A 57,671-nucleotide genomic window follows, 5' to 3' on the forward strand; every position below is an offset into this window, starting at 1 on the left:
TTCAGTAACATAGAATTGAATAATGAAGCTAACCAATGTCAACCAACGAGTGGATAAATACGCCACCATCTCCACAAAAATAATAAAAAAACGGCGTCTATCCCTAAAATGTCAGGAATAGACGCCGTGCTATTTTAAGCCACAGACCTACCGCACCACAGGCACCAAAACCGCTATTTCGGAAGGGCAGGAGTAGAGGTGGAGGGTTTTATCTTTTTTGCTACGAAGATGGCACCTTTCTGAGGCTGGTAGTAGCGGTTTGGATTGAAATCTGGTGGGTAGTTTTTGAGTGGATGGAGTCAGTTCGGAATGATTTCAACAACTAATCTGGCGGGTTCAACTTTCGAGTCGGCATATCTTGTTTTCCAAATTGGATTTTTTCCAATGCCTTGAATTGTTGAGTTACTTCTAATATTGTCGCCTGTATCAAAAACATAATAGGCAACATTTTGCAATACTCCCGCTACTTCACCTGGGTCATAGCCAATAAATCGGCACTCAAAATCTGGAATTCCGAATGCATGAAGTCCAATGGTATCCATTAAAATTTCACCCTGACCACCATTTGAAATATTGAACATTCTGATATTCATTGCTCCATAAAGTAATGCGCCTTGTTCTGAATCGCAGACTTCTAAAAAGTCTGATGGCTCAAGTAGTTTGTCGCTGTTACGGAAATAAATTACTGATGGACTGGTCACTCGAACAACTGCACATATAAATTTTTGAAAGTATTCAAGTCTTGCTTGGTGTGGTAACGTTCTTGACATCAGGTCAGTCAAATTGACTTCAAAATTGCATTTTTCCATGGCGGTTTTAGAATGCTCCCAGTGCCAGGATTGTTGAAATGCTTTTTCAAACTTGTCAATATTTGATTTTTGATCAAGTTCAAAAATCACACCTTGTGCTGGAATAGAAGCATCTTTCAATGCTATCATGTATTCTGGAAAGAAAAATGCGAGTGGTGATTTATCATCAGCAGTATTTACTTCTTTAAATCTTAATTTTAGCTCATCCAAAATCTGTTGTTTGTCAATTTCTGGTTTGTTTTCGTAGAAAAGGCTTACAAATTGAAGTTCTGGTTGGTTAAGAACAAGCTCATTTTGAGTTTGTTGAGTTGAAGTTTCTTGTGGTTTTTTTTTGAAAATATCAAATAGTCCCATAAACGAAAATAAAAGTTAAAAGCATTCGTAATATTGTCATTTTATAAAATACCCGCTAATGTTTTGAGGCTGGTACAGGCAGGGGTTTTGTGATTAAACTTCATTTTCATAATTGTTATTGAGAGTTGCTAACTTATTTCTTACGTCTGTTGGTACTTTCAGACTTTCTGTGCCGTGATGCATTACAAGGGGGCAAACCTCACTCCCTCCACAAAAATAACAAAAAAACGGCGTCTATCCCTAAAATGTCAGGAATAGACGCCATACTATTTTAAACCACCAATCCTACCGCACAACAGGCACCCAAATCGTCATTTCCGATTGGCCTCGGTTGGCCCAGGCGTAGTAGGGAATGAGTTTGAGCGGGATGGTTTTCTTGGCTTGGGAAAGGGGGCGGTAAAGTTGCTTGTCCCAGTTTTTGTCGTTGATGAGCAAGCCGTTGGTTTCTAAGGCTGTCAATGTCGTGTTATCCAACTTCGTCGTTACGGGCTTGAAAGCGGCGGTGCTGGGAAGGGCCACGTCAAAAACGCGGGTAGCAGCGGGCATGTCGGGCGATTCCAAACAATACACCATCGGCCCACGCTTCACCGCCACTTGGTTGCGGTTTTCTTCTACCAACGGGTTTGATTCCAACAGTTCCGTCGGCATGGCCATGTTCCACGTCACCACGTCTCCTTTTTTCCAAGCGCGTTCAATGGTCACGTAGCCGCGGTCGTTGGTGTAAGGAGTGGCTTTGCCGTTGATGAACAATTTTGCCTCCGAACACCAGCTTGGCAAACGCAATTTGAGCCCAAAACTGCTGGCGGGGAACTGCTCCACCGTGATTTTTACGTTGCCGTCCCACGGATAGTTGCTCTCTTGGCGCAGGGCGATGGCTTGGCCGTTTTGGAGGGTTGTTTGTAGCTGACTGCTGCCGTAGAGGTTACACCAAACGGCGTTGTGGCTGAGGCTGTAGGCGTAGTCGCTTACCTCGGTAATGGTGCGTACTGTGTTAGGCGGGCAGCAGTTGGAAATGCGGATGTAAGGAATGCGTCCCCCCATCCAGCGAAGTTGGTACGGAAAATCGTTGGAGGCCGCTAAAGGGTTGGTATAAAAGAACTTATCGCCCGAAAGGCTAATGCCTGACAACACGCTGTTGTACAACGCCAATTCCACCACGTCGGTGTAGCGGGCGTCACCTGTGAGGGTAAACATCCGCCAGTTGAACAAGACGTTGCCAATGTTGGCGCAGGTTTCGTTGTGGGCGCTGACGTTGGGCAGTTGGTAGTCGCGGCCAAAGGCTTGGTGCGTTTTTTGGACGTCGTTGGGTTTGTAGGAAGTTCCGTAGGGCGAAACACCGTCAAACAGCGCCCCGCAAGCCCCCGTAACGTACATTTTGCGTTGGGTGAGGTTGTCCCAAATCAAATTCAACGAACGCATCAACGAATCTTCGCCCGTTTCGGCATACACATCGGCGACGCCCGCGTAAAGGTACGTACCGCGCACGGCGTGCCCCATTGCCACCGTTTGCTGACGAAACGGAATGCGGTCTTGGTTGTCGTCGGTGCCTTCAGTGGTGCCTTTGATGTTGATAAGGTACTTCACCAGCTCCAAGTATTTCTTTTCGTTGGTGGTGCGGTACAGTTCCGTCAAGCCCATGTAGTGCGCGGGGCACAGGGCGTTGCGGGCTTGTTCGGGCGTGGCGACTTTGTAAAAACCAATCAAGAAATCGGCCGATTTTTTGGCAATATCGAGGAGGTTGGTTTTTCCTGTCGCGCGGTGGTGTACGCAGGCCGCCGTCATCAAATGGCCAAAATTGTAGGCTTCAAAACTCAGTTTATCGTCAAATAGCTTCGCGTTGCCCGTTTTCTTTTGTTCGATAATGGCTTTGGTATAAATATAGCCGTCTTCGCGCTGGGCCTTGGCCATCACAGCAATGGCTTTTTCCATAAGGGCGTCCAGTTCGGGGTCTTTGGTAGAAGCATACAAACTTGCCACGGCCTCAAACGTCTTATAAAAATCGCCATCGTGAAACGATGGGCCTTTAAAATTGCCCGCTTCCAACCCTGCTGCGATTTCAAAATTCCGAAACGAATGGCTGACATCGGGGTCGGTGTAGGTTTTCCAAAGCTGCGGCACCATGGTTTCTTTGGCTACCCGAAAGCGGTCGCCCCAAAAACCGCCCGTCCAGCGAACGTCGGTGATGTTGGGCGAATAAACTTTGGCGTAAGGGCTATGGGTGGTGTTGGTAATGCCTTTATTTTGCGCCACGGCAAAAGCCGTTGCTGCAAGAGTACAAATGGCGGTGAAAGAGAGCTTCATTTTGAATTACGAATTACGAATGAGGAATTACGAATAACGAGTTACGGATGACCAATAATAGATAACGGATACACAAATAACAGATAACAGACAATAAATCACTTCTTCTTCGGTGGAGGCGGAGCTACAAAATTCAGGGTGCTTTTGCCTACGTCTTTTGAAGTGGCCACGGCGATACCGCGTTGGTCGTGTTTATTGACCGCGCAATAAAAGTGATAGACGATTCCTTTGTGTTTGATAACGTACGATTTATGGGCGTACATACTATCGTAGGGTTCGGAGGGAGCAATGAGGTCGGCTCCATGCCATTTGGTCCAGTTGACGAGGTCGTACGAACAGGCAAAGCGGTTGTAGGCATCTTTTCGGTCGTTCCAAAAAGCCCCGAAATAAAACATGACCCACAAATCCCCCATTTTTTGCAACACAGCATCCCCCGAAATTCCCGATTGGTGGTCGATGACTGGGTCTTGGCCAAAGCGTTTCCAGGTTTTCATGTCATTAGAAACTGCCATACCAATGCGCTCAATCAAGCGGTATTTGGGATTGTTGTTGCTAGTATCGCCGTTTGCATTGTAGTACAGTATAAACGGATAACCCGTGGTTTTCTTTTTGTCCCAAATCACCGTGCTTTTATAGAGCTTTTTATTTTCCCACCAGCGCACATCGGGGTCGTCGGGGGTGAGGGTAGGCTTGGGAAGGCGCTGCCACTCTGCGACTTGATGGGGCGGATTTGTGGTAAAAGCCATTCCCAGCGACAATTTGCCTTCTTCGTAGCCACGGGTATTACTGCCCAGGTATGGCATCCAATAGCGACCGTCGTATTTTTGAAGCTTGTAGTTGCCGCCCCATTTGGTATTTTGAAGGGCTACGTAGCCAGCTCGTTGATTGCTGTCCCAATGCGTAGTATCGGTATCGGTAAACGACAGCAAACGCCCCAAGGTTGTCCAATTGAGCAAGTCGTTACTTTTGGCAAGCCACGTTTCGTAGCCACGTCCGTCGTAAATGAGGTAAGTCATGTACCAACCTTTGCCTTTACGAAAAACCGTGGGACAATCGAGCTTTTTCTCGTTGGTAGATGGGGTGATGATCAGACCGTACTTATGCGGCGTCTTAATTTCTTCATACACTTGCTGCATCCGCTCAGGGGATACCGTTTGTGCCGTGGCGTCTTGGAGGAAGAAGAAAAAAAGTAGGAAATAGAAAATGGGGGCAACCTCACCCCCTAAATCCCCCTCCCCTTTTAGGGGAGGAGGACTTTTAAAGCCCTTCTCCTGGAAGGAGAGGGGTTGGGGTGAGGTTACTATGCTAAGCGTGTTCATCATCTTGTTGCCGTTTACGCCAATAATTTGCCAAAATAGACCCCGAAATATTCATCCAAGGGCTAAACACCGTAGCAGGTAGCCCGACAGTACCGAGTTTCCCCATGCTCCCTGCCAGACCCGAGGCCATGCCGCCGTTTTGGAGTCCTACTTCAAAAGCAACAGTACGGCTGGAATTAACGTCTAAGCCAAACAAGCGACTCAACCAATACCCAAAGAAATAACCAGCGGCGTTGTGAATGACTGAGCAGATAAACAACAAAAATCCTACTTTCATCAAATTGTCGCGACCCGCAGCCGTAGTGACGGTTGTAAAGTAAATGATGCCAAACATCGAAAAATAAGGCATTAGACTGTCGAGTTTTGGAAATCGAAGGGTAAGCAAATGGTACAACACACCCACGACAAATGCTCCCGCAAAAAAGCCTAAAATCTCAAGGGATTGCAACAGGGGCGTAGAGGTAATCATTTCTTTGAAAAAAGCCCATAGGCCCAGTGGCAAAGCAAGTAGCCATAAAATACAAATACCAAAAATAAACCAGATTTTTTGCCAACTAGCGGGCGTCGCATTTTTGAGGTAATCGTGTAAAAGGGCCGCGCCGATGGGTACAATGATGATTTTGATAATCTCCATCATCATGTCCACAAAATGAACCTCAATGAGCGTTCCTGCCAACAATTTCATCAATAATGGCGTCAAAAAAGGGGCAACCAAGGTCGCCATAGCAGTTACAATGACCGAAAGTACCAAGTTGGCTTTGGCCAAATATACCATAACATTGGAGGCCAAACCGCTTGAACATGAACCAATCAGAATGATGCCAGCGGCGATTTCGGGCTCAAAGTCAAAGATTTTGGTAAGCAAAAGTCCCATCAAAGGCATGACCGAAAAATGGCACAAAAGCCCGATAATCACACCCTTGCCCGTGGTGGCCAAACCTGCAAAGTCGCGAACGCTCATGTGGATACCCATGCCAAACATGACGGTCTGGATAATGACCAAAATGAGCCATTTGTTACGTAAATCAAAATCTCCCCACTTGGTGAAGGCCGAGGGGTAAATCATGCCCGCTACCACGGCCGCGATGATCCAAGTGGTGTATTGGTAGCCTTTTAACGAAGGAATTGCACCCATGCCAATCGCCAAAGAAACCGCCAATGCCACAGCCGCAGGTTGCCATACATTCGCATAGTCTTGGAGTAGCCCCAATGCCAATAAAATAGTAGCTGCGCTACTCAACCAAAGGGCTATTTTAGATAATTGTCTCATTCAACTAATTGGTTACGTACCTACGGCACGTAGGTTTGAAAGAATTGGCCTTTTGTTTTCTACAAATGTGTAGTCCCTCTGGGACAAGCTTTATTGATAAAACTACGATAATACCGTCGCCAAATACGCCATCGCAATCGGTGGACTGGCCAAAATGGGGACTATTTTCTCTGATTCTGAAAGGGTATCGACGACCCGAGCCATTGAGGCTTGGGCGAGGACAATGACATCCACTTGGGTGCTTAGTTCTTTCAATGCTTTGGCCACCATTTCGTCGTGAAGGGCAGGATTTCCTCCCATCAACGCCTCAAACGCGCCGTCGCACAAGACGGCCTTGAGTTCTATTTCTTTTCCTGTCAAAGCTGCCCGTCTTTGCACTAAATCTGAGGTAGGGGCGAGGGTAGTTGGTAACGTAGCTATGACGCCAATGCGCGACCCCGTTGCTACGGCTTGGTCGGCCATGGGTTGATCCACGCGCAGTACGGGGACTTGGGTAAGGTCGGCAGCGGCTTCTACGGCAACACCAATGGACGAGCAGGTAAACATGATGTAATCTGCTCCTGCACTTTCGGCTGAACCTGCGTAGTTGACTACCCGCCGTGCGGTATCAGCCCGTAGTTCGCCACGGCTAATCACTTGTTTAATGAGACTGTCGTCAACGATGTTAAAGACGTTAACGTGCGGAATGTATTGTTTGCAAAGTTCTTGAAAAACAGGTACTAAGGTTGCGGAGGTGTGAACCAATCCTAATGTTTTTGTCATAATTTTGTATTAGTTAGCGTTGTGCCCGCGGTTACTCTTAACCGCATTTAGGTTTCTCAAAACCTAAAGTTGGATGTCGTCGGGGTTTTGAGAAACCCCTCCCACGGCCTCGTAATAATTTTCAGTCCCCACTTGTCCCCCCTTGAAAATAACTTGTTTCCCATCCAGCGCCGACGAAGGAGCATGGGCCAAACAAATGGGCGCACCTGGCGTTAGTGGAGCGAGCATTTCGACGGCCTCAATGCCCATCGCACGGGCGGCATAGCTGGAGGTATCGCCACCTGCCACGACTACGCGTTGCACGTTGGTTTGAGCTACCACTTCTCGCGCTACCATTCCTAAAGCATTCCCAAAAATCAGCCCCGTTTGTGAACGAATTTCTGCGGGCGTCAGCCCTTTTTGTTCAAAAATCGCATTCGTTTGGGCAATGCGGGGGTCTTGGTTGTCTTTGCTGGTATGGACAATGACCGATTGACCTTGGCGAATTTTTTGGATAGCTTCTTGGATGGTAATTTCTAAAACTTCTAAGGTATTATCTGATTCAATCAATGCCGCCGTATTTATAGCCAGCGACGCAAAACCGCGCTGTTCGGCCCACGCAATTTGCTGCGCCGAGACGGGTGAGCAACTGCCTGAAACTACTAACATTGGCGTATCAATTTCCACTGACTCCCAATCGGTACGGGTTTGAAGTTGCCCCGTTTGTTGCCAATATGCCCCCAATGCGCTTCCAATGCCCGACGAACCTACCGAAAAAAGCGGTGATTGCGGAGGTACATTTTCATCCAAAAGTTGGCCAATACGTACTAAGTGATGGTCGTACAGGGCATCAAAAAGAATATTATCAACACCCTTTTGTAGCACTTCTTGCAAGGAAACCGAGGGCTCAGGTTGTTCAATTTGCAAAATATCAAAAAGCCCCGTCGTGCGTTCCGTTTGTTGAGCTAAATGTAAGCGCAAGTCGCTTTCGTGGGCGGGGGTAATGGGATGAACACTCATCGACGGGTGGCGGTCGAGGCGGTGAATAACTCCTTGACTCCCAATGCCCATGCGTGCAAAAAGATTGCCAAAGGTACAATAACGCCCCAGCGAAGGAGCGGCAACCAAAATAGGAACCCACGGCGATTGAAATACTTCTGCGCCGATTTCAATGGCTTTGCCTATATTCCCAATGCTAGGAGAGGAGTCGAACGTAGAGCAAACTTTGTAGTGAACATGGCGCGGAGAAAGCGATTTGAGGGCTTCAAACGTAGGCAAAAGCTCCCGCTCCATGTTGGCGAGAGAAAGTGAACGTGAAATTCCTGCGATACCAATTGCCTGTAATCCTTTGTATTGACTGACTTGCTCAAGCGTTGGCGGTTCAATAAACAACACCGTACGCGCTCCCGACCGACTCAAGGATTCGAGCGCATCGGTCGAACCCGTAAAGTCGTCACCGTAAAAAGCCAGTAGGAGTTCTTTTTGTAATGTCATTGATTTTCGCTGTGCCATAGGCACTACCTATTTGTAGCAAAAGTAGCTATTGGGTGCATCTTGCTCCGTAGGAGCTACCCATAAATCTAACAAAGTAGAATTATGATACGGGTTGCAACTTCAAAGACTTCCCAAATTTCTCTACCGATTTCCCAAATTCGGGATAAAACTGCGCGGCTTCTTCTACGCTCCAGCCTTTCACGGCGGCTTCCCATGCTTGTTTGAGGGCGACTACGCCCGCCGACGGGCCGCTGGGATGGGCCATAATGCCGCCACCTGCCATGTAAAGCAAGTCTACCGTTTGAGTAAGGCGGTAGGTTTCGGGTGCTTGCCCGCCCCATTGTCCTGAAGAAACGACGGGGAGTACCTCAAAACCTCCCAACAGAGGTCGGCGGCAGGCTTCGATGGAACGCACGACGGAATCGTCGCTTTCCCAAAACTTATTTTGAATGCCATTGACGTGGATTTGGTCAACGCCCACCATGCGCCAAAGTTTTTGGTATGCTACAAAATCAATTCCCAACAACGGATGTCGGGTCAACATCCCCCAGCCGTTGCGGTGGGCATGGACGGGAAGCGCGCCTTGGTCACAGATTTTTTTGACACCTGCCAGCCCCACGGTATTGATACTCACCATTGCACAGGTAGCACCTGCATTGAGGAGGTATTCGTACCGCCGAAGCATAACGTCCACCTCACCGCTGAGGTTGAAGGCGTACATCACTTTTTTACCCGTAGCGTCGGCGTGACGGTTGATGACGTCCATGACCGCGTCCACGCGCGCCTCAAAGGTCGAATTAGCCGCAGACGACATGAGTTCGTCGTCTTTGACAAAATCAATGCCTGCCTCGGTCAGGGTTTTTACCAAAGCCGCGGTTTGCTCGGCGGCCAATCCTATGCTAGGTTTGATGATGGTACCAATGAGTGGACGGTCATACACTTGGGTCAGTTGACGGCAGCCTTTTATTCCAAAACGAGGTCCTGCAAAGTGCGCAGCAAAAGAGTCGGGTACGTCTAAGTCCATGAGTTTTAATCCCGTGAACTGAGTCAGTTCGTATAGATTGCCTTGTAAGGTTGAAATCATCACGGGCAAATTATACCCAAAGTTTTCGACCGACCAAGATACGTTGAGCTTAGCACGGTGGTATGCGTCGTAGCCTTCGGCACCAGGCAAAGCGGGTTGCGACACCGTTTCCAGGAGCTCGATTGATTCTACCTTGGCAGCAAAGCGCTCTTTTAGCTCATCCGTTTCACCAGGGATAGCCACAAAAGTGCCGCTGGACTGTTCGCCAGCCAATACGTTGGCTGCTTTTTCAACGTCAAAAGGCGTTTCAATAAAATAAGTAGCAGATATGCGTTCCATTCAAAACGGAGGCTGTTTAGGTGGTTAAATGGGTGGACAGCTTGGTCAAATCTTCTTGAATTTCAAAGGTTTTGGGCTTACCGTCCTACTTGTGTCATATAGATTTAATAACCCATATTCTGGGTAATCTTATTATTTTGGTCTCTGACAACGTTGGGTATAGGAATCAACAGCTTATTCTGCGTAATACTTTTGCCTTTGGTAGGAAGTACCGTCAAAGCACGATTGGTCCGTTTGAGGTCAAACCAGCGTTGAAATTCAAAGGCAAGTTCCACACGTCGCTCGTGTTCGGTAGCGGCTTCGATGGTGGCATACTTGGTAGAAGGATATTTGGTGGTGCCAAATTCGGGTAGTCCTACTCTTTTGCGAACAAGGTTGAGGTATTGAGGGTCACCAGTCGCTTCGGTCAACAACAACAAGACATCGGCGTAGCGAAGTACTATAAAGTTGTTGTTGGCCGCAATCCGTTGCCCAACGATTGGGGCCGTTTTGTCTTGCCATTTTTTAGGGAATTTGACGCGGGTGAAGGTGCCTTTGGCATCCGTAAAGCCTGTGTCAATGGAAGCAATACGGCGGGCGTCACCCGTTTCGTATTCGTTCCAAATATCATCAACCACCTGATTCATGCCACTGCCGTAGAAGCCCAAGGCATTGGAATTGGGGAAGAAGCTGAGGTAATAGTCGCTAAAAGGAGCCGTTGATGAACCTCCCAAGTACTGAATTTCAAAAATAGATTCTTTCGTGTTTTTGGTTTTGGCATCCCAAAGGGTAGCGTAGCTAGGGAGCAATTGGTACTGCCCACTATCAACCACTTCTTTTAGGGCAGCAGCAGCGTTGGTTTTATCTCCCATGGTCAAATATACTTTACCCAACAACGCTTGTGCCGCTCCTTTGGAAACCTTGCCAACACCAGCAGCCGAGGCCAAAGGCAGCTTACTGGCCGCAAATTGCAAGTCTTTGACAATTTGAGCATACACTTCCGTGACGGGAGAACGCAACACACTGTAGCTTTCTTCGGCGGTAATGGGCTTAGTCACGAGCGGAATTTCTCCCCAAATCTGTACCATCTGAAAGTAATAAAGTGAACGTAAAAACATCATTTCTCCCTTTACTCTGTCACGGTACGCGGCGTCCACGTCGGCCGTTTCGATTTTGTCGAGCACAATATTTACGTTGTACAACGACTTATAAAAGTCTTGCCAAAACTGATACACCATCGTATTGGCGGGCGCGAGGGTGTAATCGCGAAACTGCCATTTGTCGGCCATATTACCCGAAATATTCAGGATTGTCACATTGTCACCCATCAATTCACCCATGTACGAAACAGGCCCTTCTGGATTATAAACCGTGTAAAGCGTCGCATAAGCGGCGTTGGACGCCAAGTCAAAATCGGCTTTGGTTTTGAAAAAATTACCTGCATTAGGGTTAGAAACAGGCGCTAATTGAAGAAAAGAATCGCTACAACTGCTCATCACCATTCCTGTGAGGCAGACTGCTATTATGTGTTTGAACTTGTTCATTGCTTTGTGTTTTTTGATTACCATATAGGTACATAGGGGATTTTCACAGTAGAAAACATAGAAAAGGCTATGTGTTTTTATGTGTAAATTCTATTGATAACTATGTGGTAAATAAATTAAAAATCAACCTTGACACCTACTGTAATCACGCGTGGAAGTGGGTACGAACCGTAATCAACCCCTTGGAAAGCACCAGGAACAGGAGCATTTCCGCTGGTGTATGAGCCCGAAGTCTCCATGCTGCTGCTGTACGAGGTGGTTCCGTAGGTCGTGTTTTCGGGGTCGTAGCCGTCTTTGTATTTAGAAAGGATAAACACGTTTTCGGCATTGACATACACCCGTGCCGACTTCATGTTCATCTTGCTCAATATTTTGCTCGGAATGGCGTACGAAATACGGATGTTTTTCATACGCAAGAACGAAGCATCGCTTACCCAATATGATGAAAACTGCTTTTGTAACCCTTGGTAACTCACGTTGGGTTTGAAGTGAATACCGTCGCCTGGGTCGCTTTCTGAGCGCCAGTAGTTGTACATGCTGGCGTAGAAGTTACGGCCGTTGTCCCATGTACCCAAATAGCGAATATTGTTGTTGGCGATTTCTCCACCGTACGCGCCTTGAAGCATAAACGAAAAGTCAAAGCCCTTGTAAGTGAAGGTGTTGGTCATTCCAGCAATGAAGTCAGGTTGGTTGTTGCCAATGATGGTTCGGTCGGCGTCGGTGATTTTGCCATCGCCGTTTACGTCGCGTACTTTCGGGTCGCCTGGGGTGGTGCTGGCGTGGTGCGGATAGGCATCCACTTCGGCTTGGTTTTTAAACACACCGTCGAAAATGTATCCGTAGAAGTTAGAAACGGGTTGGCCTACTTCAGTCCGAACCGTCACGACGTTGTCAACGTACTGGATAGGCGCGTTGCCTGGGCCAAGTTGTAGTACTTTGTTGCGGTTGCGAGAGAAGTTAAAATCTGTCGTCCACTTAAATTCGCCTACGGTATTTTTGGTTGAAATGTTCAATTCAATCCCACGGTTACGCATTTTGCCGATGTTGGTCAACTGAGATGAGAACCCTGTAATATCAGGCACGGGAACAAACAAAAGCATGTCGCGGGTAAGGGAGTTGTAAAACTCTACTGAACCAGAAATACGGTTGTTCAATATTCCCAAATCTAAACCGAGGTTAAACATGTTGGTTTTTTCCCATTTCAAATTGGGATTGGCAATGCTACCAACGCGCAAACCGTTGTTCATGGTGCTTCCATAAACATAGTTAGAAGCCGAAAGGAGACTAATGGCTCCGTAGTTTGGAATTTGATTGTTACCCGTTACGCCGTAGCTCACGCGGAGTTTGAGGTTGTTGATGTTTTTCAAATTGCTCATAAAGGCTTCGTCCGAAATCAACCAACCTGCGGATACCGATGGGAAATAACCCCATTTGTTGTTGTCACCAAAGCGCGACATTCCGTCGCGGCGAATCGTTCCTGTCAAGAAATAACGATTATTGAAATTGTATTGCAAACGCGCAATGTACGACAGCAGCGACCATTCGCTGGCGGTGGTGTTTCCTGCCGTCACCGTACCTGCGTTGAGTGTGTGTACCAAGTCGTTCGGAAAGTTATTGGCGGCTACGTACATGGTTTCGTCGCGCTGTTTTTGCGACGTATAACCGATCAAACCCGTGAGTGAATGGTCGCCGATTTGTTTGTCGTAGGTCAATGTATTCTCACTCAACCAGTTGAACATGTAGCTGTTGCCTGCATTGGCTTGTGCAGCCAATACGGCCGAGTAACCATATTTTTGTTTGTCGTTCCAGTAAAAATGGTTACGCGTGTTGAAAAGGTTGCCGCTGAGGCTAGTACGAAACTTGAGGTTTTTCAAAATGTTGTATTCCAAATAGGCTGTTCCCAACGTATTGAACGATTTGGTGCCTTTGTCCACCTCGCGGGTGAGCGAGTAAGGGTGCCAAAGGTTCATATCGCCAAAAGACGTAAAACGGAACCAAGTAGAGTTGGGGTCGCGGTAGCCGAGGTTACCATTTTCGTTGTAAACGGGAAAATGTGGGTTGCTCTGCAAGCCTAAGCTAATGACGTCGCTTTTGCCTTTGGTGCCTTCGGTGCGGTCAAAAATGCTCGTTACACCCAAGTTTAAGCCAATGGTCAATTTGTCAGTGACCATCGTTTTTACGTTGGAGCGGAGGGCCAAACGCTTGTAATAGTTCATGTCCAAAATGGCCGTTTGGTCCAAATACGCCCCCGAAAACATGTATTGCGTTTTTTCTGTCCCACCCGATACCGAGATTTGGCCGTTGTACATTGGGGCCGTTCTGAACATCACGTCTTGCCAGTTGGTACCCGCACCAAATTGTTGAGGATTGGTCAAGAAGTCTTCAGGGATTTTTAATAAAGTTGGACGTAATGCGTTGCCATCGGTGGCTTTTCCACCTGCCGCAATCCATGCGTTGTTTTTGGCGTCGATGTACGTACGGATAAATTGCTGCGCATCCATCATTTCGATTTGACGGGCTACTTTTTGCGAGCCATATTCGAGGTTTACACTGACACTTGGCTTGCCTGCTTTGCCGAGTTTGGTCGTCACAATCACTACCCCGCTCGATCCGCGCGACCCGTAAATTGCCGCCGAGGAAGCATCTTTTAGTACTTCTACCGACTCAATATCTTGCGGGTTAATCATGTTGAGGTTGAAGTTTTCCAAAGGTACACCGTCAACCACCAACAGCGGGTTTGTCCCAGCAGTAATGGAGCTTACCCCGCGAATTTTAATAAACGGCGACGAGCCTGGAGCACCTTGGGCTTGGGAAATATTGACCCCCGCCACTTGCCCCGCCAACGACTGCGCCACGTTGCTAAACGAACGGTCTTGAAATTGCTTGTTGTTGATGGACGCAACGGCACCCGTCACGGCACGTTTACTTTGTGTACCATAACCCACGACAACAACTTCGTTCAAGATTTTGCTGGAAGGCAACAACGAAACGTTGATGATTGAGCGCTTATTAATGGCGATTTCCTGCGTTTCATAACTCACTGAGCTAAAAACCAACGTAGCGTTTTCGGGAGCAGCGAGGCTGTAAGCGCCTTCGGCGTTTGAGATAGTTCCCGTTGTAGTTGATTTTACCACAATCGAAACCCCTGGAACGGGCTTGCCTGTTTCGTCGGTAATTTTTCCCGTGATTGGTTTGTTTTGGCCAAAAACTTGAGCGAAACAAAACAAAAGTAAAAGAAAAAACAAAGAGAAGTGTTTCGTTCGTTTTATAAGTAGAAAAGGGTTCATGATGTGTTGATTTGTCGCTGAAAAATGTAAATATTTACTTAAAAAATACTACATGAGGTGGAGCAAATGTAAAATAGGGGTTTCATAGTTCCGTCCTGAGCCGTCCTGAAATCGAAACTAAACGAAAGTCAAAGCTTTCGTTTAGTTCTATTCAATTCATCATCTATCTAAAAAATGAGGGTTGCGTTAATGCCCTTCAAACCTTAATATCCTGGATTTTGTACCAATTTCGGATTGACCTGTACTTCACTAAAAGGAATGGGAAAAAGCAGTCGGTTTTGAGTGACGTTGTAAGAAGAGGTCAATAAATTAGGGTACTTTCCACTGGCTTTTAGCTTAGTGCCGTAGGCTGTCATCACTTCGATGGCCTTGCCCGTACGCACCAAATCCAGCCAACGTTTGTTTTCAAAAGCCAATTCGATTCGCCTTTCTTTTAGAATCAACTCGCGAAGCTCGGCTTGGTTGGTAGTTGTCGTGGCCGATAAACCTGCTCGGATTCTGATGGCGTTGAGGTGTGGCAATGCTTCACTTGATTTTCCTTGTTCGTTCAATGATTCTGCTAACATGAGCAATACTTCGGCATAGCGATACACAGGCCAATTGTCGTTGTTATTGGGGGAAGAACCGTTGGGGGTAGGAAAAGGCAAATTGAAGTATTTTTTGATAAAAGGCTGTGCTACAAATTTGCCACTTTCGGTATAGCCCTCTACGACGGAAGCTGCCTTACGCTTGTCGCCAGTTTCGTAAGCCGCCACCAAATCGTCGGTGGGGATGTTCCATCCTCCAATGCTTTGATTGTTGAACGTGAAACCAACGAGTGGCGTTAAATTGGTCAAGTTTGGGGCAAAAACGTAGCCAAATGAGCTTTGTAGTCCCAAATTCCCTTGCAAATATTGTACTTCAAAAATTGATTCGGCGTGGTTTTTATTGGCAGGACTAAATACTGAAGCATAGTCTGGAAGCAGCGAATATTGTCCCGAGCTTACCACTTCTTTGAGGACGCTTTCGGCTTCTGCCCACTGTTTGAGCACAATGTGGACGTTGCCCAGGAGGGTCTTGGCGGCACCGATCGTGGCTCGCCCTTTCTCTTGGGTGAGTTTGTTGGGCAATAAGGTTGCAGCTTCTTTGGCATCTTTGACGATTTGGGCATACACGTCGGTTTTAGGTGTACGTGTCAAGGCTGATTGTACCCCAATGATTTCATCGGCACTGCCCGATGTGGGTTTTAATACCAATGGTACGTCGCCAAAATATTGTACCAAGTCGAAATACGCTAATGCCCTGAGAAACAGTACTTGGCCTTTTAGGTTTTTCTTCACTGCTTCGTCGATGGTTGCCGCGTCTATTCGGAGCAATACTTCGTTGGCGTAGGCAATGACACGGTAGTTAGATGTCCATTTTTCGCTGGTTGGGGCAGCCGTGGGATTGTCCACAAAATCGGCAATTTCTTCCCGAACTAAATTCCCACGGTTGGAGCTGTTAAAAATATAATGCGTATTGTCGGAGCGCATCTCACCCATGATGTAGGCGCTATTATAGACGTTACGGAGAGGTGCATACGTAGCATTGACTGCTTGTATAAAGTCGTTTTGGGTTTGGAAAAAATTGGATGAACTAATAAAGTTTTTGGGGGGAATTTCGATAAAACTTTTGTCGCACGAACTCATCGTCAACAACAAAAGACAGCCTATCCATAGTTTATTCGTTTTCATATTTTGTGTTGTGTTTGAGGTGATAGCAGGTCTGACCATGGTTACAAGCCAAGATTTACTCCAAAAGTGAACGTCCGTGGTACTGGGTAAGCACCTTGGTCAAGTCCCTGTTGCAATGGGTCAGCGCCGCCTGTGTTTACTTCAGGGTTAGAGCCTTGGTACTTAGTGAATACCAGCGCCTGCTGAATGCTTGCGTACAAACGCAGGGTACGAATGTGTTTGCGCTCTTTGAGGGGGACATTGTAGCCCAAGGCGATGTTTTTAATGGTTAAAAAGCTACCATCCGTCACCCAATTAGAGTTAGCGTTGCGGAAAAGTCCCGTCGTACCCGCCAACGTGCGAGGATAAAGGCCGTCGCCTGGATTTTGTTCTGATTTCCAACGGCGAGTGGCCGCTTTGTTGACATTAAATACGCCGTCTAAGTTGTCAGTATATTCCAAAGCAGTGTTCATGATGTCGTTGCCAACTGAACCTGCCGCTACGATAGATAAATCAAACTTTTTGTAAGAGAAAGAGTTTGTGATCCCAAATATAAAGTCGGGGTTAGGATTTCCGATGATGGTGCGGTCATCCACTGTAATGACACCGTCGCCATTGACATCCTTCATTTTAACCGTTCCAACATTGGAGGTTTGGAACTTAGGGGAGGCGTCGAAATCGGCTTTGGTCATATAAATACCGTCGAAAACGTAGCCCCACAACATTCCGATTGGCTGACCCACTTTGGTAATATTGCGACTGGTACCTCCTCCCAAGGAAGCATTGGCAGTGCCGAGTTGTTGAACAATGTTGCGGTTAAACGAAATGTTGAAATCGGTATTCCACGTAAAAGCGCCTACCATATTTTGTGAACTTACCGTAAATTCGTGACCCCAGAACTTGATTTTTCCAATATTAGCAATGAAGTTGGCATAACCCGTGTAGGTAGGAACAGGGACGTTGAACAGCAACCCATCGGTCGTTTTGGTGTAATAATCGTAGCCAAACGTAAGGCGATTGTTGAGTACGCCTAAATCAAATCCAATATCGAACTGGCGCGTTTTTTCCCAGCCCAAAGTAGCATTAGCCAAGGTGGTTACAGCATTGCCTGCGGCGAGGGCATTGTTGAAAACATAGTTGTTGGTACTTCCTGAATTTGAGGCGCTTACGTTGGCATAGTACGTATAATTTCCTATATTATTGTTGCCTGTTTCACCATAGCTCGTTCGAAGTTTGAGCAACGAAATAGCCTTTACATTCGACATGAAATTCTCGTCTGAGACAACCCAACCCGCTGAAACAGAGGGAAAATTCCCCCATTTGTTATCAGATCCAAAGCGCGACGAACCATCGCGGCGAATGGCTGCTGTGAGGAAATATTTGCCTTTATAATTGTAATTGATACGGGCTAAGTACGACAATAAACTCCATTCTTGAATGTCGCTTGTGGGGGTAAACGTTGTAGCGGCACTCAACGTTCGTACCACATCATTGGGAAAGTTGGTGGCAGTGATATTGCTCATGTCACCACGAAAACGCTGGGCTGAAAATCCACCCAATACTTCAAAATCGTGTTCTCCTATGGAGTTTTTGTAAGTGGCGGTGTTTTCAGAAAGCCAAGAGGTGAATTGGTTATTGTTGAGGGTTAAATCACCCGAAGCACGAGGGACGGCCTGGTTAACGGCGGCTGAGGTCGAAGGGACAAAATTGCTAAACAATACCTGTCCAACTTCGGCATTCAACGTGGTTTTTAGGGTAAGACCTTTGAGTACCTCGTATTCTAAGAATGCCGTAGATAACAAACGGTTGTTTTTGGTGGTAGCATCGGCTTCTTTAGCCACACGATACCAGTTGGGGTTAGGTAAAGTACCAGGCGAAACGGCTGTGACGGGCAAAGTCCCGTCAGGGTTTATGGCAGGTGCCAAAGGCGAGGAAACCAAGGCGCTGGTAAAAAGGCTACCCGAGGTAAAAGGGCCGCCGTCGGTGGGGCGTCCTGTGGTTACGGCCAAAACAGGCGCAACGTTTAACCCCATTCTTACCTTGTCGTTGAGTGTGTATTCGGTATTGATACGTGCATTGAAACGCTTGTAGTTTGAGTTGATCAAGACGCCGTCTTGGTTGAAAAAACTCATTACAGCCGAAGTGCTAAGTTTTTCTTTACCAGCTGTTAACGAAACGCTATAACTTTGAATAGGCGCCGTTCGGGTAATGAGCCGATACCAGTTAGTTCCTTCTCCATACTGCTCAGGGTTCTGAAATTCAGCGGGAACGGCGCGGTTGTTTTCGAGGTAAATATCCTTGCGGAATTGTGCCCATTCACGGGCCGACATCAGTTCAGGAATGCCGCGTTCTGGGATTTTTTGAAGTCCATAGAATGCATTCACATTGACTGAAGTTTGCCCAGATTTAGCGCGTTTGGTTGTAATCATCACCACGCCATTGCTGGCACGGGAGCCATACAAAGAGGTAGAGGCGGCATCTTTTAAGACACTAATGCTCTCAATTTCGTCGGGATTGAGAACGTTGATGTCGCCCGTAATTGGAAAGCCGTCCACCACATACAAAGGCTGATTTCCAGCGGTGATAGAAGCCTGACCGCGTATTCTGACCGACATTCCTTCACCAAGGCGGCCCGTGGTTTGAAGGATCTGTACCCCTGCAAGTTTTCCTTGTAGTTTCTGCGTCATTTGAGCGACAGGAATATCTTGTAACTCTTTGGTATTGAGGGTTTGAACGGCTCCCGTTACGGCTTTTTTACTTTGCGTACCATAACCCACTACCACCACTTCATTTAGCAGCTTGCTGGAGGGTTTGAGTATGATATCAATGTTCGTTCGCCGATTGACAGCGATTTCTTGTGACTCGTAGCTGATGGCACTAATGACCAAAATGGCATCGTCGGGGACTGAGAGCGAATAAGTGCCGTCTGCACCAGAAATTGTGCCTGTCGTAGAAGATTTGACAACTACTGATACGCCAGGGACAGACTTTCCTGCTTCATCCAGAATTTTGCCTTTTAGTAAGATGGCGTTCGTTTGCCCCAATATGGGAGCATAGTAAAATAAAAACAAAACAAACGAAAGACACCTTAAAAGATTTAAGGATAGAAATGGTTTCATGATGAGGGTTTTTTACTGTTATAAATCCAATTGTTTAGCTGAAAAGTGATAAATAGGTAGGGCAAATGTAGCATAGGCTGTATCCTTAGCTGTTATGAACTATCCTGATAAAACAAAAGAAAACGAAAGTTGGCTTTTAGGGTTTCTTTTAAAAGTACAATCGATGCCCTACCGAGTAATATTTGACTTTTTGTTGTAAAAAATAAAAATAAAACAAGCTATTGACTTATTTTATGCCTCGGGTATTAAGATGAGAATCAATAAAATATTGGAAAAGTTTTATTTTTAACAAAAGAAAAAATAAAAATTATATTTCGATTATTTTCTTTTTGTTTCTTTTGTTTTATGTTTGTGGCGAAGTTTTTTCCAAGTAATGTACCTAGTAATGGCTTTTTTGCCTGTGACATTACTTTTTTGTTTTCTTATTATTTCTTTTCTTTGGAGAGAAACTATCTGTTCAAATTCCTTAAAAAGTAACAAAATGCTTCCAAATCAAAGAAGAGAAAAAATATTAGAGCTGTTGTACGAGGACGGCTCTGCCAAAGTGGTGGATTTAGCACACTTGTTCAAAGTAACCGAAGTGACGATTCGGCAAGATTTAGAAAAGCTTGAAAAAGAGGGGATTGTGGTGCGCGAACACGGAGGGGCATATTTGAAAAGTGTGCGCGAACAAGTAAGCTCGTTTTCGTTGGCCCACCAAGAAAATATGGATAAAAAGGAAATCATTGCGGCCACCTGCCTCGACTATATCGACAACGGTGACACGATTATTTTGGATTCGGGAAGTACAACGACAGAAATCGCAAAAAAAATCAAAGGAAACCGCCGCCTGACAGTTATCACCAATGCCATGAACATTGGTTTGATGCTGGGAGCGGAACAAAACATCGAAGTGATTCTAACAGGAGGTGAATTTAAACCACCTACGTTGTCGCTGACGGGTCAGAAAGCCGCCGATTTTTTCAAAGGGATTCACGTCCAAAAATTGTTTTTAGCCACGGCAGGAATTTCGCTCAAAGCGGGACTTACCTACCCTAGTATCAGCGACTTAGTGGTAAAAAAAGCGATGATTGACGCCGCCGAAACTACCTACTTGGTTGCCGATTCGAGCAAGGTGGGAAAAAGTGCGTTTGCGAGCCTTGGAGCGTTGTCGCTGATTAATTATTTGATTACTGATAATGGCATAGAAGATGCTCATTTACAGCTTTTTAAGCAAAATGACATTGAAGTGATTATTGCGAAATAACGGTCAAGGCTGAAGCCCTTAATAAAGGAAATATCGGGTTATCCCCATGCTAAACAAACTCTCCTCTAACTACGCCCTTCAGGGCGTGGAAAAGAAGGTCAAGATAATTAAGAAGGGCTTCAGCCCTGACAAACCTCATTTAAAAAGAATTGATAGAAAATGGCAAGTATTGGTATCATCATCGGAAACAGGGATTTTTTTCCAGATAGTTTGGTAGAAAAGGCAAGAACCGAAATCATCGATGTTTTTGCGAAGTTGAAACTTACCCCTATCCTTTTGGACAGCAACGACACCAAACTGGGCGGAGTAGAGACGTTTAAAGAAGCCCAAAAATGTGCCGATTTGTTCAAAGCTCACCGCGAAGAAATCAGCGGAATTTTGGTCCTTTTACCCAACTTCGGTGATGAAAAAGGCGTGGCAGATACGCTGAAATTAGCCAACCTGAACGTTCCTGTGTTGGTTCAAGCCTACCCCGATGAGTTGAGCAAAATGAACGTCGTCAATCGCCGCGATTCGTGGTGCGGGAAGATTTCGGTTTGCAATAACTTATACCAATACGGCATCAAATACACCCTTACCAGTCAGCACGTTAGCTCACCTTCTTCGGCGGAGTTTCAGAAAGATTTGACGGATTTTGTGGCCGTTTGTCGCGTGGTAAAAGGGTTGAAAAATGTGCGTATCGGTGCCATTGGCGCACGACCTGGGGCGTTTAATACGGTACGATATTCCGAAAAAATCCTTCAACGAAACGGCATTACGGTAACGACCTTCGACCTTTCGGAGATTCTCGGTCGGGCCAATAAATTGACGGCCGATAGTGCCGTCGTAAAACAACATTTAGAATCCATCAATGCCTACGCGCCCAAAGGAAAAACGCCGAATGAAGCAATGCTCCAAATTGCGAAACTAGACGTAGTATTGAAGGAAATCATGGAAGAAAACGCCCTCGACGCCACCGCCATTCAGTGCTGGACGAGTTTGCAACAAAACTACGGTTGCAACGTCTGCACAAGCATGAGTATCATGAGCGAAAACATGCTTCCAAGTGCGTGTGAGGTGGACGTGACGGGGACGTTGAGCATGTACGCCATGCAGTTGGCGTCGGGCTCACCGAGTGCGTTGGTGGATTGGAACAACAACTACGCCGACGATGAAAACAAGTGCGTGCTCTTCCACTGTGGCAACTGGGCGAAGTCGTTTTTGCCTGATATTCAGATAAGTAATGCGCCGATTTTGGGTACTTCGGTAGGGGTTGAAAATACCTACGGTGCTTTGGATGGCCGTACGCCCGCCATGCCGCTGACCTACGGGCGTATCAGCACCGACGACCCGAAGGGCATCATCAAAGCGTACATCGGTGAAGGTGATTTAACCAACGACCCACTTACGACATTTGGAAACCGTGCCGTAGCTCAAATTCCTGATTTGCAAGGACTCATGAAATACGTTTGTCGCAATGGCTTTGAGCACCACGTCGTGATGAACGCCTCAAAAACAGCGGACATTCTAAAAGAAGCGCTGGAGAATTACATGGGTTGGGAGGTATATCAGCATTAAAAAATGGGTGCCTGAATTTGCATTTATCTGCGTACAAAAATGGGGACGCAGATAAACGCAGATTCTATGAAACGCAGATTGTCGCAGATTATGGTTGAGGACGGCAAACATAAGGAGTTGACAGAACAAATCATTAAGGCTTTTTACAAGGTTTATAACGAGTTGGGACATGGTTTTTTAGAAAAAGTCTATCAAAACTCGCTGTACATCGAATTAAAAAGGATGGGACTTAATGTAGAACCTCAGAAGCAAATAAAAGTATATTACCAGGGCTTTGAGGTAGGGGAATATTATCCAGATATGATTGTAAATGAATCTGTTATACTTGAATTAAAGGCGGCGGAAGCTATTGTTGTAGAATTTGAAAATCAAGTACTTAATTATTTAAGAACTACTAATATAGAAGTTGGTTTGCTTTTGAATTTTGGGGTAAAGCCCGAAGTGAGGCGAAAAGTATTTGCTAATACAAACAAGAAATTAAAATCAGCGTAAATCTGCGTTATTTATATCTGCGTCATCTGCGTACCAAAAAGGGTTCAGATGACACAGGTTCTTTCAGAAATACAGATTTTCAGGGATAAAATAGCATGGAAAATCTTAAAGAAAAATCACGAGAATACCGCCGTAACATCCTCAAATACATTTACAAAGCCAAGGCGGGGCATACGGGAGGGTCGTTGTCGTGCATTGATATTCTCAATGTGTTGTACAACGAAGTGCTCAATGTTTCGCCCGAAACGTTCACTTCGCCCGACCGCGACCGCTATATTCAGAGCAAAGGGCACTGTGTGGAAGCGTTGTTTGTGGTGCTGGCCGATAAAGGTTTTTTCCCAGAGTCCGACCTTGAAACGCTTTGTAAATACCAGTCGCACTATATTGGACATCCTACGCGAAAAGTAAATGGAGTGGAGCAAAATACGGGGGCGTTGGGGCATGGCCTTCCGATGAGTGCGGGTGTGGCTTTGGCGGCAAAAATGGATAACCGCGATTATCGCGTCTTTACATTGATGGGCGACGGCGAGCTACCCGAAGGCTCCAACTGGGAAGCGGCACTTACCGCAGCGCATTATAAATTGGATAACCTCTGTGCGATTGTGGATTTGAACGGTTTGCAAATTACGGGGCCGACCAAAGACGTGTGTAATACCGAACCTTTGGACAAAAAATTTGAGAGCTTTGGCTGGGCGGTGCGCCATGTGGACGGCAACGATGTGGTTGCCCTAAAAGAAGCTTTTGACGCTTTGCCATTTGAAAAGGGAAAGCCGAGCGTGATTATTGCCCATACGGTGAAAGGCAAAGGAGTGAGTTTTATGGAAAATGACCTTAAATGGCACCACGGCGTCCCAACCGAAGAGCAATATAAAATAGCGATGCAGGAACTAAGCACAGCCCCCTAACCCCCAATGGGGGAATTCTGTAACGGGTAGCATAAAATATTGATTAAATAAAATGGGTAATGAAATACTAAAAGCCCCCATTGGGGGTACGGGGGCTGCCAATCAAGACGTGTTTTCCGCAACACTCCAAGAATTGGCCGCGACCGACCGCAACATCGTGGTCGTTACCAGCGATTCGCGCGGTTCGGGGAAATTGGTGCCGTTTGGTAAAAAATACCCCGCGCAAATTGTCGAAGTAGGGATTGCCGAACAAAACTTAGTAGGCATGGCAGCGGGATTGGCCTCGGCAGGAAAAAAAGTATTTGCCGTGTCTCCTGCTTGTTTTTTAACCGCACGAGCGCTGGAACAAATCAAAAACGACGTGGCCTACTCCAATAACCCCGTGAAACTCATCGGAATCAGCGCGGGAGTGAGTTACGGAGCGTTGGGTTCGACGCACCATAGTTTGCACGATTTTGCAGTGCTTCGTGCCATTCATAACATGACGATTGTTGTCCCCGCCGATAGCTTTGAAACCACTCAGGCAGTACAGCAAGTAGCCGCATCGGAGCAGCCGTATTACCTGCGTTTTGGCAAGAAACCCATGCCTTTGTTGGACGAGACAGGCGAAACAACTTTCCAAATCGGCAAAGGACGCGTAATTCGACGGGGGAGCGACGTGGCCATTATTGCCAATGGCGAAACGGTGTTTCCCGCCCTGCAAGCCGCCCGAAAATTAGCGACTGAAAATGGAATCGAAGCCACGGTAGTAAGTATGCACACCATCAAGCCTTTGGATGAAAAATTATTGTCCGAACTTGCTCTTGAATGTAAAGCCATCCTGACCGTAGAAGAACATAGCGTGAATGGAGGTTTGGGTGAAGCGTGCGCGTCGTGGTTGCTGAAAAATCGTTACCACAAACCGTTTGATATTCTCGGCATCCCCGACGAATACACCGTTACGGGCTCACAAGTGGAAATTTTGAATCATTACGGAATTTCGGAAAGTGGGATTGCCTCACGAGTAAAAACACTCCTAAACACCTTGACATGAAACGCCTTTTGTTATTTCTAACCCTGTCGCTTACTCTGCAACTCTACGCTCAATCACCCGAAAAAAGGCGTGTATTGGTGCTGACCGACATCGAAAACGAACCCGACGACACTGAGTCGATGGTGCGGTTTTTGGTTTATTCCAATCAATGGGACATTGAGGGCATCGTCGCCACGACCTCCGTTCATCAGCGCGAACGTGTCGCTCCCGAAAGCATTCGGAAGATTGTCAATGCCTACGACAAAGTGCGTAGCAACCTGCTTTTGCACGAAAAAGGTTTTCCCGAAACCAGCTATTTGTTGAGCATTATCAAATCAGGCCTGCCTAAATTTGGCATGGAAGCCATTGGCGAAGGGAAAGATTCGGAAGGCTCCGAATGGATTATTCGTCAGGCCGATAAAGCCGATCCGCGCCCGTTGTGGATACCCGTTTGGGGCGGTGCCAATTGCCTCGCGCAAGCCCTTTGGAAAGTAAAAATGACCCGCACGCCCGACGAAGTGGCTAAGTTTGTGGCCAAACTTCGGGTTTATACCATTTCCGACCAAGACGACACGGGGCCGTGGATTCGCAAAAACTTCCCGCAGTTGTTTTACATCGCGAGTCCAGGGTTTCACGCCAACGGAGCGTACCACTATTCTACGTGGACGGGCATCAGCGGCGATAAATTTCACGGACGTTTTTCAGGAGGTAACTTTAGCATTGTTGATAATCCCTGGTTGGAGCAACACATCCGCAAAAACCACGGGCCGTTGGGCGAGGAATACCCTGCCGTGAAGTTTTTGATGGAAGGCGATACCCCTACGTTTTTATACTTAATGGAAAACGGCCTAAGCGACCCCGAGCATCCCAATTGGGGCAACTGGGGCGGGCGTTATGAGTTTTATACCCCACGTACCCAAAAATGGTTTTACGAACCCGAAACCCGCCCGATGTGGGCCGATGCCGTGGACGAAGTGTTGGGCGCTGATAGCGTTTACCATACAGGAAATCAAGCCACGATTTGGCGCTGGCGCGAGGCGTATCAGTACGATTTTGCGGCCCGAATGGACTGGTGCGTAAAGCCTTACAAAGAAGCAAATCACCCGCCCGTGGCGAAATTGGGCCATGCCAACTTGCTCAAAGCAAAAAGTGGCGAAAAAGTACAATTGAGCGCCCAAGGCAGCACCGACCCCGACGGCAATAGTTTGCGTTATGATTGGATGTATTATGCCGAACCTGGCACGTACGGAAACAAAAATGGCATTCAGCTCACCGACCGCAAGAAAGCGGAGACATCGTTTGTCGCTCCCAAAGTGACCCAACCCGAAACTATCCATATTGTGTTGGCTGTCACTGATAATGGCACGCCTGCCCTGACGCGTTATCAACGGGTAATTGTGACTGTTTTTCCTTAAACAATGAGTGTATGTTTCATCAGAAAAAAATAACGAGCGTCATCCAGCAAGTAAGCCTCCGTGTTACTCCGTGCCAAACTCCGAGAAACTCTGTGTCCGAAAAAAGTACTGCATGGCTTATGCTTCGATTAGGGGGCTTTTTTCTGTTTCTGCTACTTGTGGGTTGTTCGGAGAAAAAAGATTCAAACGCCCCGAAAAAGATGGCGATTATCATTTCGACCCTCAACAATCCTTGGTTTGTGTTTTTGGCCGACAATGCCGCCGCCAAAGCCAAAGAATTGGGCTACGAAACCAAAATTTTTGATTCTCAAAACAACACGGCGTTAGAATCCGACCACTTTGAAAATGCGTTGGTGTCGGGGTACAGTGCCGTTTTGTTTAACCCCACGGATGCCGAAGGCTCGGTCGTAAATGTGCGCAAAGCCAAAGCCGCGGGCGTTCCTGTGTTTTGTATGGATCGTGAAATCAACGCCACCGATGCCGCTACATCACAAATTTTGTCGGATAGCTATTCGGGCTGTGTAGAATTGGCCAAGCTTTTTGTGCAACAAACCAATAAAAAAGGCACGTACGTCGAGCTGCTTGGACTGGTGGGCGACAACAATACGTGGGCGCGTTCACAAGGGTTTCACAGCGTGGTTGACAACTATCCAAGCCTCAAAATGGTGGCGCAACAAAGTGCCGATTTTGACCGAAATAAAGCCATGGACGTCATGGAGTCGATTTTACAGGCGAATCCCAACATTGACGCCGTTTTTTGTGGCAACGACGCCATGGCGATGGGAGCCTACCAAGCCCTTGCGGCAGCGGGAAAAGCCAGCAAAGTAAAAGTATTTGGCTTTGACGGGGCCGATGACGTGGTTTCGGCCATTAAGGACGGAAAAATCGTGGCGACGGGGATGCAGTTTCCGAAAGTAATGGCCCAAACGGCTGCCATTTATGCCGACGAATATTTGAAAGGCAAACGTGAATTTGCCCAAAAACTACCCGTAGCTGTGGAATTAGTCACCAAAAAGAACATCGAAAACTATGCCGCTTTTGGAAAAAAAGAACAATAAAACTTCTGTCTGGCTCAAGTACGGAATTGGGAGCGTAGTGTTGCTACTTTTGGCATACAATTCGGTGTATTTTAGGAAGTTGGACGAAGTGAAAGCCGAGGCTTCGGGGAAGTTTGATGCCGCCGCTTTTGCCAAAACTTTTTTGGAAAAACAGCTTACGCCAAAACTGGCTACCGCTCCTGATATTGACGAACTCACAACCTTGCTTTCGACCGATAAAAACAAGGCGTTTGATACTTATTCGCACGCGACGGCGATTGGTAACATCCGTTATTTTTTGGTGAAAGGTCAAGGAACCATTACCAAAATCAACGAAAACGACCTGACGATTCAGACCCCAAAACAGCAGTTGACGCTTGCCATGGAGTTTATTTACGGCAATGCTTTGCGGGATGCCTCTGGGGAGTTTGACATTACAAAATTTACCAAAACGGCCGACATCAACAACGTCTCGTCCGAACTCAATAAACTCATTCGGGCGTCGGTGGTATTTCCGTTTCGTCCCAAAGCCAAAGTAGGGGATACCGTACAGTTTGCGGGAGCGATTGCACTCAATAAAGAACACCTGAATTTGGCTGAGATTGAAGTTGTCCCTGCGTCGTTAAAATAAATTACCGCAATAGGTTTTATATGTTAGTTGCCGAAAACATTACCAAGCGATTTTCGGGCGTCACGGCCCTCGACAACGTTTGCCTCGAACTCCACGAGGGCAAAGTCAATGCTATTTTGGGGGAAAATGGCGCGGGAAAGTCCACGTTGATGAAAATCCTTTCGGGCGTCTATCCAACCTATGAAGGGCAACTTCTGTGGAACGGACGTCCCGTTCGCTTTTCAAGTACCAAAGAAGCCCAAGAAGCAGGAATCGCCATCATTCACCAAGAACTTAACCTGATTCCGTACCTGAGCATCACGGAAAACATTTTTTTGGGACAAGAAATTGAGACGATTTGGGGGACGTTGGACAAGAAAAAAATGCGCCAGACGACCACGGAGTTGCTCCAAAAACTCAAACTCGACGTTGCTCCTGAAACAAAAATTAATGAGTTGAAAGTAGGGCAACAGCAATTGGTTGAAATTGCCAAAGCGCTCTTGCTCAACCCTCAAGTGATTATCATGGACGAACCCACCTCGGCCATTACCGACCAAGAAGTGGAGACGTTGTTTGACATCATCAATGAGTTGAAGCAAGAAAATAAAACCATTGCCTACATTTCGCACAAGCTCGACGAGCTGTTTCGGATTGCTGACCGCTACATTGTGCTGCGCGATGGTAAGTCGATTGAGTCGGGCGAAATGGCAGGGATGAACCACGATCAATTGATTCAAAAAATGGTAGGGAGGGAGATTTTTGTGCATCAAAAACCTCCGTTGTCGGTGTCTCAAGATGAGTTGTTGGGTGTACAAGATTTTTCGCTCAAGCGCGCAGCTAAACGCCCTGAACGGGTGCTTGATAACCTGTCGTTTACGCTCAAACGGGGCGAAATTTTGGGCATTTTTGGCTTGATGGGAGCGGGGAGAACGGAGCTTTTTGAGGCACTTTTTGGCCTATATCCTTCCTTGACCACGGGTACGGTGCGAATTGAGGGCAAAGAAGTAAAAATTACCTCGCCCGTTGAGTCCGTAAAAGCAGGATTGGCGTTGGTACCCGAAGACCGAAAACGAGACGGCATTGTGCCCATCATGAACGTACAGCAAAACATCAGCTTGGCGTCGTTGGCATACCATGTCGAGAAAAATGGCGTACTGAACACCCAAGCCGAGACGCAATTGGCGACCAAGTATATTCAAGAATTAGGAATAAAAACCTCGTCGTCGGGGCAATTGATTAAAAACCTCAGCGGCGGAAACCAACAGAAGGCGATTTTGGGAAAATGGTTGGCCACGCATCCCAAAATTTTGCTTCTCGACGAGCCCACGCGCGGCATTGACGTACACGCCAAAAGCGAGATTTATAAGTTGATACTTCAGTTGGCGGCGTCGGGATTGGGGATTTTGATGGTTTCCTCTGAACTCCCCGAAATTTTTGCGGTTTCGGACCGCGTTTTAGTGCTGTCAGAAGGAACATTGACTCTGGAAACGTCCATCGAAAACGCCACCGAAGACAAACTTTTAAAAGCAGCCATTTCGAAGAAATAAAGTGTACAGAGTGACCACATAGCTCACCTAGATTTTTCACATAGAAAACAAAGTTTTTTTCTCTATTTTCTATGTGTTTATTCTATTGAGTTCTATGTGTTTTAGAATGAATGTCATTAAATCTTACATTTATTCATACACCCAAGAAATAAGTGGAGAGTCACAAAAGAAAAAATATGCAAACGACCCTTGAAACTCAAAAACAGCGTTTATCCAAGCTACAACCCCTGATTGCACTCTTTGTGTTGTGCCTCATCATCGGGTTGTTGTCCGACAAATTTTTTACAGTTTCTAATTTTTGGAACGTCCTTCGCCAAATCTCCGTCAACATTTGCTTGTCGGTGGGCATGACCCTCGTGGTGCTAATGGCAGGAATTGACCTGTCGGTGGGTTCGGTTTTGGCCTTGTGCGGGGCGATTACAGCGGGTTTGTTTAAAATGGGCATCGAACTGCATTCTCAAAATCTTTACATTGGATTCACACTTTTGGGGGCTTCGTTAGCGGGAGTTCTGACGGGCGCGTTGTTAGGGTTTTTCAACGGTTTTGTCATTACCCGCTTCAAAGTCCCCTCTTTTGTGGCTACGTTGGCCATGTTGACCGTCGCTCGCGGTCTTACCATGCTTTGGACCAAAGGCTTTCCCATCAGTGGCTTGGGCGAGCAGTTTGCCTACATGGGAACGGGCTGGTTTTTAGGTGTCCCCGTTCCTGTTTGGATCAGCGCGGGGGTGGTGGCGTTGGCGGTTTTTTTATCGGACAAAACCAAGTTAGGACGCTACATCTACGCCATCGGCGGCAACGAAAATGCTTCGCTTTTGTCGGGAATTAACATTAATAAAGTCAAAATCATTGTTTATACCATTGCGGGAGGGCTAGCGGCGGTAGGCGGACTCATGGTAACTTCGCGCCTCGATTCGGCTCAACCCAACGCAGGAACGGGCTACGAACTGGACTCAATTGCGGCGGTGGTCATTGGCGGCACATCGCTTTCGGGCGGAAAAGGAAGCATTTGGGGAACGGTGCTGGGCGCTATCATTATCGGTGTGTTGAACAACGGATTGGTGTTGCTCAACGTCTCACCTTTTTGGCAGCAGGTGGTCAAAGGCTTCGTGATTTTGTTGGCCGTCATTATTGATAAAGCAAATTCCAAAAATGAAAGATAGTATATTAACTCCCCCATTGGGGGGTGGGGGGCTTATTCTCTCCATCGACCAAGGCACGAGTAGTACCAAAACGTTGATTTTTGACGCAGCAGGAAACGCCGTTGCACGGGCGTCAGAACCATTAAAAACGCATTATTTTGGCGAAGGTTTTGCTGAGCAAGACCCCGAAGAAATCTATCAAAACGTGCTCACTTCAGTGCGGAAGTGCGTGGCGGAGTTTATATCAAAAGGGGGCGAACCGTCTGAGATTCAGTCGGTGGGCATTTCAAACCAACGCGAAACGTTTGTGCTTTGGGATGAAAACGGACAGCCGCTGCATAATGCCGTGATATGGCAATGTAAACGCTCCGTGCAAGTTTGTGAATCACTGAAAAACAAAGGGTTAGAAGAAGATGTGCGCGCGAAAACGGGGTTGATTATTGACCCTTATTTTTCGGGAACAAAAGTAATGTGGCTCAACAAAAACGTGGAAATCGTCAAAACCGCTATCATCGAAGGGCGTGCGCATTTTGGAACGGTCGATACGTGGCTGTTGTTCAAACTCACCCAAGGGCGACAGTTTTTGACGGATTATACCAATGCTTCTCGCACGTTATTTTTTAACTTAGATACCCTTGCGTGGGATGCCGAGCTGCTGGAAGCATTTGGACTTGCTAACCTCCGTTTGCCCGAAGCTAAACCCTCGGCATTTGCGTTCGGTAGCTCCGATTTTGAAGGACTTTTCGACACTCCCGTAGCCATTACCGCCATGATAGGCGACAGCCACGCGGCGGCGTTCGGGGAAGGTTGTTTTTCATCGGGGACGGCCAAAGCTACCTTGGGAACAGGCTGTTCGATTTTGATGAACGTGGGCAGCGAGCGTAAAAACTCGACCCAAGGAATGATGACGACGGTTTGTTGGAGCGTAGAAGGACGAGTAGATTATGCCTTAGAAGGCGTTATTGTAACGTGCGGTGCAACCATCGAATGGCTCAAAAACGAACTGGGATTGATACAAGACAGTCGCGAAACTGAGGCCATGGCACGGGCGGTAGAAAACAACGGCGGGGTGTATCTTGTGCCAGCGTTTAGCGGTTTGGGCGCTCCCCATTGGAACATGAAACGCAAAGCGTCGATTACGGGCTTGACGTTTGGGAGTTCCAAAAACCACATCGTTCGGGCGGCGTTGGAGTCGATTCCGTACCAAATTAAGGACATTATTTCGGCGATGGAATCGGATACCGAAGTTGATTTAAAAGAGTTGATGGTGGACGGAGGAATGACTTCCAACGGTTTTGTGGTTCAATTTTTGGCCGATTTGTTGGCAAAACCCGTCGCTACCATCGGTCTTGCCGACGTTTCGGCCTTGGGAGCAGCCTATTTGTCGGGCCTTGGGAGTGGGCTTTGGGCGTCGATAGAGGAAATTGCGCAGTTGCACAGCAATAAAACGTACCTTGAACCCAATTTTGATAATCTTACCATTGTAGGGGATTATGAAGGTTGGTTGACCAACGTAAAAATGCAATGAAAAAAAGACCTTTAACCGAACTCATTTCCGTAGATTGTCACTCGGCAACGCCTAAATATTTACAAGTAGCCAATTCCATTTTGACAGCTATTAGCAAAGGTGAATTGGAAAAGGACGAGATTTTGCCTTCAATCAACGAGCTGAGTTTTGAATCGGATATTTCGCGCGATACGGCCGAAAAAGGGTACAAGTACCTCAAAAAAATTGGGATGCTTGACTCCGTTCCTGGCAAAGGATATTTTGTCAAAAGCACGGTGATTCATCCGCATCCAAAGATTTTTTTGTTGGTCAATAAACTGAACGCGCACAAAAAACTGATTTACGATGCCTTGGTGTCGTCGTTGGGAGAGCGCGTTACGATTGATTTTTACATTTATAACAACGACTTCAATTATTTCAAAAAACTCCTCCAAACTAATAGCCACGACTACACGCATTACGTCATCATTCCGCACTTTACGGAGGGGGGAGAGAAAGCCCACGAAGTCATCAATGATACCATTCCGCGCGAGAAGGTGATTGTTGTAGATAAGCCGATTTCGGGAATAAAGGGGAAGTACGGTTCGGTGTGCCAAAACTTTGAAAAGGATATTTACAACGCCCTCGAACAAGCGTTAGAAGCCTTGTCGAAGTACCAAAAAATCAACATTATTTTCCCACAAGAATCCCACCATCCCAAAGAAATATTGGAAGGCTTGTCGCTGTTTTGCCATCAGTATTCCTTTGATTTTGAGGTAATAAGCGGTATTGTGAATGAGCCGATTCGGGCGGGAGAAGTGTATATCAGTATTACCGAGAACGACCTGATTGTGCTGGTTGAGAAGGCGTTGGCCTCCAAGCTAAAAGTAGGGCAAGAGGTGGGCATCATTTCTTACAACGAGACCCCCCTCAAGCGCATTATCCTCGACGGAATTACGACCATTTCGGCCGATTTTGAGTTGATGGGACAAAAAACCGCTGAGCTGATTCTCAACAATTCCAAGGAATACATTGAGGTGCCGTTTTATCTCACACTCAGGGCTTCCTTGTGATTTACCATTTTTCAATATAGCCCAATTGTTGGTCTTCGTCCTCGTATTCCAACTCGGCATCTTTTTCCCAAATTTCCATTTCGCAGGGCTTGCAATTAAACCGCAATTTGTATTCCACTTCGCCGTGTTTTAGGGTGAGCGGCTCGGTCAATTTTTCGCCCATGGTCGCCCGTTGGAACCGCGCACATTTGCCCAACTCATACTTGACGCAGTACTTGGTGGTCATCACCCGCGATTTGCCTGGATCCCATTGTAATTCAAACGCCTTTTCGATTTCCGTCACGCCATGACGTTGGTAAAACTCCCGCGCCATGTGATTGGCCACATTGTACATGAAGTCAAGCTTTTGAACGGGGTAGGGGTGGGTCGTTTTTTCGATTTGAAACGTTTCGCGGTGGTAATCTCGCACCCGAATCTCGGCCAATTCTTCAAGCACCTCGCGGCGGATTTCGTTGACTTTTGACGTAGGTAAAAACCAGTTTTGGCTAAACGCTACTTCCATCGTGTCCACTTCAAAAGGCGTATTACCCGTTTTTGCTAAGTTCTTTTTGATGTTCGGAATCACCGATTCTTCCGTTCGCGCTAGTTCTTTGGCGATGGTGAGCGTCGAGCTGTGTTGGTGTCCGTCTTCGTCGATGGCGAGTAGCTGAAAGCCCTCGGCGGTTTCAGAAAAATACAACGAAACGCCAATTTTGCGCACCGCACTGTTTTCTTTTTCCACCATTTTATTGAATTCCGCATCCGAATTTCGATAAATGACCGTTCCCACAGGAAGTGGTTTAAAGGTGTTTGGAATGACGAGGTTATTGAAAATGACGTTGATTTGAACCCCGTCGGCCACGCCTTCTTCGTTGATAAAGTAGAGGCCGTCGCCGTTGTTGAGTTCTTCAAAATTCTCAATCACGTAGCCCTTTCCTTTGATTTCCAACAGTTTACCAATGTACTGCCCTTGCGATTTCGGGCTTTCCCACGAGCCAATCTTTTCCTTTCTTTTATTGACAAAATAATCGGTATAACCTCGGTTGAAACTTCGGTCCATTTGCGGTTCAAAGTTGTAGAACGTGCGGCCCGAAGAGGCTTTTTCGTACTTGTCGCCGTTTTCGGCCAAAAATGCGTCTAATTTTTGACGCAAAAACGACGTGTTATTTTTTACATAAACGATGTCTTTCAAACGACCTTCGATTTTGAAGGAAGTGATACCCGCTTCAATCAAATTGGGCAGTTGGTCACTCAAATCCAAGTCTTTGATGGACAACAAATGGCTGTTGGAAATCAACGTTTCTCCCTTTCCGTCAATGAGTTGGTAGGGTAAGCGGCAGTTTTGGGCGCAAGAACCACGGTTGGCACTTCGCTCGCCATTGGCCACGCTCATGTAGCAGTTGCCGCTGAACGACACGCACAACGCCCCCGACACAAAGAACTCCAATTCGATGTCGGTAGCCTCGTGGATTTCGCGGATTTGGTCCAAGTTGAGTTCTCTGGCCAATACGGCGCGTTTCATGCCTGCATCGGCCAAAAATTTGACGTGCTTGGCGTCGCGGTTGTTGGCCTGCGTACTGGCGTGAATCACGATAGGTGGCAAATCCATTTCCAAGATGGCCATGTCTTGGATGATGAGTGCATCCACGCCAATTTTGTACAATTCGTGAATCAGTTTTTGGCAAGTGGCCAGTTCTTCGTCGTACAAAATGGTATTGATAACGACAAACACCTTTGCCTTAAAAAGGTGGGCGTAGCGCACCATGTCAGCAATGTCCTCGACCGAGTTGGTGGCGTTGGTTCGGGCTCCAAACTGCGGTGCGCCAATATATACAGCATCTGCCCCTGCATTGATAGCGGCCATTCCTTGGTACAGGTTTTTGGCAGGAGCAAGAATCTCAACTTTCTTTTTCATCTCAATATCTATCCGTTGTAAGAATGGAGTGCAAAATTAGGGAATTTTGAGGAGAAGGCCATCGGTGAGTTTGCAGGCACGTTTTGAGTTATACTTCGCTCAAACACCATCTAATAAGTACGTTTAAGCGAAATATACAATCTTATATTTCGCTTAAACTATACAAAACAAGTGCGTTTGAGCGAAGTATCCCATATTTGTGCCGATTAGTGATTAGCAAACCAAACGATATAGTCCTCCAAAGCCTCTGTTTTTTTACTACTTTCGAGAACTTTCAAGTCGCAGAGGGGCACTTGCAGCCAACGTTTTTGGTAAATAGCCGAACCAATCAGCCCGTAATGGTCGTCAGCATCCGCAAAACCGTTGATTAAAATTTCTGCTCCGAAGCGAAGGTTTCGGTTTGAATTGCCGATGTACTGGGCTTTTACGGGTAGCTCGACATTGTTTTCTAAGTATTCGAACCAATGTTCTATGAGGGCGAAGTCATGTTCACAGGCATCCTCGATAGCTTGAATACGTTTTCCCTGTTCTCCCAAGTCTGCCCAGCTATTTTCAGATTCTAATGCCTGAACAACCTCGTTGCTATCTTGCGGATTGTCTCGCGCTTCGACCAACTCCACTTCATCTGCAAGTAGGGTCATTTCTGCAAAATCCAAGCCGTCGCGGATGCTTTCTTCCACAAACTGCTTGGGCATAGCGCGGAGGGTCAGGCTGTCCCAAGCGATGGTGACCAAAACTTCAGCGGCGTTAGAAGCGTTTATTTCGATGATGCGCCCCTGCCAGTTTGCGAGGTCAAATTGCTCGTTTTCAGGGTCTTTGACACCAGATTTTGCTTTTACAGAGTCGTTGATTCTCAGCATATTGCATGTATATATCTTGAAAAAGGTCTGATATAGTAAGTTTATCAGTTGCACATAAATTCCAGTGTATTAGTAGTTTACATCGCTTCGGCGAAGCGTAACCTTTGTAGAGTAGAGAAATCCGTTCATAAAGTTTGAATCCTTTTGCTTCGGAGAAGCATAACAAAGCAATAGGCTATGCTTCCGCACGGACAACCTCGTCCGAAGCAAAAAATAAAAAAAACTCCTGCTACTACTACAAATGTTGCGCCTCTACCGAGGCTACTTTGGATTACTCTAGGAGTTTTGCTTTACTACTTAATCCTGAGTTACTCAATCCAATGATTTTATATCCTGTTGCACCACCTCCAAAAACTGCCGAAACTGCCCATACTGAGGGGCATCTCTGACCAACTCACTCCAAAGTTTTTCTGCTTCTTGAAAATAAGCTTTGGCTTCTTTATTATCTTTTTTGGCCTTGTTAGTTTCCGCCAATTTCGCATACGAAATGGCCAAGCCGTTTTTGAAATTCACATTTTGCGGATAGAATTCGTGCAGTTCTTCAAACAACTTTGACATTTCTTCAAAAAAAGTCAATGCCTTAGGCAAATTGCCCAAAGCTGTGTGTGTCGAGCCAAGTTTGGAGTATGAAACGGCCAAGCCGTTTTTAAAATCCACATTTTGCGGATAGGATTCGTGCAGTTTTTTTATTGTCTGATTTGCTTTTTCATCAAAAGTCAAAGCCTTCGGCAAATTGCCCAAAGCCCCGTGTGTATCGCCGAGTCTTGCATACGAAATGGCTAAGCTGTTTTTGAAAGACACATTCTGCGGATAGGCGGAATAGAGTTCTTTTGATAATTCAATGTCTTTTTCAAAAAAAGACAAAGCCTTGTCCAAATTGCCCAAGCTACTGAGCGTTTCGCCGAGTTTTTCATACGAAATCGCTAAGCCGTTTTTGAAAGCAATATGCTGGGGATAAGAGGCGTAGAGTTCTTCAAATATTTTTATTTCATCCTCAAAGTACCGCAACGCGATATCCAAATTACCCAAGCTGCTATGCGTCTCTCCGAGTTTAGAGTACGAAATCGCCAAGCCATTTTTGAAAGACACTTGCTGGGGATAGGCGGAGTAGAGTTCTTTTGCCATACTGGAAGCATCTTCAAAAAATCCCAACGCCTTGTCCAAATTGCCCAAGCTGCTGTACATCTCGCCGAATTTTGCATACGAAATTGCCAAGCCGTTTTTGAAATGGGCATTATGGGGGTCAGCAGCACACAACGCAGTTTGAATATCAACCATTTTTTGGTAAGATTGCAACATCATGTACAAATTGCCTGTGTCTTTGTGATAATCGCCGATATTTTGGCATAAAGTAGCTACATCGTCATCAAAAGGCAAGGTATAAATCACCAGAGCGCCTAATCGGGCAAATACAGCAGCCTGTTGGTAGTTGTCGGTGTGGCGGTTGTCATTGTCCAGTCCTGTTATTAAGGTATTGACTAAAGTTCGGCAGTCATTGAGCAAACGTTCGGCATTTTTACTGCGTGTCACTTCTTGAATAACAGGGCTGATTTTAAAGGTATTGTCAGTTTTTCGGTATTCAAGCCAACCTTTTTCCTCCAGACTGCTGAGGGGAGTTTCTAAAGCTTCTTCATTAGCATTGAGCAAGGCAGCGAGCAGGGTGTAGGCAATATTTTCGGCAGGTAGCACCGCAAAATTGCTCAGTATGTAACACTCCGCGTCGTTCAACGAGGATAAATCGTACATGGCAGCGATGATGTCTTTGGGCTCGGCTTCGCGCAGAATGTTGCTGCCATAGACTACCGCTACCGTTTTGTTTTTGAGTGCCAGCAAACCCTTTGCCTGTAAATCGTGCAACAAATCCGCCAATGTATATCGTACCGAAAAACGATTGAACACTGCCATATTTTTAGCCAACACTTCCGTCACCAGCGTATTGTAGCCCACTGCTTTCAAAAGGTCGTGCAGCATTGGCAGGTCGGTATCGGGCAGTGCTGGATAGTAATATTTGAACAACGTCACGGCTTCTGTTTCAGTCAAAGGCAAGACTTTGTGCACTTTCATATTCGCAACTTGACTCACCCGCGAAGCCAGCAGGATATGGCAGTTGGGGAATTGGTGGAGCGTGGTGTAATATTTTTTCAAATCAGTAGCGTTATTGGCATTGTCGAATACCAACAAGCAGGGTGTGTCCAAATTATTGATTGCCTCCGTAATACGGCGAATTTGCGCATCAAAATCATCATTTTTCTCAAAATCTACGCCCAAAGCGTTTTTCAGCGTCACCAAAGCCGCCCCAATACCCACATCGGCATAGAGCCAAGCTAAGTGTTTGTAGCGGTCTGCGTGGGCATACCAATACTTTGCCGCCAACGTGGTTTTGCCAATACCGCCTTCGCCATTCACCAAAACAAGCAGGCGGTTATGGTCTTGGTATTGGGCTTCAATAGTTTTTAAGTCGTTTTCTCTGCCGATGAATAGGTAGGTGTTGAAGGGTGGGTTGGTGAGCAGGCGGGGGATTTTATTGGTAATTGCACCAAAGTTTGCCTCGTTAATGTTTTCAATATTATAAATTTTATCAGCCGACTGAATATGTTGAATTTGAAGGCTTTGCATCAATTTTTTTATTTCAGCCAAATCCTTTTTGACCTCCATCAGTTCACCATTGATGTTGATGGTCAAAGTACTATCTGTTACCGATTGAATGACAATGTTTTGATCGCCTTGAATATGGCTGGTATTCATACTTAAAGTTTCAATTTTGTTGCTATCTTTGACTTCAGTGACTAAAAAACCAATAGGATGAAATCTAAACTCAAAATCTTGTCTATTGACGGTGGAGGGATAAGAGGCGTTATCCCCTGCACCATTTTAAAGTTTATAGAGAGCCAATTAGGTGGTAACCTCTGCGAAACCTTCGATTTGATAGCGGGTACCTCTACTGGCGGTATTATTACGCTTGGTTTAACTACTCAAAAACCAAACGATAGTTACCCATACTATGCCGAAGAAATGCTCGACCTCTACAAAAGTAATGGAAATCAGATTTTTGCAAAAAGAGGTAAGGACGTTTTGTCGGTGTTGGGGGCTATTTTTCAAGGACTTCCTGAGGAAATGACAGCCAACCCCTACGATAGCGAAAACTTAGAAAAACTACTCGACAAGTATTTTAAGAATGCTACACTTAGTGAGACTAAGACCAATGCACTGATAACGACCTATGACATAACCGAAGGAAAACCCTTTATTTTTTCAACTCGATTGGCTAAGAACCACGACACCGAACAAACCAAAGAGAATTTTTTGATTCGTGATATAGCTCGTTCCACTTCGGCGGCACCAACTTATTTTAAGCCTAACCTACTCACGGGCAAAGGCACCGAGGATTTTGCCTTTGTGGATGGTGGCGTTTTTGCCAATAATCCAGCGATTTTGGCCTACGCCGAAGCCAAAGAATTATGGAAAACAAGGAGTACCTTAGCATTTGATGCCGTAGTGACAGCTACCGACGACGACCTGCCATTTTATATGCTCTCTATCGGAACAGGCACGCACCGACAACGGTTTTCGGGGCAAGATGCGCAAAAGTGGCGGACTGCCAAATGGCTACAGCCGCTCTTGACGAGTGTGTTTATGCAGAGTGTGGCCGAAAGTACGCATTATGCCATGCAACATTTGCTTCCTGATTGGACTGACGGAACACCCAGGTACCAGCGCATAAACATCGAAATACCCGAAGAAAACACTGCCATGGACGATGCCTCATCCGACAATATTGATACATTGTGCGAGATTGCCGAAAAATATGTAAAAGATAATGAGGCGCAGCTTTTGAAAATTTGTGAGTTACTACGATAATCCATTGAAAGATGAAAAATCATGCACTCCTCATAGGTGTAGGCCAACGCCAAGATGATACCCCCGCTATGGCGGTGACCGCCGCCGATGCCAAACGAGTAGCCTGCGAACTGTTTAAAAGAGATATTGTTCCGTATGACAATATCCTTACTTTGACAGATAGTAATGCTACAAAAGTGAAGATTTTGGAGGGTATTGATAGTTTGGTGACCAAGACAAAAACTGACAAAGCCGATCTTGTTTGGGTTTATTTTTCGGGGCATGGGTACAAACAAACAAGTCCAGAGGGTACTGATAAACATTTTTTGATTGCCCATGATACCCTTGCTGCCGATGTAGAAAACACGGCCTTGCTGGGAGCTGATTTTATTGATCGCATTAACAAAATAAAAGCCGAGAAAATACTGTTGCTCTTGGATTGCTGCCATGCAGGCGGTATCTCAAAAAGCAGAAAAAGTAGAATCCCTTTTGACGAAAAAGCGTTTTTGTCTCATGCCAACCGAGTTGTTATTTCTTCTTCTCATGCTAATAAAGAATCTTTTACCAGCAAACCGCTGAGTGTATTTACTTATGTATTAATTAATGGACTAGCAGGAGCCTATTTTGAAGAAAATGACAAAGATGTTACAGTTTTTGATTTGGCTATGTACCTTAGAGAGACTGTTTATCCATTAACAAAAAGGCATCAAAGACCTCAACTGAATGTTTTTGAGAACACAGGTACCAAGAACTTTATACTTTGTACCTACCCTAACGGAAAACCACAAAACCCCGTGTTTGATAGTGCATTTAGACTAACCGATAGCAGTGGCAAAAGCATAGAGTTGGTACCAAAAGAGACTGACAAGGCTTACCGAAAAAAATACAAATGGTTTTCATCCATCAAAGGAAATGAAAATATTGTAATGCAGGGCGCAAAAAAATCAACCATAATCATTAATATCAATAAAAAGTAAGGCCACCAAATCTAGTTTGGGGCTATCAAAAAGTGATTTCACAGTTAGGCAATAGCTTTTTTATTTTTTCTTGTTCTGGTTTAGAAAAGTTGTTCTGATTTTTATCCCCAAGATTGCCTAAATCTAATTTTTTCAAATTTTTAAGCGAAAAGATGACATCGGGTAGAATTGTTAAACCCAAGTTATTTAGACTCAATTCTTCTATATTGGTCATGGTTTTTAACCTTGGGTTGATGTCAGCTACGGAGAGAGGGTTTCTACCAATGCTTAAATTTTTTATGTTTTTTAAATGCTCTAAACCTTCTAATTTCTGGATTTGATTACTTGAAATATTGAAATTTTGTAAAGACTTTAAACTATCTAAGCCTTCTAATTTACAGACATAATTACCTAAAATACCGAAAGCTTGTAAAGACTTTAAATTGTCTAAGCCTTCTAATTTTTGGATTTGATTTAATGAAATATTGAAAGTTTGTAAAGACTTTAAATTGTCTAAGCCTTCTAATTTCTGGATTTGATTTAATGAAATATTGAAAGTTTGTAAAGACTTTAAACTGTCTAAACCTTCTAATTTTTGGATTTGATTTAATGAAATATTGAAAGTTTGTAAAGACTTTAAATTGTCTAAGCCTTCTAATTTCTGGATTTGATTTAATGAAATATTGAAAGTTTGTAAAGACTTTAAACTGTCTAAACCTTCTAATTTCTGGATTTGATTACTTGAAATATCGAAAGTTTGTAAAGACTTTAAATTATCTAAACCTCCCAATGCTATTATCCTATTCAATTCACAGTTAAAATAAACCAAATTTAATAAACTATCTAAGTTTTCCAATTGTTCAATTTTGTTTTGGGATAGGTTCAAATACAGCAAATTTACCAAAAACTTTATACCTTCGGGTATCTGCTTTAATTGATTACCATTTAGCAATAAGACTTTTAGTTGCGAATGTTGAAATACTAGCGGGTCGATTTCTTCAACGTTTCTATCACTTAAGTCTAACGCAGTTATTCCTGATTCTAACTGTAACTTAAGTATGTCAGTTGCTAATTTATATTCAGTTCCATTTGTATCAATCAAATAATAATTGCCGAATCTTTTGACTTTTGCAAGTCCCATTTGATTAAAAGGCAAAGCTTCCTCATATTTAAAATCAATCTTAATGTTTAAATATTTATCAATAAAACCGTATTTTTTTTTATCTCCATCATAAGCTAAACCAAATTTGCCTTTGTAAAAATAGATTTTATCTAAAACGTCTTGGGCTTTTTGTCGTGCGCTGTTGACTTCATTTAGGGCGGTTTCGGTTTCTGTTTTGGCATTTTCTGTTTCGGTAGCTCGTCGTTGTGCTACTACTTTAGCACTATCAGCCTCTTTTCTAGCTCGAATAGCCGTATTTTTATCTTTTTCTGCCCTTATTTTTAAAGCATTGATTGCATCAAAAGCTTTTACAATTTTGCTACGTGCTTCATCTGCCTTTGCAGGGCAGTGTATCATGGCATTAGAAAATGCCTCAATGACTGTTTTAAAATCGGCTTTATCACCTTTTTTTAGTTCTGCTTCGCCTCTTTCGATATAGGTTTTATAAAAAGGACAATCCGCTTGCGCTCGTAACACAAAAGGTAACAAGAGAAAATAGCCATATAAAAATATACTTTTCATTGTCTATTGGTTGTTATTTTAAAGGTTGTTGAATTGTTCTTGAAAGGTTTGTTGTTGTTTTTGCAAACTATCCCGTTTCTGCATTTCGTAGTTCAACAAATCATTTCCTGCACTATTGCCTTTAAAAATACTGAGGTTGTTTTCTGCATTTTTGATTTCATTGTCTAAGCGTTGTATATCAGATTGTAACGATTTTTTTAAAGCTTTGATAGCTTCCTTTTTTTGTTCTTCGGCTTTTTTGTATTGACACCAAGCCAAAACCAAAAACACAACTGCCACAACCGCCACAGTTCCCGCAATATAACTCCGTAGTTTAGCAATTCGCTGTTGTTTTTCGGCATTTTGCCGCAGTGCTATTTCCCGCTCGGCGGTAGCTTGTGCATGGGCTAATTCTTTGGCTTTTTCATTGGCAATATGGTTTTCGCTGTCCTTTATCCGCTCTTCTAAATCCGCAGGATAGGCTCGATACGCTTGATAAGGACGTATATAATCCAAGTCATCTTGGGAGAAATACCCTCTTTTTTCTTGATATACTTTATAAATATCGTTGGCTTTCTCACGCAAACGCATTTCCTCGGTCAGATTTTTGCCAACAAGCGAAGCCAAAATGTCGTGGCTGATTTCGTAATGGGGACGCTCATTGGATTTGAGGGTACGCACAATACGCCGTTGTTCCAATTCGAGTAGTAGTTGTAGAAGATTGAACTCAGATATAGTAACCGACTTGGTTTGTAAGTCAGTGTAAATATCTTCGGGCGTAACTTGTAGCTTCGTATGGCGTTCAGAAATCATAGCCGCTAAGACCTCTAACGGTACTCTTTTGCCGTAGCTGCTATCCAAATGGGCTAGTTCTTTTTGCAAAAAACTGTCCAATACCCCTTCAAGGCTGTCATTTTCTTGGATCAAGCCCGCATGTAGTATAGGTATAGCGGCCTGTGGCTTACTGTTAAACGCTCTATTCCATAATTCGCTTAGAAATACTTGAACATGGGCTAATTCTATTTCTTTTTGCTTATCGGGTAGCTTGGCCAACATTTTTTGCGCCAATGCTTGACTGTCTTCTACTATAAAGAAGGGTTGATATTCTGGTGCCTCTAAAATGGACTCTATAATCGCTTGGACATGAGCACCATTTATTTTTTCGAGTCGAAAGCGCTGCTGAAAAATGGTCGGAAACAGTGATTCAAATTCATGGAGATGTCCGATAAACTCTTCTCGCATGATAAAAAGAATTCGGCAAGGTATTTTAAAGCGCACCAATTGATAGAGACGACTGAAAAACCCTTTTTTCTCGTCTATGCTGCCACTAATCAACAGTTCTTCAAATTGGTCAAAAAGCAAATAGACGGGTTGGTGCTTTTCATAAAACAATTGCTCAACCGCCTCAGAAAATGCACTTGTTTCAGACAAAGGCATTTTTTCTTTCAGTACCGTATTAATAGCCGCAAAAAACGAATCGTTGATATTGTCTCCTTTTCGTATGGTCAAAGCATACCAATCGGCATCAGAAAATTGATTGCGTAAACCACATTCTACCAAACTGGTTTTGCCTGCACCCGAAGGACCATAAATTAATAAGTGCTTCACGCCACTCAAAGCGTTGTAAAGATTTTCCGTTTCTTTATCTCTCCCAAAGAAAACGTTGAAATCTTCTTTTTTGTAAGCATCTAAAAATTTGAATGGCGCATTCATCCCTAAATTAGTGGTTTAAGTAGCAATTCTAAATGTTCGAAGAGTTCATTCCATTTAGGCTGATTCAGGTTTTCTTTCTTGACAAGGAAACTTTTGTTAGAAGCTATCGTTTTTGGCTCGCCCACAGGCAACTCATTTTTGTATTGTGCAAAATGATAACTTCTGCCGCTCATTCCGCAAAAATTGAATATTTCAGGCGTTTGTGTCATTTTCGCCGAAAAAACGCTTTGGTCTATGATAAGAGGTGATAAGGAAATATAGTTTTTGTTGTTATACAGTGTATTGAGACTTGCATCGATATTCGTTCCTTTGAATAACAAAACACTGTGATTGTAGGTGAAAAAATCTTTCACAGAAAATGTCGTGTAATCTTCTCCGTCCACAGCAGCCCCCTCATAGACACCGTGTAATTCGCCATAATAATGGATAAATTCTTTTGCAGTAGCTCCCAAACGATATTGAATATTGATTTCCTTCATAGAAACCAAGCGGTATCGGGCAATAAAAACCAGTTTTCGCAACCAAAATATCAAGGCAGTTCTATACTCTTCTAAGAGTTGTTGGAGGGAGTTATTTTCTTGTAATTGGTTGTTAATCAATTGTCTGCGTATTTTATCCAAATATAAGGCCACGCCGTATAAATCGTTTTCCGTATCCTGCAACTCGGTCACAAAATCCGTTATTTCTGTCACAAAGTTGTTAGCTCCTAATGCTTCTGCCCCTAAGAGTAATAATTGTTGATAGTCAAATAAGGCTTGATTTTCAGGCGGCGTTTTGATGAAATCTGAAAAAATTGGGTTTGTTATGTTAACTGCCTCTTTTTGCTGTAATAGCTGGGCTAATTGAATCATACATAGGTAGTAAATAGAGGCTTGATAGGCTTCGGTCATAAACGACAAAGCACGTAATGTGGAGGCTTTGCCAACTTCTGTGCTCATTTTTTGCAAAAAAACTTCTATCAGCCAACCATAATGCTCAAAAGTGCGGTTGTTGCGCACAGCTATCTTTTGACTAATCAATTCTTGTTTTAAGCTCAATCCCCAGCCCGACTCCGTCAAAAGATGCTCTTTCAACTCATTGGGTAAGCCTTGAAAGTTGGTTTGTTTGAGGATAAAGTCAAAATTAGCGTTATTAATCGTGCCAATATTGTAGATTTTATCAGCCGTTTGAAAATTCTTCTCTGAGAGATTTTTTAACAAATCTAAAAACACATCTAATTTTCGAGCAATCTCTTGAATTTCTCCGCTTACGTTAAGTGTAATCGTACTATCCGTTACATTCTGAATGACGATGTTATGATTTCCTTCAATAGTACTGCTGTTCATATGCGATAAAAGTTACTGCTATAAATTTGAATTTTATTTACATTTTATCGACGTTTAACTCAACACGAGTAACAAAAGGTTGTAGAGTAGAGCAAGTAAAATAGTGCCCTGCCAATCCAAGTTCTCGGAGTCCAGGGAGGAAGGATTTACGCGGTTCTGTTTTTGGGGAGTAGTGTGAGAAGAGTTGTTTCATAGGAGAGACTAGTATCTTTTATGACGCTGGAAACAAATATAACTAGAAAACTTGTTTGCTTTAAATCTAAGGAGTAAAAGCTTTGAGAAGAATGTTCTATAAAAATGCTTTTTTATCAATTGTACTGATTTTTGGGATTTAGTAAGACTTATTGTAATTACAACCAAACCTCATTGTCCTTACTTTTGCGCCATCAACCATCCCCAATCTACGTTTTTTAATGGTTTTGCTAGACGAACAACGCCAATTTATTCGGGAACACCTGTCTGCGTCGGTGGCGACACTGTTGCTCAAATACGGTAAAAATCGAGAATTTGAAATCCGCCAAATTGAAGCCCGCCAAAAAGCCAAACAAAAACTGCCCTCGTGGTATGCCGAAGAACGACTCATTTTTCCGCCTGCGGTTTCGGTAGAACAAAGCTCTTCGGAAACAACGGGTCGTTACAAAGCGGCGTTGGTGTCGGGTACGCTGATGGACGCAACGGGCGGCATGGGGATTGATGTTTCTTTTTTTGCTAAAAACTGTACGTCAGTGCTTTATGTAGAACAAAAGCCCGAATTGGTGGAACGGGCAAGGTATAATTTAGACGTACTAGGACTTCAAAACGTGCAGTACTTGCAAGGAAATTCGCTGGAAGTTTTGCCAACCCTCGATACCGTTTTTGATTGGATTTATCTCGACCCTGCGCGTCGTTCGGCCGATAACCGCCGCGTGGTGGGGCTGCGCGATTGCGAACCCGACGTGGTGACGTACCTGCCGCTTCTTTTGCAAAAAGCCAAGCGATTGCTCATCAAAGCTTCGCCGCTGCTCGATCTCAAACAAACTTTATTGGACTTGCCCCAACTGTCGGTCATTCACGTCGTTTCGGTAGAAAATGAGTGCAAAGAACTGCTTTTTGAACTAGCGTCGGACGCCCAACCCACAGCCAGCCCGATCGTACGGACGATTAATTTTAAGTCGGACGACATAGTGCAAACGTTTGATTTTGAGTGGAATAGTGAGCAGAGTTTAGCCGTAACGCTGAGCGACCCGCAGACCTACCTTTACGAGCCCAATGCCTCGATACTGAAAGCAGGAGCGTTTAAGTCGGTGGCCAAGGCGTATGGCGTGGAAAAAATAGCGCCTCACAGCCATCTTTATACGTCAGCGACATTGGTTGAGCATTTTCCTGGGCGAATTTTTCGGGTGGAGGCCGTTGTAAAAGTGGATTCTAAGGCGTTGGCACCGTACCTTACCGATGGAAAAGCCAACCTGACGGTGCGTAATTTTCCGCTTTCCACCGACGAATTACGTAAAAAGCTTAAACTCAAAGAAGGCGGCCATACGTACATTTTTGCCACGACCCTGGCCAATGGAGATAAACGACTTTTGGTGTGTAAAAAGCCAATTTAATTTTTACATTTGTTGTGACCTAAACCTTTATTGGCTATTGCATGGAAACCCCTTCTCCCGAAAAAAGTAACTGGATTCAAGAATTATCTAACCAAAGTTGGAACTTAGAGTTGGTCGTGTCAGGGGCGGCTATTTATTCGACCTCGTTTCTCCCCGAATTGACCGATACTGCTATTGAAAGCTATTTTGAAAATTACCAGCTGAGTAGCAGCGTTGTCACGCAAGTATTTCCGCTGTTAGCCTACAGTTTTGCCAAATCCTCCGCCTATTTGCTGATTATAACGTTTGCGGTTCACTTTATACTTCGAGCTTTTTGGATTGCTATTGTAGGGCTTAGGGCGGTGTTTCCGCAGGGGATTGACTACGAAAACATTCCGAATACGAGTAAAAGTTTGGCAGAAACCTATAAAAAGAAATTTGGAACCTTGGATGGCTTTATCATTCGATTAGACCGATTTAGCAGCCAAATTTTCTCCATTGCCTTTGTTTTGGTGCTATTTAGTTTGATGCTCGCCCTGTTATACCTTCTGATTTTTACGGGAACGGTGGGTATCAAGACGTTTTTTCCTGAGTTTTACAGCAAGGCTAAACCCATTTTTCTTGCTAGTGGTGGTCTCATATTGGTTACTAGCCTTATTCTCGTCCTACTTAGTACCAATGAGAAATACAGGGAACATCCAGTGATTGGTAAACTCCTAATGCAATTCGTTGATAAAAGCACGTGGTTGTACATGGGGATGTATAAACCTATTCAGTACATCAATTTTACGTTTGCTTCAAATCTCCCTCGGAAAAAATACTTTTCCACTCTTATCTGTATTGGGTTCTTATTTTTTGGCCTGACCATTTCTATTTATTTAGATAAAATGCTGACGCATTACGGCATTACGCACCTAGAATCGCGCAATTTTTACTCTACAGGCACGAGCGAATACAAATTAACATCCAATTACTACGATAACCTGCGCCCCGAAAACGAAAGGATAGAAGCCGCAAGTATTCAGTCGGACGTCGTCGAAGGGGCGTTTTTGAAGCTGTATATCAATTATAGCAAGACATTTGACGCTGATTTAGCAAAGATTTGTAAAGACCCGACGCTGCCTGATACGCTCAGAAAGTCCAAACAAAGGCTGTTGGTGGACAAAAGTAGGCTTGAGTGTTTTAATCAGTACTTTAAAATAGCCCTCAACGATAGCACCTTCGATTCGGTGGAGTTGTTTTTTGAAGACCAGGGTAATACCAAAGGGCTAAGGACGTATTTGAGTACTGAAAAATGTAAAATTGGCCGAAATACGCTTTACATTAAAACGATGAACGTGGACAGCCTGCCCAAAAAAGTGTGGACTGATTACGTAGAGATGCCTTTTTGGTATGCCAAAGATTAGAGGGGAAATATCCCCTTGGCTATTTTTGTTTGCTCTTCCAGCGCTTGAGTTCCTTCTTTGACATTTCCTGCGTTACAATTGCTTCGGGCCATTCGGAAGTATAAGTGCCGCCGCTCTGCATTACTAACCCCGAAGCGTTGGTGGGCGAATAAAACGACGGAACGACGAAGTCGTAAGGATATTCAGTTGGGTTGAATGCCCTCGTACGGCTAAGGTAGTACACCGAAAACTGAACTACGACACTTCCCTCGAAAGTATCGTCAGTGACAATGCCCAGTGGCTCGCCCGCTTCTACCTCTTGGCCTTCTTTGACCAACATTTTACCTTTTTTGAGTCGATTGTAGCTGGCAAAACTGCCGTCGCCGTGAAAGACCTCTACCGAATTGGTTTGGCTGGAGAACCAAATTCCGTCGGAATGGGTATCAAAAGCATCTTTTACTTGGCTCACCACTCCGCGACGGGCGGCAAAAACGGTGTCTCCTTTTTGCATTTGAAAAGCAATGCCGTAGAAATTAGACACTTTTTTATTGGCAATCATTTCCATAATATTTTTCGACAAAAAAGCCTTGTGCGGCCCCGCCGAAGAAAAAGGCAAAAGGTATAAAAACGGCTTAGGGGCTTTGTTCAGCACTCGTCCTTTTAGGTAAGAATAACCGAAGCGGAACGAAATCCCTTGGTTGTTTTGGTTTGGCTTGAGGGTGAATAAGGTGCTGGGGCCAGGTGAAATAGTTTCAATAAAGGGCAACGAACAGCCACAGCTTCCACCCTGTAAATCAGTAAATTCGACTTTGACTGTATAGTCGCAAACGTTGGTGTTTTTGGCTTGAAAAGTGTATTCGCGTTTGTCGTTGGCGGCGTACGTAACTTCAACGGAGCTTTGTGCAAGTGTGAAAAAGGGCGAAAAAAGGGCGGCAAAACCGAGAATCGAAGTGGATAGTTTCATAAATACAATAATGAATTGGCTGAAATTGATAACGGCAAAGTTAGGTTAAATTGCTGGTCAACCACTTGACATTTGTCAATTTTTTATAAAAGATTATCATTTTTTATGGACAAAGGCTTAGGAGCCAATTCGTGTCGTAACTTTGCCTTCCTTTTTTTGAAAATTAACTATTCGTCACGCACATGTTTTTTGAGCGCCTACCCAATAAAGATTATCCAAAAGAGCCCGAATCGCGGATGGTCATTCGTTTTCAGGACTGTGACCCGCTCCAGCACCTCAACAACGCGAAGTACTTTGATTATTATTTTAACGCCCGTGAAGACCAAGTAGCTAAGCTCTACGAGTTTAATTTTGGACGATTATTTCGTGAGTTAGGCCAAAGCTGGGTGGTGTATCAGCACCAAATTGCCTACGTGCGGCCTGCCCTAGTGAGTGAATGGGTGCGTATTACGTCGCGCTTAATTTATTTTAGTGAAGACACCATTGTGACCGAATATTACATGACGGACGACTCGCGGACGCAACTCAAAAATGTACTTTGGGTAACCTCTAAGTACATCGATGTACGTTCGGGAAAACGCACGGTGCATCCACCTTCGATTATGGATTATTTGGAAGCGACCTGTTTACCAAACGTCGATTATCACAACTGGAACTTTAACGAACGGATTCGAGAAATTAAACAAAGTCTGAGCGCTGCTTCGACGAAAGTGTAAGGAATGAACTGGCTGCACAATACAGCATTTATTATTGGCTATTATTTAAAACGGGCTCATTGGCTAAGTTTGGATGTGGTGGCGGGCGCAATGCTTACGCACACCATTGCGCAGCGTATGCCCGATGGACACGGGAAAGTCTCGTGGGCTTCGACGCTTTTGGTGGGTATCGCAGTGTTTGCTATTTATGTTACAGATCGCTTGCTTGACAACCGTAAATCGAGGAAGGTTGATACCCAACGGCACCGATTTCACGCAAAACATGAGCCGATTTTGCTCAAAATTCTAGCTGGATTGGGCGTTGTGGGGCTTGTTTGCTTGTTTTGGTTACCCAAAGGGATGTTTACCGTTGGGCTGACGTTAGCAGTGTTGGTAGTGGGGTATTTGGTGGTTGTGTTTCGAACAACGCTAACCGATGGTTTTCAGTTGTTTAAAGAGCCAATTGTTGCTTTAATTTATACCGCAGGTGTCTGGTGGACGGCTTTGTCAGCATCCGCCGAAACACCTTGGGAAAGTAAAGTTTTTATGGGGCTTTTTGGATTGGTTGCTTTCCAAAATCTGCTTTTATTCTCGTGGTTTGAATCTTTCGACATGGATGAAGGCTATACCTTGGCCATTGCGTGGGGAACCGAGACTGTCAGTAAAGTTTTGATGTGGATTAGCATTATTGTGTGTGCAGCGGCCACGGTTGTACTCATCACAACTACGTACCGCTATTGCGTGAGGGCAGCCGTAACGGTGGCGGTAATGAGCCTCGCCAACGACTACCTAAAAAGAAAATCGCCCTCCGTACTCCCCAACGAACGCTACCGTTGGCTCGGAGACGGCGTCTTCTTTTTTACCCTTTGGCTGGTTTAGTTTTTAGTTTCGGGTTTGGAGTTTTAGGTTTCCAGTTCTTTGTCATTACGAGGAAGGAGGAATCTACGTCCCATTTCCTAATTCGCAATTCCTAATTCAAAACTCCCAACCTCTATTTCTTCTTCTTAATCGAAGGCTTGATAGTTGCTTTGGGCTTGGGTTTTTGTTGGCGATTTTCAGGGGTGTATTTTGACAACAAAGGCTCAGCACCGCGTTTGCGGCGGAGGTATTGGAAACCCCACAAAGCAGCTAAACAAAGCATTAATAACCAGTAACTATCTACAAATTCGGTACGGCGAAATTCCAAAATCCACAACGCAAAGAAGCCTAATGACGTCCATCCCAGCAGGCTTTCAACTAAAGGAGTTTTCATGAGTTTGATGTCTCAACAAATTGGTTAGTGTGGCAAAGGTACGAGCTTTGGGCACTGATTGGCGCGTGGCTATTTAAAAAATCCATTTAGGGTTGTTCTTTGAGCCAAGCAATAACCGCAGGATAAAGGTCGGCAACGGTCTGGTTGGCGGTGCGTTTTTTGTAGGTTTCCAACAAAAAACGATTGAATTCCTTGAAGCGATGAAACCCACGGCCATTAATCATAAAATCCTCGACGCGCTGATTGATTTTTTCAAAATCGGCCGCTGGGTAGGAGTCATAGGCGTACAGCGTAAAAGCCGCCCATGTCATGTATTCGTTGAAAGTCAAGTACGTGGATTCATAATAGCCTTTGTTGCCATCTTTGGTTTTGTTCCATTTTTTCCAATCGGGCATGGCCGCCTCAATTTCTTTTATGTATTTGTCAGTGACGGGGTTGACGTAGTTGTGGTCAATTTCAGTAAAAACAATGCGAGACCAAGAACCTTCTTTTTCAATTTCCGAACGATTGCCAGAAAACTCAATCCCTGGACTTATAAACATGAGCGTTTGACGAAAGCCGTTTTCTTTTAAGTGAAAGGTAAAATGATGGCCGCCGTCGAGCGGAGAAATATAGATTTTGTAATTATCGTAGCGAGAAGGGAACTGGCTCTCGGCCCATGCCCACATTTTACGAACAGGCATGTATTTTTCGGCCTTCGCCAACTGGTCTTGGTAGTAACTTTTATGCTGGGCGTAAAACGCTCGGTAATTTGTTTTTTCAATAAAATCCCGAAGAAGTGCTGGACGGTCTTGCAAGTCCAACAAAATCATCGAAAGCGGACGTTTCAGCGAATAAACCTTACTTTTGACGAGGCGATTGTTGTCATTAAACTCAAGGGTGAGGGCACTTTTGCGCAATTGGGTATGGTGAAACAAACCTAATTTGCGGAATTTTTTCGCCGCGTGCCGCACCATCGGGTGGTCTTTGTAAGGGCTAAAATGTTTTTTAACGTCTTGAATGTAAGGGTCTTTTCCTTCCAACACATTTCGATAACCCGTAAGAGCCATGATAATGCAACTAAGCTCGTACGTCTCGGGCATTTCAATGGTTACTTTTTGTCGGTTTTCAGTCTGATAAGCGGTGGAGAATCGGGCTTTGGGCGCAATGGGGTTGCCACAAGAAGTAAAGAGGAAAGCACCGAATGAGAGTATAAAAAAGGCTGTTAGCGTATGTTTCATAAGAAAAAGATGGGTTCAAGCTTCAAATATAGCAATTAGGAGATTCGATAAAAATTTAACACCAAAATGAACTTTCCCTGTCTTAAAAAACGTTGCGCAAAAGCCCCATAATTAACCTTAAAAACGACCCGTTTTAGTCGCCGTTTTCTTTGGAAAACCTAAACAAAATGCGTACTTTTACATGTAAACAAACCTACTATTTCATATTTTAACATCAACCATGGCAGACAACAAAGAACAGAAATTTAAAGCCCTGCAAACAACACTGGAGAAGCTTGACAAAGCCTACGGAAAAGGCACTGTGATGCGTCTCAGTGACAAAAAAGTGATGGATGTCGAGGTAATTTCAACGGGTTCCGTTGGACTTGACCTTGCCCTAGGAATTGGTGGTTTGCCACGCGGACGGGTCGTAGAAATTTACGGGCCAGAATCGTCAGGTAAAACTACACTTGCCATGCAGACCATTGCCGAAGCTCAAAAATTGGGCGGTTTGGCGGCTTTTATTGATGCAGAACACGCTTTTGACCGCGTGTATGCGCAAAAATTGGGAATCGACACCCAAAACTTACTTATTTCACAGCCCGACAATGGTGAACAAGCGCTTGAAATCGCCGAACATTTGATTTCGTCAGGAGCGATTGACATCATCGTGATTGACTCTGTTGCGGCGCTTGTTCCTAAAGCCGAAATTGAAGGTGAGATGGGCGATAGCAAAATGGGCCTCCAGGCGCGTTTGATGTCGCAAGCCTTGCGTAAACTAACGGGGGTTATTAACCGTACCAACTGCTGCTGTATTTTTATCAACCAGTTGCGCGATAAAATCGGCGTAATGTTTGGTAGCCCAGAAACAACCACGGGTGGTAACGCCCTCAAGTACTATTCGTCGATTCGTTTGGATATTCGTCGGATTGGTCAAATCAAAGAAAGTGCCGATAATATCACAGGAAACCGTACCAAAGTGAAGGTGGTGAAAAACAAATTGGCACCTCCATTCAAAGTGGTTGAATTTGACATTATGTACGGCGAAGGGGTTTCTAAAGTTGGAGAAATCATCGACTTAGCCGTCGAACTAGAAATCGTGAAAAAATCAGGTTCTTGGTTTAGCTACGATGGCAACCGCCTATCACAAGGCCGCGACGCAGTGAAGCAATTATTGAAAGATAATCCTGAATTGGCCGATGAACTCGAAGCTAAAATCCGTGCAAAAGTCAACGAAGAAGACGATGCACTTTTGGATAAGCTCGAACCTAACATCGCTGACGACGGAACGCCTGATTAAGGCTAATAGCAACCTCCCGAAAGTTTTAAACTTTCGGGAGGTTTTTTTGAACCTAACTCAATATCTCTCTCGAAATCACCAGTTTCTGAATTTCACTCGTGCCTTCTCCAATGGTACATAGTTTGCAGTCACGGTAAAATTTCTCCACAGGATAATCTTTGGTAAAGCCATAGCCACCAAAAATCTGAACCGCTTCGTTAGACACCCTGCACGATACTTCTGAGGCGTAGTATTTGGCCGTAGCGCTCTGGAGCGTTACTTTTTCGTGGCGGTCTTTGCGGGCAGCGGCGTCATACACGAGTAGTTTGGCGGCTTCAATTTCGGTGTGCATATCCGCAAGTTTGAACGAAATCCCCTGAAACTGCGAAATCGGTTTGCCAAATTGCTGACGCTCTTTGGAGTACGCCAAGGCCGCCTCAAACGCACCAATGGCCGTGCCAAGACTCAAGGCTGCAATGGAAATTCGTCCACCATCCAAAATTTTGAGGGCTTGGACAAAACCTTCTCCAACTTCCCCCAGTACGTTGCTTTCGTGGACGCGGCAGTCTTCAAAAATCAATTCCGTTGTTTCTGAAGCCCGCATTCCTAACTTGTCTTCTTTACGCCCTGCCGAAAAACCCTTCGTGCCCCGTTCGATGATAAAAGCCGTAGCTCCTCGTTTGTCGCCTGGGGCACCTGTTCGCGCAATGACGACGGCTACGTTGCCACTTTTTCCGTGGGTAATAAAGTTTTTAGAACCATTTAAGACCCAATAGTCACCGTCTTTCACGGCCACCGTTCTCATATTTCCTGCGTCCGAACCAGTGTTGGGTTCGGTCAAGCCCCACGCGCCAATCCATTGACCACTAGCAAGTTTGGGTAGATATTGCTGTTTTTGTTCTTCATTCCCAAACATCAAAATATGGTTGGTACAGAGCGAGTTGTGAGCGGCCATCGAGAGCCCGATGGCAGGATCAACTTTGCTTAATTCTACAATCGCAGTAACATATTCTTGATAGCCCAATCCCGCTCCACCATAAATTTCGGGTACCAGGATGCCCATGAGCCCTAGTTCGCCAAGTGAATGAAAGAGGTCAACGGGGAAATGCTGGGTTTCGTCCCACTCCCTAACGTATGGTCGCATGTTGCGTTCTGCAAAATCCCGAACCGATTGGGCAATTAATTCTTGGTTTTCTACAACTTCGGACTTCATATTCAAAAGCGATTAAAGGAATAGTGTTGAATGAAAGAATCTCAATCTAAGATTATTCAATGATTATGCCAAGCAATAATGAGTGAACGGTTGAGGGAAGAAAAATAAAAGATTACGCAAACGTTTTCGGAAGCATAAATGAATACTTCAAAACGCGAGTGTTGCAAATTTTTATTTGTTGTTATGACAATTTTTAGAGTAATAATTTTTTTGAAAAATCATTAAAAGAACCGCAAAATCAATTGTTACGCTACAAATTTGTGGAAGATTGGAAGGGATTGAAGAATTTATTCTAATTTTGAAGCTGTTTTGTTGGACTCGAAAAAATACAATTTTGAAGAGCCGCACATGAAAACTAACAACCAAAGCATTTATCTATGAAAATCGCTGTAGTAGGAACTGGCTATGTAGGACTCGTAACAGGAACTTGTTTTGCAGAGACTGGTGTACAAGTATGTTGTATCGACATTGACGTAAAAAAAGTTGAAAAGCTGAACAATGGCATTATTCCCATTTACGAACCGGGCTTGGATGTCCTTTTTCATCGAAACGTAGCCGAAGGTCGTTTGAAATTTACCACCGATTTGGTCGAAGGTATCAAAGGGGCGTCGGTGATTTTCTTGGCCTTGCCAACGCCTCCAGGTGAAGATGGTTCGGCAGATTTGAAATATATTTTGAAAGTAGCCGATGATTTGGGTCAAATCATGACCGAATACGCGGTTATCGTCGATAAAAGTACTGTTCCCGTAGGCACAGCCGAAAAAGTAAGCGCCGCCGTGGCGAAAAACGCAAAAGTGGAATACGACGTAGTATCAAACCCTGAGTTTTTGCGCGAAGGGGTGGCTGTAGAAGACTTTATGAAGCCCGACCGCGTAGTGATTGGGACCAAGTCGGAGCGGGCTAAGAAAGTGATGGAGAAGTTGTACGCTCCGTTGGTGCGTCAAGGCAATCCCGTGATTTTTATGGACGAGCGCTCGGCCGAAATGAGCAAATACGCGGCCAACTCGTTTTTGGCCATGAAGATTACGTTTATGAACGAAATCGCCAACTTGTGTGAATTGGCAGGAGCCGACGTTGACAATGTGCGTAAAGGAATCGGAACCGACAGCCGCATTGGAAAACGTTTCTTGTTTGCAGGAATTGGTTATGGTGGAAGTTGCTTCCCCAAAGACGTGCAGGCACTTGCCAAAACGTCGGAAGAATATAAGTACGATTTCAAAGTGTTGAAATCGGTCATGGAAGTAAACCAAGAACAAAAAACGAAACTTATCCCCGTCGTTAAAAAACACTTCGACGGAGATTTGAAAGGGAAAACGATTGCCGTTTGGGGACTTTCGTTCAAGCCATATACCGACGATATTCGTGAGGCGCCAGCGTTGGAAAACATTAATATTCTGTTGCAAGAAGGGGCTAAGGTGATTGCTTACGATCCTGAAGGAATGGAAAATGTGAAAAACTACGTGTTGGGTAACAAAATTAACTATGCACACACGCCATACGCTGCCCTGGACGATGCCGATGCGTTGATGATTTTTACCGAGTGGCCGCAATTCCGCACGCCAGAGTTTGAAAAAATGGCGTTGTTGATGAAAAACAAATTGATTTTCGACGGCCGTAACGTTTACGAATTAGATCAAATGAAGGAACTAGGATTTACCTACTACAGCATTGGTCGTGAGGTGGTGAAAGCCTAATATTTTTTAGATATTAATACAAAAACGAGTGCCGTGATTGAGTCACCCAAGGCACTCGTTTTTTATGCCTTCTGTTCGAGCGTCGCACTTAAAAAGCTAAGTTTTAGAAAGCGAATGGGTTTTCGTACTTTTGCAACTCGAAAATAATTCACTGATTAACCGAATCAAACATTCTTATATTTTCCCCAAATGAAAAGAGTTTTAATCACTGGTGCGGCGGGCTTCTTGGGTTCGCATTTGTGCGATAGATTTATCAAAGAAGGCTATTACGTTATTGCAATGGACAATCTTGTGACGGGCGACCTTCGCAATATTGAGCACTTGCGTTCTAACCCCAACTTTGAATTTATTCACCACGATATTTCAAAGCACATCGTTATCGACGGCGAATTGCACTACATCCTCAATTTTGCCTCGCCAGCTAGCCCCATTGATTATTTGAAAATCCCCATCCAAACCCTCAAAGTAGGTTCGTTGGGTACGCACAACTGCCTTGGCTTGGCACGTGCAAAAGGTGCGCGCATCTTGGTAGCTTCTACTTCGGAAGTGTATGGTGATCCATTGGTTCACCCACAAAACGAAGACTATTGGGGGCACGTAAATCCTGTGGGTTACCGTGGCTGCTACGACGAAGCAAAACGTTTTCAGGAAGCAATCACGATGGCGTATCACCGTCACCACGGCGTAGAAACGCGCATCGTTCGTATCTTCAATACCTACGGCCCACGTATGCGATTGAACGACGGACGGGTATTGCCTGCGTTCATCGGGCAAGCACTTCGCGGTGAAGACCTTACGGTGTTTGGTGATGGTTCGCAAACGCGCTCTTTCTGCTACGTTGATGACCTCGTTGAAGGAATTTATCGTTTGTTGTTGAGCGATCACGCCATGCCAGTAAACGTAGGAAACCCCGCCGAAATTACGATTGGTGAATTTGCCGAAGAAATTATCAAATTGACAGGAACTACCCAAAAAGTAATCTACAAACCACTTCCACAAGACGATCCAAAGCAGCGTCAGCCAGACATTACATTGGCAAAAGAAGTGTTAGGATGGGAGCCAAAAGTATCGCGCGCAGAGGGATTAAAAATTACGTACGACTACTTCAAAAATCTTCCTGAAGACCGCTTGTACGAAGAAACGCACCACAGAGAGTTTAACTAATAGCAAAATTTTTGTCCAGCCTCCCGAACGTTCTAAAACTTTCGGGAGGCTTTTTTTATCTATTTGGAAACGGGTATTTCACTCACATCCACCCGATTTTTATCTTTGTTCCAAAAAAGTCGGTATTTTTTTCCTGAATCAATTTTGTATTCTTCCGTGACTTTATCTAGGGTGCTGACGCGCATATACACTTGTGTATCAGCTAGTTTAAACTCAGCCCGTT

General features: G+C 44.9%; 44 protein-coding genes (2 of these 44 only partly in view). 21 read left to right on the plus strand and 23 right to left on the minus strand.

Annotated elements, in window-relative coordinates; genetic code table 11:
- The 12 genes from DTQ70_RS04850 to DTQ70_RS04905 form a co-directional block, all read right to left on the minus strand.
- Nucleotides 1-11, minus strand: the 5' end (the start) of a protein-coding gene (locus tag DTQ70_RS04850) for an erythromycin esterase family protein (protein ID WP_122929766.1). 1,303 nt of this gene lie to the left of the window's left edge; only the first 11 of its 1,314 coding nucleotides appear in the window; it begins with the start codon at nt 9-11; its stop codon lies off the left edge, out of view.
- A gap of 288 nt (nt 12-299) precedes the next feature.
- On the minus strand, nt 300-1,163 hold the full coding sequence (locus DTQ70_RS04855; protein ID WP_122929767.1) for a DUF4261 domain-containing protein: 864 nt from the start codon (nt 1,161-1,163) through the stop codon (nt 300-302).
- A gap of 285 nt (nt 1,164-1,448) precedes the next feature.
- Nucleotides 1,449-3,464, minus strand: coding sequence for a glycoside hydrolase family 127 protein (locus DTQ70_RS04860; protein ID WP_122929768.1), 2,016 nt, complete (start codon nt 3,462-3,464; stop codon nt 1,449-1,451).
- A gap of 98 nt (nt 3,465-3,562) precedes the next feature.
- Nucleotides 3,563-4,786: a glycosylase gene (locus tag DTQ70_RS04865; RefSeq protein ID WP_229600071.1), complete on the minus strand. Its 1,224-nt coding sequence runs from the start codon at nt 4,784-4,786 to the stop codon at nt 3,563-3,565.
- A complete protein-coding gene (locus DTQ70_RS04870; RefSeq protein ID WP_122929769.1) occupies nt 4,770-6,053 on the minus strand; it encodes a bile acid:sodium symporter family protein in 1,284 nt (427 codons plus the stop codon). The genes DTQ70_RS04865 and DTQ70_RS04870 overlap by 17 nt, the downstream gene beginning before the upstream one ends.
- Before the next feature lie 102 nt (nt 6,054-6,155).
- A complete protein-coding gene (locus DTQ70_RS04875; RefSeq protein ID WP_206019632.1) occupies nt 6,156-6,815 on the minus strand; it encodes an aspartate/glutamate racemase family protein in 660 nt (219 codons plus the stop codon).
- A 63-nt stretch (nt 6,816-6,878) separates the two neighbouring features.
- Complete coding sequence (locus DTQ70_RS04880) at nt 6,879-8,288, minus strand: four-carbon acid sugar kinase family protein (protein ID WP_122934270.1); 1,410 nt, start codon at nt 8,286-8,288, stop codon at nt 6,879-6,881.
- A 100-nt stretch (nt 8,289-8,388) separates the two neighbouring features.
- Nucleotides 8,389-9,651, minus strand: a complete 1,263-nt coding sequence (locus DTQ70_RS04885; RefSeq protein WP_122929771.1) for a ribulose-bisphosphate carboxylase large subunit family protein — start codon at nt 9,649-9,651, stop codon at nt 8,389-8,391.
- A 104-nt stretch (nt 9,652-9,755) separates the two neighbouring features.
- Nucleotides 9,756-11,174: a RagB/SusD family nutrient uptake outer membrane protein gene (locus DTQ70_RS04890; RefSeq protein ID WP_122934271.1), complete on the minus strand. Its 1,419-nt coding sequence runs from the start codon at nt 11,172-11,174 to the stop codon at nt 9,756-9,758.
- Nucleotides 11,175-11,290: 116 nt separating this feature from the next.
- Nucleotides 11,291-14,401, minus strand: a complete 3,111-nt coding sequence (locus tag DTQ70_RS04895; protein WP_229600072.1) for a TonB-dependent receptor — start codon at nt 14,399-14,401, stop codon at nt 11,291-11,293.
- Nucleotides 14,402-14,664: 263 nt separating this feature from the next.
- Nucleotides 14,665-16,173, minus strand: coding sequence for a RagB/SusD family nutrient uptake outer membrane protein (locus DTQ70_RS04900; RefSeq protein ID WP_122934272.1), 1,509 nt, complete (start codon nt 16,171-16,173; stop codon nt 14,665-14,667).
- 41 nt (nt 16,174-16,214) lie between these two features.
- A complete protein-coding gene (locus DTQ70_RS04905) occupies nt 16,215-19,271 on the minus strand; it encodes a TonB-dependent receptor (RefSeq protein WP_122929773.1) in 3,057 nt (1,018 codons plus the stop codon).
- Nucleotides 19,272-19,752: 481 nt separating this feature from the next.
- Between DTQ70_RS04905 and DTQ70_RS04910 the strand changes: the two genes are divergently transcribed.
- The 12 genes from DTQ70_RS04910 to DTQ70_RS04965 all read left to right on the plus strand — a co-directional run bounded on the left by DTQ70_RS04910 (nt 19,753) and on the right by DTQ70_RS04965 (nt 32,790).
- Nucleotides 19,753-20,517, plus strand: a complete 765-nt coding sequence (locus DTQ70_RS04910) for a DeoR/GlpR family DNA-binding transcription regulator (protein WP_122934273.1) — start codon at nt 19,753-19,755, stop codon at nt 20,515-20,517.
- 159 nt (nt 20,518-20,676) lie between these two features.
- Nucleotides 20,677-22,074: an L-fucose/L-arabinose isomerase family protein gene (locus DTQ70_RS04915; protein WP_122929774.1), complete on the plus strand. Its 1,398-nt coding sequence runs from the start codon at nt 20,677-20,679 to the stop codon at nt 22,072-22,074.
- 66 nt (nt 22,075-22,140) lie between these two features.
- Complete coding sequence (locus tag DTQ70_RS04920; RefSeq protein WP_229600073.1) at nt 22,141-22,566, plus strand: GxxExxY protein; 426 nt, start codon at nt 22,141-22,143, stop codon at nt 22,564-22,566.
- Nucleotides 22,567-22,661: 95 nt separating this feature from the next.
- Entirely contained in the window at nt 22,662-23,471 is an 810-nt protein-coding gene (locus DTQ70_RS04925; protein ID WP_122929775.1) for a transketolase, read from the plus strand.
- 52 nt (nt 23,472-23,523) lie between these two features.
- A complete protein-coding gene (locus tag DTQ70_RS04930) occupies nt 23,524-24,504 on the plus strand; it encodes a transketolase family protein (RefSeq protein WP_122929776.1) in 981 nt (326 codons plus the stop codon).
- Entirely contained in the window at nt 24,501-25,898 is a 1,398-nt protein-coding gene (locus tag DTQ70_RS04935; protein WP_122929777.1) for a DUF1593 domain-containing protein, read from the plus strand. The genes DTQ70_RS04930 and DTQ70_RS04935 overlap by 4 nt, the downstream gene beginning before the upstream one ends.
- Nucleotides 25,899-25,909: 11 nt before the next feature.
- Nucleotides 25,910-26,956 (plus strand): D-ribose ABC transporter substrate-binding protein, encoded by a 1,047-nt coding sequence (locus DTQ70_RS04940; protein WP_310588020.1) that lies wholly within the window; start codon nt 25,910-25,912, stop codon nt 26,954-26,956.
- Nucleotides 26,937-27,566, plus strand: a complete 630-nt coding sequence (locus DTQ70_RS04945; protein ID WP_229600074.1) for a DUF2291 domain-containing protein — start codon at nt 26,937-26,939, stop codon at nt 27,564-27,566. The genes DTQ70_RS04940 and DTQ70_RS04945 overlap by 20 nt, the downstream gene beginning before the upstream one ends.
- Before the next feature lie 20 nt (nt 27,567-27,586).
- Nucleotides 27,587-29,092, plus strand: a complete 1,506-nt coding sequence (locus DTQ70_RS04950; protein ID WP_122929780.1) for a sugar ABC transporter ATP-binding protein — start codon at nt 27,587-27,589, stop codon at nt 29,090-29,092.
- Nucleotides 29,093-29,268: 176 nt separating this feature from the next.
- Entirely contained in the window at nt 29,269-30,252 is a 984-nt protein-coding gene (locus tag DTQ70_RS04955; RefSeq protein ID WP_122934275.1) for an ABC transporter permease, read from the plus strand.
- On the plus strand, nt 30,242-31,759 hold the full coding sequence (locus tag DTQ70_RS04960) for a glycerol kinase GlpK (RefSeq protein ID WP_122929781.1): 1,518 nt from the start codon (nt 30,242-30,244) through the stop codon (nt 31,757-31,759). Before DTQ70_RS04955 ends, DTQ70_RS04960 begins: the two co-directional genes overlap by 11 nt.
- Nucleotides 31,756-32,790 carry a GntR family transcriptional regulator gene (locus DTQ70_RS04965; RefSeq protein WP_122934276.1) on the plus strand — a complete coding sequence of 345 codons (1,035 nt, stop codon included), beginning with the start codon at nt 31,756-31,758 and terminating at the stop codon, nt 32,788-32,790. Before DTQ70_RS04960 ends, DTQ70_RS04965 begins: the two co-directional genes overlap by 4 nt.
- 1 nt (nt 32,791) lies before the next feature.
- On the opposite strand, the gene DTQ70_RS04970 is transcribed toward DTQ70_RS04965, so the two are convergent.
- The 3 genes from DTQ70_RS04970 to DTQ70_RS04980 all read right to left on the minus strand — a co-directional run bounded on the left by DTQ70_RS04970 (nt 32,792) and on the right by DTQ70_RS04980 (nt 38,289).
- Nucleotides 32,792-34,684 carry a U32 family peptidase gene (locus DTQ70_RS04970; RefSeq protein ID WP_122929782.1) on the minus strand — a complete coding sequence of 631 codons (1,893 nt, stop codon included), beginning with the start codon at nt 34,682-34,684 and terminating at the stop codon, nt 32,792-32,794.
- Between the two features lie 206 nt (nt 34,685-34,890).
- Entirely contained in the window at nt 34,891-35,544 is a 654-nt protein-coding gene (locus DTQ70_RS04975) for a calcium-binding protein (RefSeq protein ID WP_122929783.1), read from the minus strand.
- 312 nt (nt 35,545-35,856) lie between these two features.
- Entirely contained in the window at nt 35,857-38,289 is a 2,433-nt protein-coding gene (locus DTQ70_RS04980) for an ATP-binding protein (protein WP_122929784.1), read from the minus strand.
- 57 nt (nt 38,290-38,346) lie between these two features.
- Here DTQ70_RS04980 and DTQ70_RS04985 point away from each other — a divergent pair, with 57 nt between their 5' ends.
- The gene (locus DTQ70_RS04985; protein WP_122929785.1) at nt 38,347-39,402 is read left to right on the plus strand and encodes a CBASS cGAMP-activated phospholipase; all 1,056 of its coding nucleotides are present in this window, start codon (nt 38,347-38,349) and stop codon (nt 39,400-39,402) included.
- 11 nt (nt 39,403-39,413) lie between these two features.
- Entirely contained in the window at nt 39,414-40,358 is a 945-nt protein-coding gene (locus tag DTQ70_RS04990; protein WP_122929786.1) for a caspase family protein, read from the plus strand.
- Nucleotides 40,359-40,383: 25 nt separating this feature from the next.
- On the opposite strand, the gene DTQ70_RS04995 is transcribed toward DTQ70_RS04990, so the two are convergent.
- Genes DTQ70_RS04995 through DTQ70_RS05005 form a run of 3 tightly spaced genes read right to left on the minus strand, consistent with a single transcriptional unit; the run spans nt 40,384 to nt 45,038 of the window.
- Nucleotides 40,384-42,021, minus strand: a complete 1,638-nt coding sequence (locus DTQ70_RS04995; RefSeq protein WP_122929787.1) for a leucine-rich repeat domain-containing protein — start codon at nt 42,019-42,021, stop codon at nt 40,384-40,386.
- Between the two features lie 18 nt (nt 42,022-42,039).
- On the minus strand, nt 42,040-43,713 hold the full coding sequence (locus DTQ70_RS05000; RefSeq protein ID WP_122929788.1) for an ATP-binding protein: 1,674 nt from the start codon (nt 43,711-43,713) through the stop codon (nt 42,040-42,042).
- A gap of 2 nt (nt 43,714-43,715) precedes the next feature.
- Nucleotides 43,716-45,038, minus strand: a complete 1,323-nt coding sequence (locus tag DTQ70_RS05005) for a hypothetical protein (protein WP_122929789.1) — start codon at nt 45,036-45,038, stop codon at nt 43,716-43,718.
- Nucleotides 45,039-45,451: 413 nt separating this feature from the next.
- Here DTQ70_RS05005 and DTQ70_RS05010 point away from each other — a divergent pair, with 413 nt between their 5' ends.
- Both DTQ70_RS05010 and DTQ70_RS05015 read left to right on the plus strand, forming a co-directional pair.
- Nucleotides 45,452-46,624, plus strand: coding sequence for a class I SAM-dependent methyltransferase (locus DTQ70_RS05010; RefSeq protein ID WP_122929790.1), 1,173 nt, complete (start codon nt 45,452-45,454; stop codon nt 46,622-46,624).
- Between the two features lie 41 nt (nt 46,625-46,665).
- A complete protein-coding gene (locus DTQ70_RS05015; RefSeq protein WP_122929791.1) occupies nt 46,666-48,009 on the plus strand; it encodes a hypothetical protein in 1,344 nt (447 codons plus the stop codon).
- Nucleotides 48,010-48,028: 19 nt separating this feature from the next.
- Here DTQ70_RS05015 and DTQ70_RS05020 read toward each other — a convergent pair whose 3' ends face one another.
- On the minus strand, nt 48,029-48,952 hold the full coding sequence (locus tag DTQ70_RS05020) for a M23 family metallopeptidase (protein ID WP_122929792.1): 924 nt from the start codon (nt 48,950-48,952) through the stop codon (nt 48,029-48,031).
- 182 nt (nt 48,953-49,134) lie between these two features.
- Here DTQ70_RS05020 and DTQ70_RS05025 point away from each other — a divergent pair, with 182 nt between their 5' ends.
- Nucleotides 49,135-49,668, plus strand: a complete 534-nt coding sequence (locus DTQ70_RS05025) for a thioesterase family protein (protein ID WP_028522270.1) — start codon at nt 49,135-49,137, stop codon at nt 49,666-49,668.
- A 3-nt stretch (nt 49,669-49,671) separates the two neighbouring features.
- Nucleotides 49,672-50,526, plus strand: coding sequence for a hypothetical protein (locus DTQ70_RS05030; RefSeq protein WP_122929793.1), 855 nt, complete (start codon nt 49,672-49,674; stop codon nt 50,524-50,526).
- 112 nt (nt 50,527-50,638) lie between these two features.
- On the opposite strand, the gene DTQ70_RS05035 is transcribed toward DTQ70_RS05030, so the two are convergent.
- Nucleotides 50,639-50,899, minus strand: a complete 261-nt coding sequence (locus DTQ70_RS05035; RefSeq protein WP_122929794.1) for a hypothetical protein — start codon at nt 50,897-50,899, stop codon at nt 50,639-50,641.
- Between the two features lie 86 nt (nt 50,900-50,985).
- Nucleotides 50,986-52,119, minus strand: coding sequence for a DUF4932 domain-containing protein (locus DTQ70_RS05040; RefSeq protein ID WP_122929795.1), 1,134 nt, complete (start codon nt 52,117-52,119; stop codon nt 50,986-50,988).
- Between the two features lie 220 nt (nt 52,120-52,339).
- Between DTQ70_RS05040 and recA the strand changes: the two genes are divergently transcribed.
- A complete protein-coding gene (recA, locus tag DTQ70_RS05045) occupies nt 52,340-53,398 on the plus strand; it encodes a recombinase RecA (protein WP_122929796.1) in 1,059 nt (352 codons plus the stop codon).
- A gap of 52 nt (nt 53,399-53,450) precedes the next feature.
- Here the strand turns inward: recA and DTQ70_RS05050 are convergent, their stop codons facing one another.
- The gene (locus DTQ70_RS05050) at nt 53,451-54,590 is read right to left on the minus strand and encodes an acyl-CoA dehydrogenase family protein (RefSeq protein WP_122929797.1); all 1,140 of its coding nucleotides are present in this window, start codon (nt 54,588-54,590) and stop codon (nt 53,451-53,453) included.
- 377 nt (nt 54,591-54,967) lie between these two features.
- On the opposite strand from DTQ70_RS05050, the gene DTQ70_RS05055 reads away from it, so the two are divergent.
- Nucleotides 54,968-56,284, plus strand: a complete 1,317-nt coding sequence (locus tag DTQ70_RS05055; protein ID WP_122929798.1) for a UDP-glucose/GDP-mannose dehydrogenase family protein — start codon at nt 54,968-54,970, stop codon at nt 56,282-56,284.
- Nucleotides 56,285-56,473: 189 nt separating this feature from the next.
- Entirely contained in the window at nt 56,474-57,448 is a 975-nt protein-coding gene (locus DTQ70_RS05060) for a UDP-glucuronic acid decarboxylase family protein (RefSeq protein ID WP_028522276.1), read from the plus strand.
- A 59-nt stretch (nt 57,449-57,507) separates the two neighbouring features.
- On the opposite strand, the gene DTQ70_RS05065 is transcribed toward DTQ70_RS05060, so the two are convergent.
- Nucleotides 57,508-57,671: the 3' end of a hypothetical protein gene (locus DTQ70_RS05065; protein ID WP_122929799.1), read on the minus strand. Its footprint extends 664 nt past the window's final position; 164 of the gene's 828 nt are visible here — the last part of the coding sequence; the start codon falls outside the window, past its right edge; it ends in the stop codon at nt 57,508-57,510.

The organism is Runella sp. SP2, assembly GCF_003711225.1.
Lineage (GTDB): Bacteria > Bacteroidota > Bacteroidia > Cytophagales > Spirosomataceae > Runella.

What these genes read in the sequence shown, in the direction of transcription:
- DTQ70_RS04855 (WP_122929767.1), bottom strand. Translation starts at nt 1,163, where the DNA reads ATGGGACTATTTGATATTTTCAAAAAAAAACCACAAGAAACTTCAACT.
- DTQ70_RS04860 (WP_122929768.1), bottom strand. Translation starts at nt 3,464, where the DNA reads ATGAAGCTCTCTTTCACCGCCATTTGTACTCTTGCAGCAACGGCTTTT.
- DTQ70_RS04865 (WP_229600071.1), bottom strand. Translation starts at nt 4,786, where the DNA reads ATGATGAACACGCTTAGCATAGTAACCTCACCCCAACCCCTCTCCTTC.
- DTQ70_RS04870 (WP_122929769.1), bottom strand. Translation starts at nt 6,053, where the DNA reads ATGAGACAATTATCTAAAATAGCCCTTTGGTTGAGTAGCGCAGCTACT.
- DTQ70_RS04875 (WP_206019632.1), bottom strand. Translation starts at nt 6,815, where the DNA reads ATGACAAAAACATTAGGATTGGTTCACACCTCCGCAACCTTAGTACCT.
- DTQ70_RS04880 (WP_122934270.1), bottom strand. Translation starts at nt 8,288, where the DNA reads ATGACATTACAAAAAGAACTCCTACTGGCTTTTTACGGTGACGACTTT.
- DTQ70_RS04885 (WP_122929771.1), bottom strand. Translation starts at nt 9,651, where the DNA reads ATGGAACGCATATCTGCTACTTATTTTATTGAAACGCCTTTTGACGTT.
- DTQ70_RS04890 (WP_122934271.1), bottom strand. Translation starts at nt 11,174, where the DNA reads ATGAACAAGTTCAAACACATAATAGCAGTCTGCCTCACAGGAATGGTG.
- DTQ70_RS04900 (WP_122934272.1), bottom strand. Translation starts at nt 16,173, where the DNA reads ATGAAAACGAATAAACTATGGATAGGCTGTCTTTTGTTGTTGACGATG.
- DTQ70_RS04905 (WP_122929773.1), bottom strand. Translation starts at nt 19,271, where the DNA reads ATGAAACCATTTCTATCCTTAAATCTTTTAAGGTGTCTTTCGTTTGTT.
- DTQ70_RS04910 (WP_122934273.1), top strand. Translation starts at nt 19,753, where the DNA reads ATGCTTCCAAATCAAAGAAGAGAAAAAATATTAGAGCTGTTGTACGAG.
- DTQ70_RS04915 (WP_122929774.1), top strand. Translation starts at nt 20,677, where the DNA reads ATGGCAAGTATTGGTATCATCATCGGAAACAGGGATTTTTTTCCAGAT.
- DTQ70_RS04920 (WP_229600073.1), top strand. Translation starts at nt 22,141, where the DNA reads ATGAAACGCAGATTGTCGCAGATTATGGTTGAGGACGGCAAACATAAG.
- DTQ70_RS04925 (WP_122929775.1), top strand. Translation starts at nt 22,662, where the DNA reads ATGGAAAATCTTAAAGAAAAATCACGAGAATACCGCCGTAACATCCTC.
- DTQ70_RS04930 (WP_122929776.1), top strand. Translation starts at nt 23,524, where the DNA reads ATGGGTAATGAAATACTAAAAGCCCCCATTGGGGGTACGGGGGCTGCC.
- DTQ70_RS04935 (WP_122929777.1), top strand. Translation starts at nt 24,501, where the DNA reads ATGAAACGCCTTTTGTTATTTCTAACCCTGTCGCTTACTCTGCAACTC.
- DTQ70_RS04940 (WP_310588020.1), top strand. Translation starts at nt 25,910, where the DNA reads ATGTTTCATCAGAAAAAAATAACGAGCGTCATCCAGCAAGTAAGCCTC.
- DTQ70_RS04950 (WP_122929780.1), top strand. Translation starts at nt 27,587, where the DNA reads ATGTTAGTTGCCGAAAACATTACCAAGCGATTTTCGGGCGTCACGGCC.
- DTQ70_RS04955 (WP_122934275.1), top strand. Translation starts at nt 29,269, where the DNA reads ATGCAAACGACCCTTGAAACTCAAAAACAGCGTTTATCCAAGCTACAA.
- DTQ70_RS04960 (WP_122929781.1), top strand. Translation starts at nt 30,242, where the DNA reads ATGAAAGATAGTATATTAACTCCCCCATTGGGGGGTGGGGGGCTTATT.
- DTQ70_RS04965 (WP_122934276.1), top strand. Translation starts at nt 31,756, where the DNA reads ATGAAAAAAAGACCTTTAACCGAACTCATTTCCGTAGATTGTCACTCG.
- DTQ70_RS04970 (WP_122929782.1), bottom strand. Translation starts at nt 34,684, where the DNA reads ATGAAAAAGAAAGTTGAGATTCTTGCTCCTGCCAAAAACCTGTACCAA.
- DTQ70_RS04975 (WP_122929783.1), bottom strand. Translation starts at nt 35,544, where the DNA reads ATGCTGAGAATCAACGACTCTGTAAAAGCAAAATCTGGTGTCAAAGAC.
- DTQ70_RS04980 (WP_122929784.1), bottom strand. Translation starts at nt 38,289, where the DNA reads ATGAATACCAGCCATATTCAAGGCGATCAAAACATTGTCATTCAATCG.
- DTQ70_RS04985 (WP_122929785.1), top strand. Translation starts at nt 38,347, where the DNA reads ATGAAATCTAAACTCAAAATCTTGTCTATTGACGGTGGAGGGATAAGA.
- DTQ70_RS04990 (WP_122929786.1), top strand. Translation starts at nt 39,414, where the DNA reads ATGAAAAATCATGCACTCCTCATAGGTGTAGGCCAACGCCAAGATGAT.
- DTQ70_RS04995 (WP_122929787.1), bottom strand. Translation starts at nt 42,021, where the DNA reads ATGAAAAGTATATTTTTATATGGCTATTTTCTCTTGTTACCTTTTGTG.
- DTQ70_RS05000 (WP_122929788.1), bottom strand. Translation starts at nt 43,713, where the DNA reads ATGAATGCGCCATTCAAATTTTTAGATGCTTACAAAAAAGAAGATTTC.
- DTQ70_RS05005 (WP_122929789.1), bottom strand. Translation starts at nt 45,038, where the DNA reads ATGAACAGCAGTACTATTGAAGGAAATCATAACATCGTCATTCAGAAT.
- DTQ70_RS05010 (WP_122929790.1), top strand. Translation starts at nt 45,452, where the DNA reads ATGGTTTTGCTAGACGAACAACGCCAATTTATTCGGGAACACCTGTCT.
- DTQ70_RS05015 (WP_122929791.1), top strand. Translation starts at nt 46,666, where the DNA reads ATGGAAACCCCTTCTCCCGAAAAAAGTAACTGGATTCAAGAATTATCT.
- DTQ70_RS05020 (WP_122929792.1), bottom strand. Translation starts at nt 48,952, where the DNA reads ATGAAACTATCCACTTCGATTCTCGGTTTTGCCGCCCTTTTTTCGCCC.
- DTQ70_RS05025 (WP_028522270.1), top strand. Translation starts at nt 49,135, where the DNA reads ATGTTTTTTGAGCGCCTACCCAATAAAGATTATCCAAAAGAGCCCGAA.
- DTQ70_RS05030 (WP_122929793.1), top strand. Translation starts at nt 49,672, where the DNA reads ATGAACTGGCTGCACAATACAGCATTTATTATTGGCTATTATTTAAAA.
- DTQ70_RS05035 (WP_122929794.1), bottom strand. Translation starts at nt 50,899, where the DNA reads ATGAAAACTCCTTTAGTTGAAAGCCTGCTGGGATGGACGTCATTAGGC.
- DTQ70_RS05040 (WP_122929795.1), bottom strand. Translation starts at nt 52,119, where the DNA reads ATGAAACATACGCTAACAGCCTTTTTTATACTCTCATTCGGTGCTTTC.
- recA (WP_122929796.1), top strand. Translation starts at nt 52,340, where the DNA reads ATGGCAGACAACAAAGAACAGAAATTTAAAGCCCTGCAAACAACACTG.
- DTQ70_RS05050 (WP_122929797.1), bottom strand. Translation starts at nt 54,590, where the DNA reads ATGAAGTCCGAAGTTGTAGAAAACCAAGAATTAATTGCCCAATCGGTT.
- DTQ70_RS05055 (WP_122929798.1), top strand. Translation starts at nt 54,968, where the DNA reads ATGAAAATCGCTGTAGTAGGAACTGGCTATGTAGGACTCGTAACAGGA.
- DTQ70_RS05060 (WP_028522276.1), top strand. Translation starts at nt 56,474, where the DNA reads ATGAAAAGAGTTTTAATCACTGGTGCGGCGGGCTTCTTGGGTTCGCAT.